The sequence below is a fragment of the Collimonas sp. genome (assembly GCF_035566555.1).
Lineage (GTDB): Bacteria > Pseudomonadota > Gammaproteobacteria > Burkholderiales > Burkholderiaceae_D > Collimonas.
In genome coordinates this window covers 1-51,393 of the sequence record NZ_DATMRB010000105.1, presented here as the reverse complement: position 1 = coordinate 51,393, position 51,393 = coordinate 1, and the positions used below count along the sequence as shown (strand labels likewise).

At 60.5% G+C, this 51,393-nt stretch carries 43 protein-coding genes, 1 tRNA gene and 1 pseudogene; 30 read left to right on the top strand and 15 right to left on the bottom strand.

What is annotated here, in order from left to right:
• Positions 1–148 precede the first annotated feature (148 nt).
• The gene (locus VNZ65_RS14040) at positions 149–1,792 is read right to left on the bottom strand and encodes a diguanylate cyclase domain-containing protein (protein WP_325670004.1); all 1,644 of its coding nucleotides are present in this window, start codon (positions 1,790–1,792) and stop codon (positions 149–151) included.
• Positions 1,793–2,208: 416 nt separating this feature from the next.
• Between VNZ65_RS14040 and VNZ65_RS14035 the strand changes: the two genes are divergently transcribed.
• From VNZ65_RS14035 to VNZ65_RS14025, 3 genes are all read left to right on the top strand, one after another.
• Entirely contained in the window at positions 2,209–3,336 is a 1,128-nt protein-coding gene (locus VNZ65_RS14035) for a polysaccharide biosynthesis/export family protein (protein WP_325670002.1), read from the top strand.
• Positions 3,336–3,770 carry a low molecular weight protein-tyrosine-phosphatase gene (locus tag VNZ65_RS14030; RefSeq protein ID WP_325670000.1) on the top strand — a complete coding sequence of 145 codons (435 nt, stop codon included), beginning with the start codon at positions 3,336–3,338 and terminating at the stop codon, positions 3,768–3,770. Before VNZ65_RS14035 ends, VNZ65_RS14030 begins: the two co-directional genes overlap by 1 nt.
• Before the next feature lie 102 nt (positions 3,771–3,872).
• Positions 3,873–6,089 (top strand): polysaccharide biosynthesis tyrosine autokinase, encoded by a 2,217-nt coding sequence (locus tag VNZ65_RS14025; RefSeq protein WP_325669998.1) that lies wholly within the window; start codon positions 3,873–3,875, stop codon positions 6,087–6,089.
• An 89-nt stretch (positions 6,090–6,178) separates the two neighbouring features.
• Here the strand turns inward: VNZ65_RS14025 and VNZ65_RS14020 are convergent.
• The 8 genes and pseudogenes from VNZ65_RS14020 to VNZ65_RS13985 form a co-directional block, all read right to left on the bottom strand.
• Positions 6,179–6,254, bottom strand: a tRNA-Thr gene (locus VNZ65_RS14020).
• A gap of 71 nt (positions 6,255–6,325) precedes the next feature.
• Positions 6,326–7,816 carry a xylulokinase gene (xylB, locus tag VNZ65_RS14015; RefSeq protein WP_325669996.1) on the bottom strand — a complete coding sequence of 497 codons (1,491 nt, stop codon included), beginning with the start codon at positions 7,814–7,816 and terminating at the stop codon, positions 6,326–6,328.
• Between the two features lie 103 nt (positions 7,817–7,919).
• A complete protein-coding gene (dalD, locus tag VNZ65_RS14010; protein WP_325669994.1) occupies positions 7,920–9,320 on the bottom strand; it encodes a D-arabinitol 4-dehydrogenase in 1,401 nt (466 codons plus the stop codon).
• 67 nt (positions 9,321–9,387) lie between these two features.
• Entirely contained in the window at positions 9,388–10,533 is a 1,146-nt protein-coding gene (gene ugpC, locus VNZ65_RS14005; RefSeq protein ID WP_325669992.1) for a sn-glycerol-3-phosphate ABC transporter ATP-binding protein UgpC, read from the bottom strand.
• Positions 10,534–10,590: 57 nt separating this feature from the next.
• Positions 10,591–11,295, bottom strand: coding sequence for an HAD-IA family hydrolase (locus VNZ65_RS14000; RefSeq protein WP_325669990.1), 705 nt, complete (start codon positions 11,293–11,295; stop codon positions 10,591–10,593).
• A gap of 20 nt (positions 11,296–11,315) precedes the next feature.
• Positions 11,316–12,098: pseudogene (locus VNZ65_RS13995) on the bottom strand (carbohydrate ABC transporter permease); the annotation flags it as partial.
• A gap of 29 nt (positions 12,099–12,127) precedes the next feature.
• Entirely contained in the window at positions 12,128–13,057 is a 930-nt protein-coding gene (locus tag VNZ65_RS13990; protein WP_325669988.1) for a sugar ABC transporter permease, read from the bottom strand.
• A gap of 175 nt (positions 13,058–13,232) precedes the next feature.
• Positions 13,233–14,513 (bottom strand): ABC transporter substrate-binding protein, encoded by a 1,281-nt coding sequence (locus tag VNZ65_RS13985; RefSeq protein ID WP_414649132.1) that lies wholly within the window; start codon positions 14,511–14,513, stop codon positions 13,233–13,235.
• Positions 14,514–14,927: 414 nt separating this feature from the next.
• Between VNZ65_RS13985 and VNZ65_RS13980 the strand changes: the two genes are divergently transcribed.
• The 3 genes from VNZ65_RS13980 (at position 14,928) to VNZ65_RS13970 (ending at position 16,663) form a co-directional block, all read left to right on the top strand.
• Positions 14,928–15,893, top strand: coding sequence for a sugar-binding transcriptional regulator (locus tag VNZ65_RS13980; protein WP_325669984.1), 966 nt, complete (start codon positions 14,928–14,930; stop codon positions 15,891–15,893).
• A 93-nt stretch (positions 15,894–15,986) separates the two neighbouring features.
• Positions 15,987–16,241 carry a type II toxin-antitoxin system Phd/YefM family antitoxin gene (locus VNZ65_RS13975; protein WP_325669982.1) on the top strand — a complete coding sequence of 85 codons (255 nt, stop codon included), beginning with the start codon at positions 15,987–15,989 and terminating at the stop codon, positions 16,239–16,241.
• Positions 16,238–16,663, top strand: coding sequence for a type II toxin-antitoxin system VapC family toxin (locus VNZ65_RS13970; protein ID WP_325670008.1), 426 nt, complete (start codon positions 16,238–16,240; stop codon positions 16,661–16,663). The genes VNZ65_RS13975 and VNZ65_RS13970 overlap by 4 nt, the downstream gene beginning before the upstream one ends.
• Before the next feature lie 96 nt (positions 16,664–16,759).
• Here the strand turns inward: VNZ65_RS13970 and VNZ65_RS13965 are convergent, their stop codons facing one another.
• Genes VNZ65_RS13965 through VNZ65_RS13955 form a run of 3 tightly spaced genes read right to left on the bottom strand, consistent with a single transcriptional unit; the run spans position 16,760 to position 19,084 of the window.
• Entirely contained in the window at positions 16,760–17,059 is a 300-nt protein-coding gene (locus VNZ65_RS13965) for a DUF6587 family protein (protein ID WP_325669980.1), read from the bottom strand.
• A complete protein-coding gene (feoB, locus tag VNZ65_RS13960) occupies positions 17,056–18,894 on the bottom strand; it encodes a ferrous iron transporter B (protein WP_325669978.1) in 1,839 nt (612 codons plus the stop codon). The genes VNZ65_RS13965 and feoB overlap by 4 nt, the downstream gene beginning before the upstream one ends.
• Positions 18,895–18,904: 10 nt before the next feature.
• Entirely contained in the window at positions 18,905–19,084 is a 180-nt protein-coding gene (locus VNZ65_RS13955) for a FeoA family protein (RefSeq protein ID WP_325669976.1), read from the bottom strand.
• A 549-nt stretch (positions 19,085–19,633) separates the two neighbouring features.
• Between VNZ65_RS13955 and VNZ65_RS13950 the strand changes: the two genes are divergently transcribed.
• From VNZ65_RS13950 to VNZ65_RS13845, 22 genes are all read left to right on the top strand, one after another.
• The gene (locus VNZ65_RS13950) at positions 19,634–20,764 is read left to right on the top strand and encodes an ABC transporter substrate-binding protein (protein ID WP_325669974.1); all 1,131 of its coding nucleotides are present in this window, start codon (positions 19,634–19,636) and stop codon (positions 20,762–20,764) included.
• Between the two features lie 314 nt (positions 20,765–21,078).
• Positions 21,079–22,311, top strand: coding sequence for a zinc metallochaperone GTPase ZigA (gene zigA / locus VNZ65_RS13945; RefSeq protein ID WP_325669972.1), 1,233 nt, complete (start codon positions 21,079–21,081; stop codon positions 22,309–22,311).
• Entirely contained in the window at positions 22,308–22,478 is a 171-nt protein-coding gene (locus tag VNZ65_RS13940; RefSeq protein WP_325669970.1) for a hypothetical protein, read from the top strand. The genes zigA and VNZ65_RS13940 overlap by 4 nt, the downstream gene beginning before the upstream one ends.
• A complete protein-coding gene (locus VNZ65_RS13935) occupies positions 22,475–23,218 on the top strand; it encodes a metal ABC transporter ATP-binding protein (protein WP_325669968.1) in 744 nt (247 codons plus the stop codon). The genes VNZ65_RS13940 and VNZ65_RS13935 overlap by 4 nt, the downstream gene beginning before the upstream one ends.
• Positions 23,215–24,117, top strand: a complete 903-nt coding sequence (locus VNZ65_RS13930) for a metal ABC transporter permease (protein WP_325669966.1) — start codon at positions 23,215–23,217, stop codon at positions 24,115–24,117. Before VNZ65_RS13935 ends, VNZ65_RS13930 begins: the two co-directional genes overlap by 4 nt.
• 63 nt (positions 24,118–24,180) lie before the next feature.
• Positions 24,181–25,050, top strand: a complete 870-nt coding sequence (locus VNZ65_RS13925; protein WP_325670006.1) for a metal ABC transporter solute-binding protein, Zn/Mn family — start codon at positions 24,181–24,183, stop codon at positions 25,048–25,050.
• A 453-nt stretch (positions 25,051–25,503) separates the two neighbouring features.
• Positions 25,504–25,974, top strand: coding sequence for a transposase (locus tag VNZ65_RS13920; protein WP_325669964.1), 471 nt, complete (start codon positions 25,504–25,506; stop codon positions 25,972–25,974).
• 481 nt (positions 25,975–26,455) lie between these two features.
• On the top strand, positions 26,456–28,084 hold the full coding sequence (locus VNZ65_RS13915; RefSeq protein WP_325669962.1) for a glycosyltransferase: 1,629 nt from the start codon (positions 26,456–26,458) through the stop codon (positions 28,082–28,084).
• 66 nt (positions 28,085–28,150) lie between these two features.
• Complete coding sequence (locus VNZ65_RS13910) at positions 28,151–29,476, top strand: glycosyltransferase (RefSeq protein WP_325669960.1); 1,326 nt, start codon at positions 28,151–28,153, stop codon at positions 29,474–29,476.
• The gene (locus VNZ65_RS13905; protein WP_325669958.1) at positions 29,473–30,390 is read left to right on the top strand and encodes a class I SAM-dependent methyltransferase; all 918 of its coding nucleotides are present in this window, start codon (positions 29,473–29,475) and stop codon (positions 30,388–30,390) included. The genes VNZ65_RS13910 and VNZ65_RS13905 overlap by 4 nt, the downstream gene beginning before the upstream one ends.
• Before the next feature lie 20 nt (positions 30,391–30,410).
• Entirely contained in the window at positions 30,411–31,553 is a 1,143-nt protein-coding gene (locus VNZ65_RS13900) for an acyltransferase (RefSeq protein ID WP_325669956.1), read from the top strand.
• A 36-nt stretch (positions 31,554–31,589) separates the two neighbouring features.
• Positions 31,590–32,435, top strand: a complete 846-nt coding sequence (locus tag VNZ65_RS13895; protein WP_325669954.1) for a class I SAM-dependent methyltransferase — start codon at positions 31,590–31,592, stop codon at positions 32,433–32,435.
• A gap of 37 nt (positions 32,436–32,472) precedes the next feature.
• On the top strand, positions 32,473–33,405 hold the full coding sequence (locus VNZ65_RS13890; RefSeq protein ID WP_325669952.1) for a GDP-mannose 4,6-dehydratase: 933 nt from the start codon (positions 32,473–32,475) through the stop codon (positions 33,403–33,405).
• Between the two features lie 41 nt (positions 33,406–33,446).
• On the top strand, positions 33,447–34,424 hold the full coding sequence (locus VNZ65_RS13885) for a GDP-mannose 4,6-dehydratase (protein ID WP_325669950.1): 978 nt from the start codon (positions 33,447–33,449) through the stop codon (positions 34,422–34,424).
• Positions 34,425–34,436: 12 nt separating this feature from the next.
• The gene (locus VNZ65_RS13880) at positions 34,437–35,918 is read left to right on the top strand and encodes a mannose-1-phosphate guanylyltransferase/mannose-6-phosphate isomerase (RefSeq protein ID WP_325669948.1); all 1,482 of its coding nucleotides are present in this window, start codon (positions 34,437–34,439) and stop codon (positions 35,916–35,918) included.
• A 20-nt stretch (positions 35,919–35,938) separates the two neighbouring features.
• Positions 35,939–36,748, top strand: coding sequence for an ABC transporter permease (locus tag VNZ65_RS13875; RefSeq protein WP_325669946.1), 810 nt, complete (start codon positions 35,939–35,941; stop codon positions 36,746–36,748).
• Positions 36,748–38,004 carry an ABC transporter ATP-binding protein gene (locus VNZ65_RS13870; RefSeq protein WP_325669945.1) on the top strand — a complete coding sequence of 419 codons (1,257 nt, stop codon included), beginning with the start codon at positions 36,748–36,750 and terminating at the stop codon, positions 38,002–38,004. The genes VNZ65_RS13875 and VNZ65_RS13870 overlap by 1 nt, the downstream gene beginning before the upstream one ends.
• The gene (locus VNZ65_RS13865; RefSeq protein ID WP_325669943.1) at positions 38,001–39,416 is read left to right on the top strand and encodes a glycosyltransferase family 1 protein; all 1,416 of its coding nucleotides are present in this window, start codon (positions 38,001–38,003) and stop codon (positions 39,414–39,416) included. The genes VNZ65_RS13870 and VNZ65_RS13865 overlap by 4 nt, the downstream gene beginning before the upstream one ends.
• Positions 39,388–40,533, top strand: a complete 1,146-nt coding sequence (locus tag VNZ65_RS13860) for a glycosyltransferase family 1 protein (protein WP_325669941.1) — start codon at positions 39,388–39,390, stop codon at positions 40,531–40,533. Before VNZ65_RS13865 ends, VNZ65_RS13860 begins: the two co-directional genes overlap by 29 nt.
• Before the next feature lie 130 nt (positions 40,534–40,663).
• Positions 40,664–41,812 (top strand): glycosyltransferase family 4 protein, encoded by a 1,149-nt coding sequence (locus VNZ65_RS13855; protein ID WP_325669939.1) that lies wholly within the window; start codon positions 40,664–40,666, stop codon positions 41,810–41,812.
• A gap of 153 nt (positions 41,813–41,965) precedes the next feature.
• On the top strand, positions 41,966–43,786 hold the full coding sequence (locus VNZ65_RS13850; RefSeq protein WP_325669937.1) for a GGDEF domain-containing protein: 1,821 nt from the start codon (positions 41,966–41,968) through the stop codon (positions 43,784–43,786).
• Positions 43,787–43,839: 53 nt separating this feature from the next.
• Entirely contained in the window at positions 43,840–45,594 is a 1,755-nt protein-coding gene (locus VNZ65_RS13845; protein ID WP_325669935.1) for a DUF885 domain-containing protein, read from the top strand.
• A 36-nt stretch (positions 45,595–45,630) separates the two neighbouring features.
• Here VNZ65_RS13845 and VNZ65_RS13840 read toward each other — a convergent pair whose 3' ends face one another.
• Entirely contained in the window at positions 45,631–46,530 is a 900-nt protein-coding gene (locus VNZ65_RS13840) for a LysR family transcriptional regulator (RefSeq protein WP_325669933.1), read from the bottom strand.
• 162 nt (positions 46,531–46,692) lie between these two features.
• Between VNZ65_RS13840 and VNZ65_RS13835 the strand changes: the two genes are divergently transcribed.
• Entirely contained in the window at positions 46,693–47,700 is a 1,008-nt protein-coding gene (locus tag VNZ65_RS13835) for an aldo/keto reductase (RefSeq protein WP_325669931.1), read from the top strand.
• A gap of 31 nt (positions 47,701–47,731) precedes the next feature.
• Here the strand turns inward: VNZ65_RS13835 and VNZ65_RS13830 are convergent, their stop codons facing one another.
• Together VNZ65_RS13830 and cadR are read right to left on the bottom strand one after the other, a co-directional pair.
• Positions 47,732–48,613 (bottom strand): LysR family transcriptional regulator, encoded by an 882-nt coding sequence (locus VNZ65_RS13830; protein WP_325669929.1) that lies wholly within the window; start codon positions 48,611–48,613, stop codon positions 47,732–47,734.
• 176 nt (positions 48,614–48,789) lie between these two features.
• Positions 48,790–49,245: a Cd(II)/Pb(II)-responsive transcriptional regulator gene (gene cadR / locus VNZ65_RS13825; protein WP_325669927.1), complete on the bottom strand. Its 456-nt coding sequence runs from the start codon at positions 49,243–49,245 to the stop codon at positions 48,790–48,792.
• A gap of 120 nt (positions 49,246–49,365) precedes the next feature.
• On the opposite strand from cadR, the gene VNZ65_RS13820 reads away from it, so the two are divergent.
• Positions 49,366–51,393 (top strand): heavy metal translocating P-type ATPase (locus VNZ65_RS13820; RefSeq protein ID WP_325669925.1); only part of this gene is annotated, 2,028 nt, incomplete at its 3' end.

Below are 51,393 nucleotides of genomic sequence, written 5' to 3'. Positions count from 1 at the left end.
CCTGCCTCATCTGTCGGCATCTCGCTGGTCCTTGACCCGTATCGCGTCGTTGCGCCTCGTCGCCATAGCACCGCTATGTCTCCTTGGCACGCCTAGCGCTACGGGCCAAGGCCGGCGCGATATACCGACAGATGAGGCAGGCACGACACTAGACGCGGAACGGCTCCAGCGTCTCGTCGAAGACACAGAATTCGTTCTTGCCCGCGCGCTTGGCCTGGTACATGGCGATATCGGCTTGCGACATCAGCTGCGAAGTAGAGATGCCGGCCCGCACATGCAAGGCAATGCCGATCGACGCGCTCAGCTCGAACAGCTGGCCGCCGATGTTGAAAGGAATGCCGATCGCCGCCAGCAATTGACGGGCGACGCCAACCGATGCCGCGTGCGCATCGCCGAGATCGGTCAGCAAGATCACAAATTCATCGCCGCCCAGGCGCGCGACGGTATCGGTGCTGCGGCGTTCATCCAGCAGGCGCGCCGCCACCTGGCACAGGATGGCGTCGCCGGCCTCGTGTCCGAAGACATCGTTGATCGGCTTGAAATTATCGAGATCGCAAAACAATAGCGCGAAATGCGAACCGTCGCGTTGCGCGCGCGCCATTGCCTGCTGCAGGCGGTCTTCCAGCATGGCCCGGTTGCACAGGCCGGTGAGCGTATCGTGATGCGCCATGAACGCCATGCGCGCCTCGCTCGCCTTGAGCGCGGCTTCCTTGTCGCGCAGGCGTTCCACCAGGTAATTAAAACCCAGCACCAGGCTGCCGACCTCATCGCGCCGCAGCACCGGCAGCGGCGCCAGCGCGCGCTTGCCATCGGCCATGTCGCGCATCGCATGGGCGGCATCGGTGAGTGGCCGCAAAGTGCGCGGCAACAGCAGCAGCATGAGGATGACCATGCCGACGATGATCACCAGTGTGTTGCGCAGATAGAAACCCAGCATGGCATTGATCGGATGGAACACTTCCGCCGTCGGAATGCGCGCCACCACGAACCAGCCGGTGCTGGGCACGGTCACCATCGCCGCCAGTTCTTCCACGCCCTTGGCGTTGATGGTGATGCCGGTGCCGCGATAGCCGGCCATGGCGCGGTCATGCAGCAGGTTGACGCCGGGCGGCGGCGTCGGCGTCAGCACCATCGCCGGATCGCTGGCGCCGACGAACAGCTTGTCGGTCGGCGACACCAGCAGGAAGCCGCCGCTGACGCCCAGCTTGGTTTCCTGCAGGCGGTCGAGAAAGCCTGGCGTGTTCAGCACCACCACGCCGGCCAGTACCGCCACCACTTGGCGGGCCTGATTGCGCACCGGCGCCGCCATCACCAGGATCGGTTCGTGAATGGCGCGCCCGCGCTTCGGCCGCCCCATCACGGGGGTATCTGCCTGCAGCGCCGCGCGGAACCAGTCGCTTGCGGAAAAGAGCAGCTCCTCGCGTCCGGGCACCGCAGGATACTGCGCTAGCACACCCTTGCCGTCCGCCGGCACCACCAGCAAGCCGCTGTTGAACAAGGGATTGATGCGTTGCCGTTCGCGCAGCCAGAGCGTGAGCCGGTCCGGCTGCGACAGCAGCGCCGGCGGCAGCGCCGAACTCAGTTCGGCCAGCAGCGCGCGGCGCGCCTGGATGCTGTGGTCGATGTCGCGGGCGACATACGACGCCACCGACAGTTGCTGGGCCGCCACTTCGTCCTTCAGCAATCCCTGGGCAAAGGGCAGGGCAAAAAACAGGCGCAAGCCGATGCCGGCCACGATAATCAGGATACCGAGGCCAATCAGGCGGAACTTGATGCTTTGGAACATTGGCATGAGGGAATGATACAGAAATCCGCTGCCGCCTAGCGCAGCTGTGGTTTTAAAGCCGCACTGTTACGGCAAGGCGGTTTCCCATGTCATGGCGCAGCGGGTCGCCGTTACGCGGTCTAGCGGACCTTGCGCCGGCAATCGGGGAAGTCATTATTCCATATCGGATTTTCCCTACATACATTTATACCCTGCTTATCTAGGATAGAGCTCGCTGTAATGGATATGCACCAGACAGCCGGCGCTTACCCAGGCAGAACCTGGAATCGCAAGATCTTGCCGGCACCGCATTCATGCGTCAATCCGTGGTCAGTCCGGCACTACGCCAAGAGCGTAGCCAGCGGCGATGGCATCGGTTCCAGCGGAGCGGCCCGCCCGCCGCGGTTCGACGCGATTTTATTTGCAGTCAGATTGAAAACAATATGTCATTTAACTTGAAAAAACATTTGCGGCGCTGGGCCGCCCTTGCCTCGCTATTCCTGCTTGCGGCTTGCGTCACTGTGCCGGGGATGCGCATGGAGCAAAGCGCTTCCGAGAAAGACGGCGGCCATGACGCGACCTCATTCACAACGATCACGCCGGACCTGGTGCGGCAGGAGAAGGCTGTGGCGCAGCAGCGCAGCGGCCCTGACCTGACGCCGCTGATGAAGGCGCCAGCGCCCTATCTGATCGGCAATGGCGACATCCTGTCCATCATCGTCTGGGACCACCCGGAATTGGCGGCGCCGGCCATGGCGGCCGCCCAGGCGGCGGTGGCTGGCATCGAGGGCAGCACCGCGCCAGGCTTCGTGGTCGACCAGAGCGGTATGGTGCAGTTTCCCTATGTCGGAATGCTCAAGCTGGCGGGCCTGACTGAGGCGCAGGCACGCGATGCGCTGACAGCAAAACTCGGGCAGTATTTCCGGAAACCGAATTTGACCCTGCGCGTGCAAGCTTATCGCAGCCAGCGCGTGTATCTGAGCGGCGAAGTCAAGACGCCAGGGATACAGGCGATCAACGATATTCCGATGACACTGGCAGAAGCGCTGAGCCGCGCCGGCGGCGTGCTGGAGGGCGGCGACGCCAGCCAGGTTGAAGTGACGCGCAATGGTGCGAACTATCGGGTCAACCTGCCATTGCTTATACGCCGGGGAATGGGTCCGTCCGGGGGTATTCTGCTGGCCAACGGCGACGCGGTGCGGGTGTTTGCGCGCGACGACAGCAAAGTGTTCGTACTGGGCGAAGTGACGCGTCCGCTCACGCTGACCTTGCGCGACGGTCGCATGACGCTGAGCGAGGCACTGGGTGAAGCCGGCGGATTGAGCCCGCTGACCAGCGACGCCCGCCAGGTCTATGTGGTGCGGAACGCGGCAGGGGATACGGCGCAGCCGCAGGTGTATCACCTGGATGCGCGTTCGCCGGCAGCCTTCGCGCTGGCCAATAATTTTCAACTGAAGGCCAGGGACGTGGTGTATGTCGATGCCGCGCCGCTGGCGCTCTGGTCGCGCGTGGTAAGCCTGATCATTCCTAGCGCGCAGTCGGTCACCAGTGCGGTGCAGGCGGGGAAATAATGAATAATCTTCTGGTGATCTGCATCGGCAATATCTGCCGCAGCCCGATGGCGCAAGGCTTGTTGCACAAGGCTTTCCCGGACAAGACGATCCGTTCGGCCGGCATCGACGCCATGGTCGGCTATCCCGCCGATCCGCACTCGATCCAGATCATGCTGGAGCAGGGCATCGACATCAGTGACCACCGCGCACAAAGGCTGACTGACCGCATGGTGCGCGAAGCCGATCTGATCCTGACCATGGATGCCGAACAAAAACGCTATATCGAAAAAAAATATCCCGCGGCCAAAGGCAAGGTCCTGCGCAGCGGCGAGTTTGGCGATTTCGATATCCCCGATCCTTATCAGCAGGACATGAACAGCTTTCGGCAAGCGTATCGCCTGATTTCGCAAGGCATGTCTGATTTGTCCAGGAAAATTGTGCAAATCGGCTGACCAGCCTGCATTCACCCATATCCTTTTTCATGAGACGGCAATGTCCGTCGCATCTTTCTTGGGGAAAGCAGCAATTACTTTTATAGAAAAAACAGATCTAACATGAACGCCCAACAACATTCCGCGGCAGAAGAATCTTCGACTGAAGAGTTCAGCGTTGTCGCTTTTCTCGATGCAATCTCTGACCATCGCTGGCTGGTGATCGGCATTTTCCTAATCGTCAGCCTGCTGGGAGCCGGCTATGCGCTGATCGCCAAGCCGGTCTACAGCACCGATCTGCTGGTCCAGGTGGAAGACAGTCCGAATACATCCAAGAACCTGCTGGGCAGTCTGTCGTCGCTGTCGTCGCTGGTCGATGTGAAAGCCGACGCCGCTGCCGAAATCGAGATACTGCGTTCGCGCAGCTTGGCGTCGCAGGCTGTGGACAATCTGCATTTAAACGTGTTTGCGCGCGCTAAATATTTTCCCTTGATCGGTTCCTGGATGGCTTCCGGCCAGGATGAACTGTCTACGCCAGGCTTGTTCGGACACGGCGGTTACGCCTGGGGCGCCGAAAGAATCGAGGTGGCGCGTTTTGAGATTCCGAAATCGCTGGATGGCCAGGATTTCGTGCTGACGGCGACCGCACCGGGGCATTTCGTCATGCGCCAGAATGCCCGCCAGATTGCGCTGGAAGGCGAAGTTGGCAAGGAGTTGAATGTCGCGATCGGCGAAGGCAATATCGTGCTCAAGGTCGCCGCACTGAATGGCAAGCCGGGAGCCCAGTTCATTTTGCGCCATGCGTCGCGCATGCAGACCGTCGCCGAGTTGCAGAAATCCATGACCATCGTGGAAAAGGGTAAAGGATCCGGCATCCTGAACATCAGCCTGCAGGGCCATGATCCCGAGTTGATTGCACGCACTCTGAATGGCATCGGCCTTGATTACGTGCGCCAGAATGTCGCCAGGAAATCGGAAGAGGCAGAACAGACGCTTGCTTTCCTCGACAAAAAATTGCCGGAACTGCGGGCAGAGCTGGAACAATCCGAGAACAAATACAACCAGTTCCGCAACAGCAGCAGCACGATCAACCTGGGTGAGGAATCGAAGCTGATGCTGCAGCAGAACGTGGCGGCGCAAACCAGGCTGATCGAGTTGAAGCAGAAAAGAGAAGGCCTGCTGATCGGCTTCACGAACGATCATCCGGCGGTGGTCGGCATTAACCGCCAGATTGCCGAGATCAACGACGAACTGCAGAAGTATTCCGCGCAGATCAAGCGTTTGCCGTTGCTCGAGCAGAACCTGTTCCGCCTCAACCGCGACGTCAAGGTCAACACCGATCTGTATACGGCATTGTTGAATTCGGCGCAGCAGCTGCGTCTGGTGAAGGCCGGCAAGGTCGGCAACGTCCGCATCGTCGATCCGGCGCTGGTGCCTGAACAAGCGCTCAAGCCGCATCGCTCCATGATCGTTCTGATCTCGATGGCGTTGGGGCTATTTGCGGGGATGTTGTGCGCCATCGTGAAAAAGCTCATGTTCGACGGCGTCAGCGATGCCTTTGAAATAGAGGAAGCGCTGGGCGTGACCGTGTTTGCGTCGATTCCCCGTAGTAAAAAGCAAGAACAGTTGTACCAGAAAATACAGGCCAGATCGCCGTCGATTTCCGTCCTGGCGCAAAATTTTCCAACCGACATGGCGATCGAAGGCTTGCGTGGCTTGCGCACGGCCTTGCAGTTTTCGATGCTGGAGTCGCGCAACAATATCGTGCTGATTACCGGTCCAACCCCGGGTTTGGGAAAATCCTTTGTTGCTGCCAATTTTGCTGCCGTGCTGGCGGCCGCAGGCAAGAAAGTGCTGCTGATCGATGCCGATTTGCGCAAGGGCTATCTGCATCAGTATTTCGGACTGGAGCGCGGCAATGGCCTGTCAGACCTGATCACGGCCAGCCAGGATATCGACCAGGTGCTGCACAAGGATCTGCTGGAAAACGTCAGCTTCATTTCCACCGGCCAGCTGCCGCTCAAGCCGTCGGAATTGCTGTCGCATCAGAATTTCGGCAAGCTGCTGGAATCGCTTTCCGCCAGCTACGATTATGTCCTGATCGATACGCCGCCGGTGCTGGCGGTTTCCGATGCTGTCATCGCCGCCGCGCATGCCGCGACGGTTTTATTGATTGCGCGGGCGGAAGTCAGCGGCACGGGGGCGATCAAGGAATCCTTGAAGCGCCTGGCGCAGGCCGGTATTTCATCGCAGGGAGTGGTGCTTAATGACGTCAAGCTGCGTTCCAGTCTGTACGGTGCGCGCGATGGCCGGTATCGACAGGAAAAATATTCGTATTGAGCAGGCTATTCTTGCCAGATTGGCCGTTGAGATACGATCATTTCTTGATATATCGACAATCGAGGCGGAAGCAGATTATTGGGTAAAACTGGTGCCGGAGAGAGGAGTCGAACCCCCGACCTCTTCATTACGAATGAATTGCTCTACCAACTGAGCTACACCGGCACTGCTTCCGCAAAAGATACTGCAAAAGCTGGTAATGATTTTATCAGCAATCAATCAAAAGTGAAGCCCGCTCAATGCAGGCCCTGGTCAGGGTCTGCGACGCGCTGCGGCCGGCAGCGGTAGATGTCCCGGTAAGCCTCCAGGCGAGGAAGCAATGCCGCATGGCGCCGCAGATTCGGCGTGAATGCCTCGCGCTGCGGCGGTTTGGCGCAGATGATGGCTTCCTTGCCGGGTTGGTCATTGGCGGCCAGCCACGCTAAGCGTGCCGCGCCAAGCGCACCGCCGGTTTCGCTGCCGATGTGGGTCACCATCTTCACGTTCAATGCATCGGCGATCAGTTGCGCCCAGTAGGGGCTGCGCGAGCCGCCGCCTACCAGCGACAACTCAGTGACTTCGGTGCCTGCCGTGTGCAGGGCGTGCAGGCCGTCGGCCATGCCGAAGCTGACGCCTTCGAGCACGGCGTAGCCTAAGGCGGCGCGGCCGTGGGCGTGCGACAGGCCGTGGAATATGCCTTGGGCGTAGGGATCGTTGTGAGGCGTGCGTTCGCCGGACAGGTAGGGCAGGAACAGCGGGGCGTTTTCCAGTTCGGCCGGGCCGAGGGCGGCAATTTCATTGAGCAGGGTGGCTTCGTCGACGCTGACCAGGCGGCAGAACCAGCGCAGGCAGCTGGCGGCCGACAGCATCACGCTCATCTGGTGCCAGCGGCCCGGCAGGGCATGGCAGAAGGCGTGCACGGCTTGCGCCGGATTGGGGCGGAAGCGGTCGTTGACGACGAACAGCACGCCGGAGGTGCCTAGCGAGATGAAGCCGTCGCCGGGATTGACGGCGCCGATGCCGACCGCGCTGGCGGCGCCGTCGCCGCCGCCGCCGGCGACCATGACCTGGGTCGACAGGCCCCAGGCCGTGGCGACTTCGGGCAGCAATGTGCCGGAGGATTCGCCGCCTTCCACCAGGCGCGGCATATGCGCGCGCCGCATGTTGGTGGCGGCCAGTAATTCGTCGGACCAGTCGCGCTTGGCGACATCCAGCCACAGCGTGCCGGCGGCGTCGGACGGCTCGGAGACTTTTTGGCCGGTGAGTTTCAGGCGCAGCCAGTCCTTGGGGAGAAGCACGGTCGCCATGGCGGCGAATATTTCAGGTTCATGGCGCGCCAGCCACAGCAGCTTGGGGGCGGTGAAGCCGGGCATGGCGAGGTTACCGGCGATCTGGTGCAGTTGCGGCGCGCGCGCGCTCAGTTCAGCGCATTCGCTGATGCTGCGCAGGTCGTTCCACAGGATCGCTGGCCGCAATACCTGGTCTTTGGCATCGAGCACTACCGCGCCATGCATCTGGCCGGACAGGCCGATGGCGCGCACCTCGCTGAACTGTTGCGGCGCCTTGGCGCGCAGCTTGGCGATGCTGTCGCCGGTGGCTTGCCACCATTGCTCGGGATCCTGCTCCGACCAGCGCGGCTGCGGGCGCGAGACATTCAGTGCGGAAGCGGCGTCGGCCAGCAGATTGCCGGCCTGGTCCATCAGGACTACCTTGACTTCCGAGGTGCCGAGGTCGATGCCCAGATACATTTTCCAATTCCTCTACGCGTAGACGATATGTGGCGAGCGGCATGATCCGGGCAGAGCGGCTCACTGCGCTTTGCCCGGGTCACGCCGCATTATGCGAGTCAGTTCAGTTTTGCTGCGCCAGCCAGTCCTGGACCCGGACCACGGCTGCGCGCAGCGGCAGTTCAAGCTGTGCGCTGCCGGCTAGTGTGCCCCATAAGGCGGTGTCGGCGCAATAGGCGCGCAGCGGGTCGGCGCCGGCCAGCATGGCGCGAGTGGCGGCGGCATCGAACACGCCATCCTGGTAGGCGTAGGGCAGTTCACCCTTGGCCCAGCGCTGCAGGAACAGGAAGAATAGCGCCGGCAGCAGCAGCGTGGCATGCGGCACCACGCCGCGCGCGATGCATTCCTGCAGGGTCGGCACGATGAAGCCCGGGATCTTGGAGAAGCCGTCGGCGGCGACGCGCTGGTTGCTGTCCTGGATATTCGGATTGCTGAAGCGTTCCAGCACGGTGTCGCGGTAGTTTTCCAGGTTGAGCGGGCTCGGCGTCAGGCAGGGGATGACGTCTTGCGTCACATAATCGAAGGCCATCTTGCGGATATCCTGGCGGGCGCAATCCTGGTCGATATAGTCCAGTCCGACCAGGGTGCCGGCCCAGGCGACGCAGCTGTGGGTGGCGTTGAGTATGCGGATCTTGGCCTCTTCATAAGGCAGCACCGATTTGACCATTTCGACGCCGACCTTCTCCAGCGCCGGGCGGCCGGCGGCAAAGTCGTCCTCGATCACCCACTGGATGAAGGATTCAGCCATGAGCGCGCAGGGATCCGGAGCGCCGCAGGCTTGCGCCACGCGTGCCCGGACTTCGTCGGTCGGGCGTGGCGTGATGCGGTCGACCATGGAGTTAGGACTACGGGTATGCGTGCTGACCCATTGCTGCAGCGCGCTCTCGCCGCGCAGGGCGAGGAACTGCAGCAAGCCGTCGTGAAAGCGTTCGCCGTTATGGCGCAGGTTATCGCAGTTGAGTAATGTCACCGGACCGCCGTTGGCGGCTGCGCGGGCGCGCAGGATGGCGCTCATGGCGCCGTAGATGGTGTTCAGTTCGCCTTGCAGGTCGGCGGCCAGGTCGGGGTTGGCGGTATCGAGGCGATGATGGTGATCGAGATAATAACCACCTTCGGTGACGGTGAAGGAAATCACCTTGGTGCTGCTGCGGGCGCCGATGGCGGTCATTTCCAGCAGCGACGCATCCCACGGCACGATGGTCTTGATCGAGCGGATCACTTCATAGCTGCGCACGCCGGCTGGCGTGACGGTTTCCAGCGTATAGGCGCCGTCCTGTCGTTCCAGCGCATCCAGCAGCGGCGTCATGTCGTCGCGGATATTGGCCAGCGCCAGCGACCAGCTATGGTCGCCGCTCTCCATCAGATGATGCAGATAGACTGCCTGGTGCGCGCGGTGGAAAGAGCCTGCGCCTATGTGCAGCCAGACCTGTTCGGATCCAGGATTAGCGGAGGAAGTAGCTGGCATGATGAGTCCTGATAAATATTGACGAAAGCGTTGTTCTAGTTAGTTGCTTGGCTGGTTGGCGGCGGCCTTATGCCACCTGCGTCGTCGCCCGGCCTTGATCCGCCGCGGTGGCGCTGCCTGATCCGTGCAGCCGGGGCAGCGCGCGGCCGCTCTGGTCGAACAGGTGGCAGCGCAGCGGGTCGGCGGAGACGCCGATTTCACTGCCGCGCTGCATGCTGACGGTATCGGCCACGCGCAGCACCAGCGGTTCTTCGGAGGCGGTCGAATCGGCGTACAGGTAGGAAAAGTCGCCGAGCGCTTCCAGCACCGTGAACCTGGCCTTGAGCATGGGTGACTGCGCATCCAGCATCAGGTGCTCGGCGCGCACGCCGATGCTGACCGCGGCGCCGATCTGCAGGCTGCTGCCATCCACCGCGACCGACTGGCGGCCGCCGCTGGCCAGTTCCACCAGCACGCCGTTGGCGCCAATGGCGACCACTTTGCCGTCGATGAAATTCATCTTGGGCGAGCCGATGAAGCCGGCCACGAAACGGTTGGCCGGATGATGGTAGAGCTGCTGCGGCGAGCCGACCTGTTCGATGCGGCCGGCCGACAGCACTACGATCTTGTCGGCCAGGGTCATGGCTTCGATCTGGTCGTGGGTGACGTAGATCATGGTGGTCTTGAGTTCATCGTGCAGCCGCGAAAATTCCAGGCGCATCTTGACCCGCAGCGCCGAATCCAGGTTCGACAAGGGTTCGTCGAACAGGAACACGCTAGGCTCACGCGTGATGGCGCGGCCGATGGCGACGCGCTGGCGCTGGCCGCCGGACAGGGCTTTCGGCTTGCGGTCCAGCAGATGGTCGATATGCAAGGTCTTGGCGGCCTTCTGCACGGCGGCGTCGATCTCGGCTTTCGACTTGCCGGCGATCTTCAGGCCAAAGGCCATGTTGTCGTACAGCGTCATGTGCGGATACAGCGCATACGACTGGAACACCATGGCGATGCCGCGCTTGGCCGGCGGCACGTCGTTCATGCGGACCTCGCCGATGAAAAGGTCGCCGCTGCTGATGTCTTCCAGGCCGGCGATCATGCGCAGCAGGGTCGATTTGCCGCAGCCGCTGGGGCCGACGAAGACCACGAATTCGCCATCGTCGATATCCAGGTTGATATCGCGCATGACTTCATTGTCGTCGTAGCTCTTGATGAGGTTCCTGATTTTTACGCCTGCCATGATGGTCTCCTTCTGTTTATTCTTAAATCACCGCTGAGGTGAAAGCTGAATTATTTGTTAAGCCGCCAGCAAGACGGGCAGCTGCCGCATGTCGTCGAATACCCGCTCGGCGCCCGCCGCCAGCAGGCGCGCGGCGGCCTGGCCGCGGTCGTGAGCGACGCCGGTAAAGCCGAATACGCGGATGCCGGCGGCCACTGCGGAACGGACGCCGGTGACGCTGTCGTCGACGGCAATGCAGTGCCGTGGCGCGACCTGGAAGCCGGCCGCCGCCGCCAGATAGACATCCGGCGCCGGCTTGGGCGTGCCCATGTCGTGGCCGCTGTGGATATGGCCCTCGAACAGCTCCAGCAAGCCGCAGCGACGCAAGCCGGCGTCGATGCGCAGCAGGCTGCTGTTGCTGGCGACCGCCTTGGGCAAGGAAATCGCCGCCAGCACTTCGATCACGCCCGGCACCGCCGTGACTTCTTCGCTGCAGGCGCGGCCGACCGCCAGGTTGATGGCGTCATAGTCTGGCGCCAGCAAGCCGAGATTGAACTGGGCATTGAGCTCATCCAGCAACTGGTTGGTCATCATGCCGAGCCGCTCCGCAATCGCTCCATGCAGTGCCAACTCGAGCGCCAGTTCGGCCTGGCTATTGCCGTGCGCTACGCTGCGCGGCAGGTAGCTGCCGAGCTGTCGATGCAGGACAGCGAGAGCGATGCTTTCGCTATCCAGCAAGACGCCGTCGCAATCGCAGATCAGGTGCGTGATGTGTTGGTTCATTGCGGTCTTCATCATCGGCGTCATTTCACCGCGCCAAAGGTCAGGCCGCGCACCAGCTGCTTCTGCGCCAGCCAGCCGAGCACCATGATCGGCGCGATCGCCAGCAATGACGCCGCCGACAGCTTGGCCCAGAACAAGCCTTCCGGATTCGAGTAAGAGGCGATGAATACGGTCAGGGGAGCGCCGCTGACACTGGTCAGGTTGATGCTCCAGAACGCTTCATTCCAGGACAAGATAATCAGCAGCAGCGCGGTCGAGACCAGTCCTGGCATGGAAGTCGGCAGCAACAGGTACACCATTTCCTGCCAGGCGTTGGCGCCGTCGATGCGCGCCGCTTCCAGGATTTCCTTGGGGACGTCGTTGAAATAGGTGAACGCCATCCACACCGCGATTGGCAGGTTGATCAGGGTATAGATGATGGTCAGGCCGGTCACGGTATCGAGCAGGCCGGTATTCTTGGCCAGCAGGTAGATCGGGATCAGTACGCCGACCGCGGGCATCATCTTGGTCGACAGCATCCACAGCAGCAGTTTCTGGGTCTTTGCGGTCGGGAAGAAGGCCATCGAATAGGCCGCCGGCACGGCGATCAGCAATGCCAGCACGGTCGAGCCCAGCGAGACGATCAGCGAGTTGGCGACGAAATCCATGTAGTTGCTGCGCGCCAGGACTTCGTGGAAGCTTTCCAGCGTCGGCCAGAAAATCAGGGTCGGGACGTAAGCCTGGTGTTCGGTCTTGAAAGCGGTGATCGCCACCCAGAAGATCGGGAAGAACAGGACGATGGCGCAGGCCCAGGCCAGCATGCCCAGCCATAGGCGATTCTTGTTTTTAGCACTCATTTTTCGTTCGCTCCTTTCAGGTTCTTGGCCATCATCCGCACCAGGAAGAACGACACGATATTGGCCAGGACCACGGCGATGATGCCGCCGGCCGAGGCGATGCCGATATCGAACTGCTGCAAGCCGATCGAATACACCAGGTAAGCCAGGTTGGTAGTCGCCGTGCCGGGACCGCCGGCGGTAGTGGTGAAGATTTCAGCGAAGATCGACAGCAGGAAAATGGTTTCGATCATGATCACCACCGTGATGGCGCGCTTCAGATGCGGCAGCACCACGTACCAGAACACCCGCACCGGTCCGGCGCCGTCCAGCTGCGCCGCCTCTTTCTGTTCCATGTCCAGCGATTGCAGCGCCGTCAGCAGGATCAGGAAGGCAAACGGAATCCATTGCCAGGCGACGATCATGATCACCGACAGCATCGGATATTCGGCCAGCCAGTCGACCGGCTCCAGGCCGACCAGGCGCATGGCCCAGGCCAGCAGGCCGTAGACCGGATGCAGGATCATGTTTTTCCAGATCAGGGCGGCCACGGTCGGCATCACGAAGAAGGGACCTATCACCAGCAGGCGAGCGATGCCGCGGCCGAAGAAGGGCTGGTCGAACAGCACCGCCAGCAGGGTGCCGCCTACCACGCTGATGACCAGCACCGAGCCGATCAGCACCAGGGTATTGAGGATCGACGGCCAGAACGCCGGATCGCTCAGCAGGAAGGCGTAGTTGTCCAGTCCGACGAAACCGGTCGCTTCCGGCATCATCAGGTTGTAGCGGATGACCGAGAAGTACAGCGTCATCGCCAGCGGCACGATCATCCAGAGCAGCAGCAACAGCACCGAGGGTGTCTGCAGCAGCCGCACCGGCTTGAATTTGCTGGCGCTGGGCCGCGCCGGCAAGGCCGTGTTGGCGGCCTGGGCGAAAGGAGTGGACATGGTTTACCTCTTACATTATTTCGCGCCGATTGGCGGGAGGGTAGGGTGGGCAGCTAGTGCCCACGCGCGGATGTACTCCGCGTATTTATCAGCGTCGCTGCGGTGTGAGTTTGTACTCCGGCTATTGCGATCACGCGTGGGCACGAGGTGCCCACCCTACGGATTACTTGCGCATTTACTTGATATAACGTCCTTGACGCATCACCCGGTCCGCCTGCGCCTGCGAGGTCTGCAGGGCGACGTCGACGGTCGACTTGCCCGCCAGCGCGCCGGCAATCGCCTGGCCGACTACTGTGCCGAGCGACTGGAACTCGGGAATCGTCGCAAACTGGATGCCGGTATAAGGCACTTTCTGAGCAGTGGCGTCTTTGGTGTCGGCGGTCTGGATGGCGCTCAGGACGAAATCGGAATACGGCGCGGCCTTTTTGTAGTCAGGCGAAGCGTAGGTCGACATGCGGGTGCCTGGAGGCACCAGGCCCCAGCCCTTTTCCTTGGCGACCAGCTGGATGTATTCCTTGGACGTAGCCCAGGCGGCGAACTTCTTGGCGGCGTCCTGCGACTTCGACGATTTCGGAATCGCCAGCGACCAGATCCACAGCCAGTGCGCGCCCTTCGGCGTGACGGCTACCGGCGCCGGTGCAAATGCCACCTTGCCGACCACTTTCGATTCCTTGCTGCTGTAGATCATGCCGGCCGCCACCGTGGCGTCGATCCACATGCCGCATTTGCCGCTGGAGAACAGCACCAGGTTTTCATTGAAACCGTTGGAAGTGGCGCCTTGCGGGCCGTATTTTTTCAACAGGTCGACATAGGTGGTGACGGCGTTTTTCCATTCCGGCGTATTCAGCTGCGGCTGCCATTTTTCATCGAACCAGCGGCCGCCGAAGGTGTTGGCCATGGTGCCGATGATCGCCATGTTTTCGCCCCAGCCGGCGCGGCCGCGCAGGCAGATGCCGGCAATCCCGTTTTTCTTGTCGTCGAGCTTTTCAGCGAAGCCGGCGATGTCGGTGTAGGTCGGATGCTCAGGCATGGTCAAGCCCTTTGCCGCAAACAGGTCCTTGCGGTAATAGGTCATCGAGCTTTCGGCGTAGAACGGCAGGGCGTACAGCTTGCCGCCTTCGGTCAGGCCGTCGTGCACGGTCTTGATCAGGTCACCCTCGTCGTAGCTGGCAGGCAGGCCTTCCATCGGCGACAGCCAGCCTTTCTTGGCCCAGATCGGCGCTTCATACGCGCCGATGGTCATCAGGTCGAACTGGCCGCTGCCGGTGGCGATATCGGTGGTGACGCGCTGGCGCAGGACGTTTTCTTCCAGTACGACCCAGCGCAGCTTGATGTCGGGATTGGCGGCTTCGAAATTGGAGGAAAGCTTTTGCAGTTCGATCATGTCCGGATTGTTGATCGTTGCAATGTTGACGGTAACCGGGGCGGCCCAGACGCTGCTGCAGAGCATTGCCATGGAAAGAGGGGCCAGGATTGCTGCGAACGGGCTGCTGCCGATGCTGCGACGTTTCATGTTTGTCTCCGTGGTAGGAATCATCAATTAGCCATGCCGACTTGTGCGGCTTCGCTTTGTCACTTTCTGCGGTATGCCGGTGGGCAACCCGAAAGCGGTTGTAACGCTGTCCCTTGTTCTGCATTTTCGCATGTTTCGATGAAAATATTGAGCAAAAGACTTTTCGTTGAGCAAATAATCAGTCATGATCCAGGTCATGTCAAGATTTTTTTTTGCCGAATAAATCCCTGCCGAATGCTTATGTTGCGGTGCGCTATCTGGGACAATCCGTCATCGCATGGCATACGCAGGCGGTAGCTGCATTGCGCTGCAACAAGAGCTCAAGGTTGCCATGCGCCGACGAAAAAAGGACACCAGATGGCATCAAGAAATGAAAAACTGGATCTCGCAGCCCGTGCTGCGTGGATGTATTACGTGGTTGGCGATACCCAGAACGAAATCGCCGACCACCTCGGCATTTCGCGGCAGATGGCGCAGCGACTGGTGGCTTATGCGCGCGAATCGGGGTTGGTCAAGGTGCGGGTCGAGCATCCGGTGTCGGAGTGCCTGGAGTTGGCGGCAGCCTTGCAGCAACGCTATGGCCTGGAGCAGTGCCATGTGGTGCCGAGCGTGGGATCCGCGGGCAATCTGGTGGACGACGCCGGCGTGCAGCAGATGCTGGCGGTGGTGGGCGCCGAGGTGGTCGAGCGCTATCTGCAGCAAGAGAATCCGCTGGTGGTGAATGTCGGTTCCGGGCGGACCTTGAAGGCGGTGCTGGAGGCGGTGAGTGAAATGGACAGGCCGCAGCATCGGATTGTGTCGATGGTGGGAGCGATTGCGGCCGATGGTTCGTCGAACCGTTATGACGTGGCGCTGACGGTGGCCGACAAGACGCAGGGGCGTTTCTTCTTGCTGCCGGCGCCGCTGGTGGCGGACAGCGCCGAGGATATGCGGCAGTGGTGCCATCACCGGGTATACCGCATCGTTGCGGATCTTGCGCAGCAGGCGGATGTGACGTTCATCGGGGTTGGCACGATCGCGCCCGGCTGTCCCATGCATGAAGATGGTTTTCTTACGGCGGCGGAGGTGGCGCAGTTGCAGGCGCATGGCGCGGTGGGGGAGATGATCGGGCATGCGATTGCGGGGGATGGGCGGCTGATTGCTTCGCCTATCGAGGATCGAGTGACCAGTCTGCCGCTGACCTCGCCGCCGTCGAAACCGGTGATCGGGATGGCCGGCGGGGCCAAGAAGGCCGAGGCGATCCGGGCGGTGTTGCGGGGCGGGTGGTGGTCGGGCTTGATTACCGACGAGTATTGCGCACGCTATGCCCTGCAGGAAGACTGAAAGCCGTATTTGTCTTCAATGTAGATATGTTGCTACATTTATTGCATCGCTTCTTAATTTGTAGTAATGTGTTTACAAAGAGGATCTGCCATTATGACTATTACTACTTTGTCCAGCCGCGAATTCAACCAGCATGCCAGCGAAGCCAAGAAAGCCGCCAACAACGGTCCGGTGTTTATCACTGACCGCGGCCGGCCAGCGCACGTTCTGCTGAGTTTTGACGAGTATCAAAAAATTACCGGCGGCACTCGGAAGATCGCCGATCTGCTGGCGATGCCAGGAATGGAAGACATCGAGCTGAATATTCCGCCATTGCGTGATCCTGCCCAGGCAGCCGATCTCTCCTGATGTTCATTCTCGATACCAATGTCGTGTCCGAGCTGCGCAAAGTACGTCTCGGCAAGGCCGATGAGAATGTGGCGCGCTGGGCTGATAGTGTGACCAGCGCCGATTTGTACCTGTCGGTGATCACGGTTCAGGAACTGGAGATCGGCGTGCTGCTTGCTGAGCGGCGCGATCCGCCGCAAGGCGCCATGCTTAGGACGTGGCTCAACAGTCATGTTTTACCGGCATTTGGCGGCCGTATCCTGGCGATCGATACAGCTGTGGTGCTGCGCAGCGCGAAACTGCATGTACCTGATCCGCGTCCCGTGCGCGATTGCTTGATCGCCGCCACGGCACTGGTACATGGGATGACAGTGGCCACGCGCAATGTGGCGGATTTCGAACCCACCGGTGCGCGGATCATGAATCCCTGGAGCGCCGCCTGAAAACCACGATTGCATAGCTGATTGAAGCTAAATGAGCTAATTGGGGTCACCGAGCACATGCGATTTTTCGCGGCAGTCGCTGATGCGGCGTTCACTTTATTCGCTAGGACGTTCGCGGAATTTGACCGGTTGTTCTTCTGTTGTTGGTGAGCTTGTCCCGCAGCCGGTGGAACACGAACCGCACCCGCTGCCGCAGCCGCCCGCTGCGGTTGTCGGTTGCAGTTGTCCGCCGAGTTTGCGCAGAAGGGCTGGGCGCGACGACTGGCTTAGCGAGGCCGCTAGTTTTTCCTGCAGGCGCTGGCTGGTCGCCGGCATCAGGCGGCGGCAGGCGTAGATCAGGCTGGCGATTACCGCCAGGCCGATGACCAGAGCCTGGGCAATCAGAAAGGGTGTCATGTCAGCAGCCTTGTGATTTGATAGGTCAGGAATGCGGCCAGGTAGGCCAGGCCAAACAGGTAGGCAGTGGCGGCGGCGACCACTTTCCAGGAATTGGTTTCGCGCCGCATCACTGCCAGCGTCGACATGCATTGCGGAGCAAACACATACCAGGCCAGCAGCGACAATGCAGTCGCCAGCGACCATTGATGCGCGATCACCTGCCCGAGCTGGGATGCGATCGCATCTTCGCTGCCGGACATGGCATACACCGTGCCCAGCGCCGATACGGCGACTTCACGCGCTGCCATGCCGGGCACCAGTGCGATGCAGATCTGCCAGTTGAAACCGATCGGCGCAAATACGTATTCCAGCAGGTGGCCGATGCGGCCGGCCAGGCTGTAGTCGATGGCCGGCAAGCTTGCGCCCGGTGGCGGGCCGGGGAAGGTCGACAGAAACCACAGCAGCACCGTCAGCGACAGGATGATGGTGGTGACCCGGCGCAAGAAAATCAGCGCACGTTCCCACAGACCGATGGCGATATTGCGGGCGCCCGGCAGGCGATAGGAGGGCAGCTCCATCAGCAGCGCATGTTCACTCTTGTCCTTGCGCACGCGCTTGATGATCCAGGAGACGGCCAGCGCGCTGGCGATGCCGGCCACGTACAGCACGAACAGCACTATCCCTTGCATGTTGAACAGGCCCCACACGCTGCTGTTGGGAATGAAGGCTGCGATCAGCAGGGTATATACCGGCAGGCGCGCCGAGCAGGTCATCAGCGGCGCCACCAGGATGGTGGTCAAGCGGTCGCGCGGATCCTGGATGCTGCGCGTGGCCATGATGCCGGGAATCGCGCAGGCAAAGCTCGACAGCAGCGGGATGAAGGAGCGGCCGGTGAGGCCGGCCTTGAACATCATGCGGTCCAGCAGGAAGGCTGCGCGCGGCAGGTAGCCGGATTCTTCCAGCACCAGGATAAAGAAAAACAGGATCAGGATCTGCGGCAGGAACACCAGCACGGTGCCGAGGCCGCCGAAGATGCCGTCGCTGATCAGGCTGCGCAGCAGACTTTCCGGCATCGCCGCGGCGACCCAGGCGCCGACGGCGGCGACGCCGGCCTGGATGGCTTCCATCAGCGGCTGCGCCCAGGAAAACACGGCCTGGAAAATGAAGAACATGATGGCCGCCAGCAGCGCCAGTCCGATCACCGGATGCAGGACCCAGCGGTCGATGGCGTCGTCGATCATCGATGTGTTGCGCGGCATGGTGACGGCGGCCGCCAGCATCGCGCGCACCTGCGCATGCAGGTCGTCGTCGACTGTCCCGCTCGCCACAGCCGGCGCGCCGGCCTGGTCGATATGCCGGATCAGGTCGCGCGCACCGCCGCTGCGCACTGCCACCGTCTCGATCACCGGAATGCCGAGGCGGCGTTCCAGTTCTTCGCGGTCGATGGCGATGCCGCGCTTGCGGGCGGCGTCCATCATGTTCAGCGCCAGCACCATCGGCCGGCCGAGCCGTTTCACTTCCAGCACGAAGCGCAAGTGCAGGCGCAGGTTGGTGGCATCCGCCACGCACACCACCAGGTCGGGCAATGCTTCGCCCGGCATCTGGCCGAGGCAGACCTTGCGCGTGATCATTTCATCCGGACTGGTCGCCTCTAGGCTGTAGGCGCCCGGCAGGTCGAGCAGCTGGAATACGCGCCCGGAAGGCGCGGTGAAGCGGCCTTCCTTGCGTTCGACCGTAACGCCGGCGTAATTGGCGACCTTCTGGCGGCTGCCGGTCAACTGGTTGAAGAGGGCGGTCTTGCCGCAATTGGGATTGCCGACCAGGGCGATGCGCAAAGAAGAGGTGCTGGACATGTTGCTTGATTCAGGAAGCCAGGTTGACATGCACCCGGTGCGCTTCGGCGCGACGCAGGGCGAAACGGGTGAAGCCGATTTGTATCATCAGCGGATCGGCGCCGACCGGGCCGCGCGCCACCACGCTGACCGCTTCGCCGTTGACGAAGCCCAGCTCGCGCAAACGTTTGGCGATAGGGTCGGCCGTCAAGACATCTTCTACATGTTCAATGACTGCTGGTGTAAACGGGATCAAGTCGCAAAGTCTCATACAAACGCCATTACCAATAATGATTCTCATTATAACCATTGATGACTGTCGATATGACAGCGGTTACAAAACAAGAAGAGGGTTTGCTGGCACGAATATGCCTGGGAGAAATAAATAAGGATGTGGGTTAGATAAGCAACTTGGGCAGCTTGCCTTCGCTATTCCCAAAGAAATATAGCGAGAGCGAATGCTGCGATTTATAACGGGAATTGTGCCCTGCTTGCTTGACAGCATTACCCGCTTTGCGTTTTACTTAGCGCAATTTTCTGCACCGCAACAAACTGCAAGCTTGTTTTTGCTGATCCAGGTTCCGGTGTGCAAGCACATCGGCGGTTTTCATCTCCTGGTCTCACGCTCATTTCGTCTCACCAAGCAGAGCCCGGCACCGCGCAATCACGGACGTCGGCTTACGTGGTTTTTGGGTAGCGCTAACATCGGCAGGGCCTTGCAATTTCTATCAACTCAATCCCTGTGAAGGATCGGATTCCCATGCGCTTCAACAAACTACTTGCCCTCTCATCCCTGCTGCTGGCGGCCATCGCCGCTCAGGCAGAGACTGGCGTCACCGCCAGCGCCATTACCCTGGGGCAGTCGGCGGCGTTTTCCGGCCCCGCCAAAGAACTGGGCAAGGGCATGCATGACGGCGCCCAGGCTTATTTTGATCAGGTCAATGCCAGCGGCGGCGTGTATGGCCGCAAGATCATCCTGAAAACCCTGGACGACGGCTACGAGCCGGAGCGTGCTGCAGCCAACACTAAACAGTTCATCGAACAGGATGAGGTGCTGGCGCTGTTCGGCTATGTCGGCACGCCCACCTCGAATGCCTCGATTCCGGCGGTCAGCAAGGCCAAGCTGCCGTTCTTCGCGCCGTTCACCGGCGCGCAATCGCTGCGCGAGCCGTTCAACCGCAACATCTTCAATATCCGCGCTAGCTACTTTGCCGAGACCGAGAAGATCGTGCAGCAGATCACCACCTTGTCGCTGAAACGGATTGCGGTTTTTTATCAGAATGACGCCTACGGCAAGGCTGGCCTGGAAGGCGTCACGCGCGCCTTGAAGAAGCGCGGCATCGAAGTGGCCGGGCTCGGCACGGTCGAGCGCAACAGCGTCGATGTCAGCGACGCCGTCGCCAAGATCCGCGCCAGCAAGCCGCAGACGGTGATCATGGTGTCCGCCTACAATTCCAGCGCCGCCTTCATCAAGGCCATGATCGCGGCCGGCAGTCCGCCTTCGTTCTGGAACATATCTTTCGTCGGCAGCCAGCAGCTGGTGAGCGCGCTCGGCAAGGATGCCAGCGGAGTCCAGATCTCCCAGGTGATGCCGGCGCCATGGGACGAGACGCATGCCATCGTCAAGGAGTACCGCAAATACTATCTGCAGGACGGCAAGAGGCAATGGGACTACGTCAGCATGGAAGGTTTTATCGCCGCCAAGGTATTTGTCGAGGGGCTGCGCCGCGCCGGCAGCAACCTGTCGCGCGACAGCCTGATCCGGGCGCTGGAAACCATCAGTCATTACGATGCCGGCGGTTATTTCATCACCTTTAGTCCTGGCAGCCACAACGGTTCGGAGTTCGTTGACCTGACCATGGTGGCGAAATCGGGCCGGTTCCTGCACTGATATATATTGCCGCCGCGCGTCTGAGTACTTGATCTCGGGCGCGTAGCGGCGCTGCATTTGCTTCACATTCCGGCCGTCCAGTTCTGGACGGCTTCCCGGTCCTCTCGGTTTTCCCATTAGCGGCGGCCTCCTCAAATCGATGGTTTCGACGTGTCTCGTGCAAATGCAACACAGTTGCATTACAATCTCGATATGCAACTGTGTTGCATTTGCATTTGAGGCAGCGCCTATGCCGGAAAACATCAAGCTGAAGCCGGCCGGCGCCGCGCGCGTGCGGCCGGCATTCCAACCACCGTTCAACTCCAGAGATCGCTATGAACCAGTTAAAAAAATTTCCTGTCACCGTCTTGTCCGGTTTCCTTGGCGCCGGCAAGACCACCTTGCTGAATCACATATTGCGCAATCGCGAAGGCAAACGGGTAGCGGTGATCGTGAATGACATGAGTGAGGTCAATATCGATGCCGAGCTGGTGCGCGACGGCAGCGCGGCCGCTGGCGCGGCGCTTTCGCGTACCGAAGAAAAGCTGGTGGAGATGTCGAACGGCTGCATCTGCTGCACCTTGCGTGACGACCTGCTGCAAGAGGTGCGGCAGCTGGCGGCGGCGGGGCGCTTTGATTACTTGCTGATCGAATCCACCGGCGTGTCGGAGCCGATGCCGATCGCCGCCACCTTCGATTTCGTGGATGAAGACGGCAACAGCCTGAACCATGTGGCGCGCATCGACACCATGGTGACGGTGGTCGACGCCGCCAACCTGCTGGCGGATTTTTCCAGCGCCGAATTCCTGGCCGATCGCGGCGAGACTGCAGGGGAGGGCGACCAGCGGCGGCTGGTGCACCTGCTGACCGAGCAGATCGAATTTGCCAATGTCATCGTGCTCAACAAGATTGACCTGGTCGACGCCGCCCAGCTGCAGAAGGTCATGGGCGTGATCAAGGCGCTCAACCCGGATGCGCGGGTGATTCATGCGCAGCATTCGAACATCCCGCTGGACAGCATCCTGGACACTGGCCTGTTCGATCTAGAGCAGGCTGCCGCCATGCCTGGCTGGGCGCAGGAGCTGGAAGGGCGGGGCAGTTCGGAAAGCGCGGAATACGGCATCAGCAGTTTTGTCTACCGGACGCCGGAGCCGTTTCATCCGCAGCGTCTGCATGATTTCCTGGCGGCGCCGTTGCCGGGTGTGATCCGCAGCAAGGGCTATTTCTGGCTGGCCAGTCGGCCCGAGTGGGTGGCCAGCATGTCGGGCGCCGGCAAGCTGATGACAAACGAGCCAGTCGGTTTCTGGTGGGCGGCGGTGCCGGCCGAGCGCTGGCCGCAGGATGCCCACACGCGTGCGCAGATCAAGGCCGGCTGGAGCGAGCCGTATGGCGACCGCCATCAGGAAATCGTCTTTATCGGACAAGGCATGGATCAGACAGCGATCCGCCGCAGGCTGCAGACCTGCTTGCTGGATGCCGCCGAAACCAGCCTCGGCATGGCTGTCTGGCGCAAGTTCGATGATCCGTTTCCGGGCTGGCAAAGAAGCGCTGACGGGAGTCAAGCATGATGCCGCTTGTGAATCAAGCGCCTGCGCAAACGGGGCAGGATCCGGCCTCGGCCAGGCGCCTGAGCATATTGGCGCGCTCGGCATGGCTGCGGCTGTTGCTGGTGCTGCCGGCCTGCGTGCTGCTGTGGCTTGGCGTGTGGTGGGCCTTGGCGGGAGAGTTCCGATGAAGCCGGTGATCGCGCTGCACGACGTCAGCGTCGCCTATCGCCGGCAAGCGGCGTTGCAGCATGTCAGCGGAGTTTTGGCGCAAGCCTCGCTGACTGCCGTGCTGGGGCCAAACGGCGCCGGCAAGAGTACTTTCCTGAAGGCCGTGCTAGGCCTGGTGCCGGTCGACAGCGGCCGGGTAGAGATCCATGTACCGCGCAAGCTGATCGCCTATCTGCCGCAGCAGGCGGAGATCGACCGCGGTTTTCCGATCTCGGTGCTGGATTGCGTCTGCCTCGGCTACTGGCAGCGCCTTGGCAGCCTGGGCGGCCTTAACTCGGCGATGACGGAAGGCGCGCAGGATGCGCTGCGGGCCGTTGGCTTGCAGGGCTTCGAGCGGCGTCCTATCGGCAGTTTGTCGGCCGGGCAGATGCAGCGGGTGCTGTTTGCACGGATCCTGGTGCAGGACGCCGATGTGATCCTGCTGGATGAACCATTCAACGCGGTCGACGCCAGGACCACCGACGATCTGCTGGCGTTGATCCGCGGCTGGCATGCACAGCAGCGCACCGTGGTGGCAGTGCTGCATGACCATGAGCAGGTGCGCCGGTATTTCCCGCAAGCGGTGCTGCTGGCGCGGCAGCTGGTGGCCTGGGGTGACACCGCTGATGTGCTGGCTGCCGCCAATCTGCAGCGCGCCAGGCATATGGCGGATGCCGGCAGTGCGGGCAATGGCGACCGCTGGCCGGAGCTGGCTGCATGATGCTGTGGTCCTGGCTGGACACATGGCTGCATACGGCGCAGCAGCTGGCGTGGGCGCCGTTTGCCGAATTTGCCTTCATGCGCCGCGCCCTGGCCGGCACCCTGGCGCTAGCGCTCAGCAGCGCGCCGCTGGGGGTGTTGCTGACCTTGCGCCGCATGAGCCTGTTCGGCGACGCGCTCAGCCATGCAGTGCTGCCGGGCGTGGCGATCGGCTTCATTCTGTTTGGCCTGTCCTTGCCGGCGCTCAGCATCGGCGGTTTCCTGGCAGGCGTGACCGTGGTTGCGGTCGCGACCCGCATCAGCCGCAGCACCGGCCTGAAGGAAGACGCCAGCCTGGCGTCCATCTACCTGATTGCGCTGGCGCTCGGGGTGATGCTGATATCGATGAACGGCTCCAAGCTGGATTTGCTGCATATCCTGTTTGGCAATGTGCTCGGCGTGGACCGCGGCGGGCTGTTGCTGGTGGCCGGCGTCAGCAGCTTCAGCCTGATGCTGGGCGCGCTGGCTTACCGCGGCCTGCTGCTGGAAAGCTTCGATCCCTCCTACCTGGCCGCAAGCGGTGCGCGCGGCGGCCTGTTCCAGCATCTGTTCCTGATGCTGGTGGTGATGAACCTGGTCGCGTCGTTCCAGACCCTGGGCACGCTGATGGCGGTCGGACTGATGATGCTGCCAGCGGTCTCCGCCCGTCTGTGGCATGACACCTTGCCGGCGCAGCTGCTCAACAGCGCCGTGCAGGCGGCGCTGGCGGCGTATGCCGGCCTGCTGCTTTCCTATTACAGCGGCGCGCCGTCCGGCCCGACCATCATTCTGTGCGCTGCCGCCTGCTATCTGGCGTCGCTGCTGATTGCGCCGCGCGGCTGCCTGCCGCGCCTGTGGCGGCACCCTTGCCGGCGCGCTTGAAACTTGCATTCCCATTTCCCATCTTCAGGAGTTATCGTGAAAAATTTAAGTCGATTGGCAGTGATGGCCTTGCTGGCGATTTGCAGCAGCGCCCTGGCGGCGGAAAAAATTCCGGTGGTCGCCAGCTTCAGCATCCTGGGCGACATCGTCGGCGCCGTCGGCGGCGAGCGGATAGCGGTATCGACGCTGGTTGGCCCTGACCAGGATGCCCATGTGTTCGAGCCGACGCCGGCCGATGTCAAGGCGATCGCCAGGGCGAAACTGGTGGTCGTCAATGGCCTCGGTTTCGAGGGCTGGATGGCGCGCCTGACCGGTGCTGCCGGCTACCGCGGCAGCGTGGTGGTCGCCAGCGCCGGCGTGGCGGCCCGCCAGCGACCGGGGATCGGTGCGCATGCGGCAGTGCGGCCCGATCCGCACGCGTGGCAGGATCCATCCAATGTGATGATCTATACCCGCAACATTGTGACTGCCTTGAGCAAGCTGGACCCGGCCGGCAGCAGCCAGTACCAGGCCAACGGCGAGCGTTACCTGCATGCTCTGGCCGACCTGGAGCGCTGGGCGCAGGCGCAGTTCGCCGCGCTTTCCGAGCAGCAGCGCTCGGTGATCACCTCGCACGACGCCTTTGAATACTTCGCTGCCCATTACGGCCTTCGCTTCCTGGCGGCGCAGGGCATTTCGACCGACAGCGACGCCAGTGCACGCGATATCGCTGCCCTGATCCGGCAAATCAGGCAGCAAGACATCAAGGCGGTATTTTTCGAAAACATGAGCAACCCGCAACTGCTGCGGCAGCTCAGCCGCGATGCCGGCGTGACGCCGGGCGGCAAGCTGTATGCCGACGCCTTATCGGCGCCTGGCGGGCCGGCGCCGACCTATCTGCGCATGATGCGCTATAACATCGTCCAGATCCTGGCCTCCCTGCGACGCTCCTGAGACATGGACCGCAGGCGGGGAAAGCCCGTTGCCCTTTTTTCAGGGTTGGCGGGCCCCCTGCAGGAAAGTGAATTGTCAACTTCAGATTGTCGAATAGTGAAACGGCGCTCTTGTTTTTCTTGAAAAGCCAGCCGTCAAATAATATTATCCAAAAGAAATAGTTAAATCATTTAGTTTTCTTTTGGAAATGATGAATGTGCATCTCACCCAATTTTAGGGTTAAATATCGTTAATTTATGTGAACTATAGTTAAAAATCTAATTTTTCAGTGGTTTCATAAGGCTCTTGCTTTTACTCTTTGTGTGCATGCCGCCGTCGAACTTAACAAATCGGTGAGCGCATAGCGACAGGGTTAACCGATTGAATGTGATCCGGCGATTTCCAAAAGAAAAAGATTTGCCAAAAGGCAGATCAAGCTGCCTGATTCAAGTTCAACAATCAAAGAGTAGATAGATGCAGAAAATTAATGGCGTTCTTCGAGATGATCAATGGGAGAAACTGGAGCCTTTGCTGGTAGGGCGGCCGGGAGATTCTGGCATGTGCGGCCGCGACAATCGCCTGTTCATGGAGGCGGTGCTGTGGGTAGCGCTGAAAGCCGGTTCATGGAGCAACCTGGCGCCGGAATTCGGCCGCTGGAGAACCAGCTACATGCGCTTCCGGCGCTGGACCAAGGCCGACGTCTGGCGGCGCGTGGCGGAGAGCCTGGCCGACCAGCATGAATTGCAGGCGATGTTGCAGGCTATTATCGTGCTGGGCGACGAGCACACGCGCTTGAATACGGAAAGATCGATCCGGCGCGACAACGTGAAAATCTACGGCCGCGCCCTGGCTTCCGCCAGCAGCACCAATGCCAAGTCGGCACGCGGCGACGACCTGACGTCATCGTGGGTGTGGCTGGTAAGTAACGACGCCCAGACCAACTGATCGGCTGAGCGCGCCTTCAGCCGCGCTTACAACCAGCGGCAGCAACTCTGACGGCTGCCGGCGTCAAGTGGTATCTCCCTTGCGCCGGCAACAGCCTGCGCATATCGGCCATCGATATCGCCCGTTGCACCGCGCAACTTCCTCCCCGTTTTCCGGCCCCGCGCCTCTTTTTCCCTATGAACCGGGCAATAAACCTGGGCGTCTGCAGGTTGCCGCAGAATAGGGGCCACTCTCTAAAGCCCTGCCTGATTTGACTACCGTCGCGCGGGATCAGGTATCATCGCCGAAGGAGAGTGTTTGGCTGGAAACTATTTGGACCGCAGGTCTTAGGACTGCAGCCGCATTACTCCTCGCATAAAAAAGAATGGCCCCGGCTACGGGGCTGAGACAAGTCTGGAACGGCAAGATGCCAAGGCGGTAAACGGTGACGGCGGGCGACGGCAGTTCGGGCGATTAACATTCGATTAAAAGTACGATTTTGATGAATTTCATTCTGTATTCGGATATTGGCGAAAGTACAATCAACAAAAGCCTTGGTTTACCAGAGTACAGCTACTACTTTGTCTTGAAAGCTTTTCGCACGGTGCTGCAGGAGCTCGGCACGGTGACCGTGGTGCGGCACCCGGAAACCGAAGTCGATCCGCTGTTCGACGCTTGCCGCGAGCGTGGCGAAGAATGCGTTTTCCTTTCCTTTTCCCCCCCTAATAAAACCTTGATCGACCTGCGCTGCCCGACGGTGTCGGTGTTTGCCTGGGAATATAGCAACATTCCCGACGAACTCTGGGACGACGATGTGCGCAACGACTGGCGGATCGTGTTTGGCCGCCACGGCAGGGCGATCACCTTGTCCAGCTATACCGCGCGCATTGTCCGGCAAGCGATGGGAGCGGGGTTTCCGGTGCTGGCGGTGCCGGCGCCATTGTGGGAACAGTTTGCCGCGCCGCGCGCGCGCTTTGGATCCAGCTTGCCGCCAGGCCACAGCCGGCTGCAGGTGCGCGGCACCGTGATCGATAGCCACCTGCTGGGTTTGTCGGCTGACGGCCTGATTGCGCATGTCGTTTTCCCGCAAGCGTCCGATGAACTGGATGAAGCGCCGGCGCCAGTCCCGCCGGAACCTGCGCCAGAACCGGTACCGGAACCGGTGGCGCCGCCGCCTGTGCCTGAACCTGCGGCGCCGGCCAAGAATCTGCGTTATCGCCTGGCGGTAAGCAAACGCCATTTGCTCACCTGGTACCGGGAAGCGGTGCGCGATCTGTTGCCATTGTGGCTGGCGCGCGCGGTGGCCGTCAGTGGACGCGGCGGCAACACCGTTGCGCGCGCCGTCCTCGGCTACGAAAGCCGCACGGTTCCGCCAATGCCGCAGTCGGGACACCAGCCAGCGCCGCAGCAGGCGACGCCGGTTGCGGCGGCTACGGCCGTTGCGCCGGAGCCGCAAGAACCTGAAGTGAGCGTCGATCTGGAAGGGGTGGTCTATACCTCTATCCTCAGCCCCAAGGATGGCCGCAAGAACTGGTTCGACATGGTGACGGCGTTCTGCTGGACTTTCCGCGAAGTCGAGGATGTGACGCTGGTGCTGAAGATGAACGAGCGCGATTTGTCGCTGTATCACAACACACTGCTGACCTTGCTGTCGCAGCTGGCGCCGTTCAAATGCCGGGTCCTGACCTTGCATGCCTATCTCGACGACGCTACCTATGAAGAACTGATCGGCGCCACCAGTTTTTACGTCAATACCTCCTTGTGCGAAGGCTTGTGCCTGCCGCTGATGGAATTCATGAGCTGCGGCAGGCCGGTCATTGCGCCAAAGCATACTGCGATGGAAGACTACATCGACGATGGCGCTGCCTTCATCATCAAGTCCAGCCTCGAACACAATGTCTGGCCGCATGACCCGCGTGACCTGTTCCGCACCTTGCGCTACCGCCTGGACTGGGAATCGATCTGTAACGGCTATGCGGAGAGTTACCAGATAGCCAAGCAGCAGCCGGAAAAATATCTGGCGATGAGCCGCCACGCTATCGCGCGCATGCAGTCGTACAGCGCAGGCGCGGTAGTCAAGGAACAGCTGCGTGGATTTTTTCAGCAAGAAGCGGTGGAGGAGCAGTCGTGATGCGATTCCCACAAGCTGCGCTCGCAGCCCCCTTCGTTCTTGGCTTTATCTGAAAGCCGGCGCCAGATGATCATTATTATTTATTCCGAAACCAACTCCGGCACGATTGCGTCCAATCTCGGCTTGCCTGAATACAGCTATTACTTCGTGCTGAAAGAATTTCGTCCGGTGCTGGAGCAGCTCGGCATTGTCGTTACCGTCACCGATCCGGCGCGCGAAGTGGACGATATTTACCGCAGCGCCGCCGCGCACGGTCAATCCTGCGTATTCCTGTCGTTCTCGCCGCCGCACAAAACGGCGGTCGGCCTGACCTGTCCGACCATTCCCGTGTTCGCCTGGGAGTTCAGCACGCTGCCGAACGAGGTCTGGTTTGGCGAACCGCGCCATGACTGGCGCTATGTGTTCGACAAGGTCGGCAGCGCCATCACGCATTCGGTATTTACCGCGGATTCGGTACGGCGGGCGATGATGCCGCAATTTCCGGTAGCGTCGATCCCGGCGCCGGTATGGGATCGCTTTTCCGCATTGCGCGAGAAACTGTCGATCGCCCGTCATCCCGACGGCGTCGACCTGCTGGTTGAGGGCACTGTCATCGATAGCCGTACGGCCGACCTTTCCCCCTACAGTGTGCCGCAGCGGCGGTTTCCCAAGCCGAACCTGGTGCGGCCGCCGGCGCTGGCCCGGCGCGAACCGGCCAAGGTGCATATCGCCGGCGTGGTGTATACCTCGGTCTTCAATCCTTATGACGGCCGCAAGAACTGGTACGACATGATCAGCGCCTTTTGCTGGGCCTTCCGCGATACCGCGGACGCCACGCTGGTATTGAAGCTGACCCACCACGATGTCCGTATCGGCATCGACAATGTGCTGGAAAATGTCTACAAGCTGACGCCGTTCAAGTGCCGCATCCTGCTGATCCATGGCTACCTGAGCGACGCCGACTACGAGAAACTGGTGTCGGCCACCACCTACGTATTGAATACCTCGCATGGCGAAGGCCAGTGCCTGCCGCTGATGGAGTTCATGTCCTGCGGCAAGCCGGCTATCGCGCCGGTGAATACCGCGATGGCTGACTATATCGATCGCGACAATGCTTTCGTGCTCGATTCCAGCACGGAGCCCAGCCACTGGCCGCACGACCCGCGCCAGGCCTATCGTACTTTGCGCTACCGCATAGACTGGGGCACGCTGCTGGCCGCCTACAAGGAGAGCTATCGGGTCGCAAAACAGGATCCGCAAAGATACTGGCAAATGGCGGAGCACGCGGTGCAGAGCCTGCAGCAGCATTGTTCACGCGCTGTGGTGAAGCAGCGCCTGGATGCCTTTCTTTCTGAGCGCATCGCCAGGCACAGGCGGGATATCGGCAATACAACGGAAAAGGTTATTGCATGATGAAATTTCTTAGCGATTGGCTGCGTCCTCCGAAAGCCAAGGCAGTCGAACCGAAGAATCAGCAAGAAGATCGGCAAGAAGATCAGCCAGAAGCGCTGCCGGCCCCGGTGTCGCCGGAAGGCGTGGTCGACTCGCGCGTCTGCGGCTTTATCGATAACGTGCAAAGCGGCTGGTTTCAGACGGAAAGCGGCGAGCTGCTGAAAGGCTTTCCGATCACGCCCGCTGATGTAGTGCTCGATGTCGGCTGCGGCGAGGGCGCGGCGACCCTGTTCGCCGCGCGTTGCGGCGCGCATGTCATTTTTTCGGACACCGATGCGGCTCAGGTGGCGCAGCTATCGTCCAAGGTGGCGAATAGCCCGGCACGCGGCTATCAGGCGCTGGTCGGCGACACCCAGCCGCTGCCGCTGGCGGATGGCAGCGTCAGCCGTATTGTGGCCATGGAAATGCTGGAGCATGTCGACGATCCGGCGCAAGTGCTGGCCGAACTGGTGCGCGTCGGCCAGCCGGGAGCGCTGTATCTGTTGACAGTGCCGGACCCGGTTGGCGAAGGCTTGCAGAAACAGCTGGCGCCGCCGTCGCACTTCCAGAAGCCGAACCATATCCATGTTTTCGAGCGCGCAGCGTTTGCCAAACTGGTGACGGATGCCGGCCTGGAGATCGAGCAGCGGCATGCCTCCGGTTTTTTCTGGGCGATGTGGATGTGCCTGTACCGGGCCGATGAAGCCGGCGCCGGCGGCGCCGGAGAAGCAACGCGCGACAACATCAAGCCGCCGCATTCGCCTTTGCTCAACGAATGGGCAAACACCTGGTATCAATTGATTTCAATGCCCGAGGGAGCCAAGATCAAGCAGTTGCTGGACAGCGTCATGCCCAAGAGCCAGGCGATCATCGCCCGCAAGCCGGACCATCGATAAACTACCGGAGCCGATGGCACATGAATCATCGAATCAAAGACATCGAGCTGTTGCGCGGAATCGCGGTGCTTTTCGTTTTGTTCGAGCATACGCGCTTCAATCTGTTCGGACAGCCAAGCGAGATTCTTGCGTTCATCTATACCCATTTCGGATTCTGGAATGGCGTCGATCTGTTCTTTGCCATTTCCGGCTTTGTGATTGCCCGCGACCTGATCCCGCGCTTGAATCGCAGCGACAGCCGAGAATCGTTTTTTGCTATCGCCGCCAAATTCTGGGTCCGGCGCGCCTGGCGCTTGTGGCCGACCGCATGGCTCTGGCTGGCGCTGCTGCTGGTGGCGACAGTGGCGTTCAAGAAATCGGGCATCTTCAGTTCCCTGCAGGTGAATCTGGAGGGCAGCCTGGCGGGACTGTTGAATTACATGAATTTCCGCGTGATGCTGAAATTCGGCCATGATGAGCTTGGCCCGACTACGCCGTACTGGAGCCTGTCGCTGGAAGAGCAGTTTTATCTGCTGCTGCCGCTGCTGGTGTTCGTTTGCCGCCGCCGGTTGTCGCTGGTGCTGATCGTGCTGGTCGTGCTGCAATTCTTTGCCAGCCGCCATCAATCCTTGTTCTTGATGCTGGTGCGCTCCGATGCCCTGCTGCTAGGGGTGCTGCTGGCAATCTGGAGCAAGCGCGACAGCTATCGCCGGCTGGAACCGGTGTTTCTGAAAAGCTGGAAATGGGCAGGTTTTATTCCGCTGGTGATCCTGTTGGCATGCCTGGCGAAGATAGGATCGCCGCAATACCAGGAATTCCGTTTTTGGGTCGGAATTGTCGCGCTGATTTCCATCGTACTGGTGTGGCTTGCATCTTATGACGCGGATTACCTGATGCCTGACAATCTTCTGAAGCGCATCTTGCTGTGGGTCGGCAGCCGCTCATATGCGCTGTACCTGACCCACATGCCGGCTTATCTCATGAGCCGCCAGATCTGGTTCTGGATCGCTCCCACCGACACCATTTTTGACCATACCTATAACCTCAGGCTGGCGCTCACGGCGGCGGTTCTGGTGGTGCTGTTCAGCGAGCTCAACTACCGGTTTATCGAGACCCCCTTGCGTGCGCGCGGCAAAAGAATCGCCGACAGGATGGGGCAGTCGCGGCTCCAGCTGCAGACATAGACCATAACGATGGAAGCAAAAAACAGTATGCGAGACATGATCAAAAGACTTTTCGGCATCGCCAGGCAGGATGCAGCGGTTCAGGTAATGGCGGTCGCTGAAGCTGCGCCGGTACCTGCACCGCCGGTGACCGTCTACGATTCCTTTTCTGTCGGTTTAAGCGACGCTCTGTCGAGCGGCTGGTATCTGCAGGAAAGCGATGAGCTGTACCGCGGCTTTGTCATCAGCGCGGAGGACGTGGTGCTTGACGCCGGTTGCGGCGATGGCGGCAGTTCCTTGTTTTGCGGTCATCGCGGCGCTCATGTCATCGTGGCCGACATCGATCCCGGCAAAGTCGAGTTTACCAAGCAACGCCTGGCGGATACGCCGGCGCGGATAGTGCAAGGCCTGGTGGGCGACGCCAACCCATTGCTGCTGGAAGACGGTGTCGCCAGCAAAGTGATCTGCATGGAAGTGCTTGAGCACGTCGACGATCCTGCACAGTTCTTGAGCGAACTGGTCCGGGTCGGCAAAGCGGGTGCGCATTACCTGTTGTCGGTGCCGGATCCGGTGCAAGAGCACATGCAAAAGAAGGTGGCGCCAGCGTCGCATTTTGAAAAGCCGAACCACATCCGTATCATCGAGCGCGACCAGTTTGAAAAAATGGTCACGGATGCCGGCCTGATCGTCGAACGGCACGAATACTACGCTTTCTACTGGTCTGTCTGGTGGCTGTTTTTCTGGGTTTGCAAGGTGGACCTGAGCAATCCTCAGCACCCCTTGCTGAACAGCTGGGCAAAAACCTGGAAACTCCTGATGAATAGCCCGAACGGGGAGCAGGTGAGGCAGGCCTTGAGTGATTTCATGCCGAAGAGTCAGATCATTGTTGCGCGCAAGCCATGACTTTGAGTCAACAACAGCAGGCAAGGAGCGGCTGCATATGAAGCGATTATTCATCACCGGGCAGTCAGGCTTTGTCGGCCTTGCCTTTGAACGTCTGCGCGCACACGCCGTTGCCGCCCTTGGCTGGCAGTTGGTAACCGCCGACAGCGCCTATGACCTGCTGGATCCGGCAGCGCTGGATCAGGTGCTGCGGCAGGCGCGCCCGGACGCGGTGATACATCTTGCCGGCCAGACCTTCATTCCCGAAGCTTTTCGCGACCCGGCGCACACGCTGGACGTCAACCTGAAGGGCACGCTCAACCTGCTGCAGGCTTTGCAGCGCGGCGGCTTCAACGGCACTTTTCTGTATGTCAGCTCGGGCGACGTCTACGGCCGCGTCGATCCGGAGCTGTTGCCGATCGGCGAACAACAGCCAGTGCGTCCGCAAAATCCCTACGCGGTCAGCAAGGCGGCGGCAGAGCTGCTGTGCTATCAGTGGAGCTGCAATCTGCCGTGGCGCATCATGGTGGCGCGGCCGTTCAATCATATCGGCCCGGGGCAGCGTGAAGATTTCGTGATTTCCAGCGTCGCCCGCCAGCTGGCGCGGATCCGCCTGAAGCTGCAAGAGCCGCGCATACTGGTCGGCGACGTCGACGTCAGCCGCGATTTCCTGGATGTGGAGGACGTTATTTCCGCCTACCTGGCGCTGCTTGAAAGCGGCCAGAACGGCGAAACCTACAATGTCTGCTCGGGCAAGGAGTATCTGATCCGCGACATGATCGCCAGCATGCTGTACCTGACCGAGACCGATGCCGTGATCGAGCAAGACCCTGCGCGCTTGCGGCCTTCGGACTTGCGCCGGGTAAAAGGCAGCAACCAGAAAATCACGCAGGCCACGGCATGGCAGCCTGCCATTCCCATGCAGCAGACCTTATTGAATGTCCTGGCGGACTGGGATGCCAGGGTAGCGGCGGCGCAAGCGCAGCCGTGACACAAGAATAATCAAAAACAGAATCAACGGAGATACAGGCAATGACAAAGACAGCATTGATTACGGGCGTCACCGGACAAGACGGCGCTTACCTTGCCAAGCTGCTGCTTGGCAAGGGTTACAAGGTGTACGGCCTGCTGGCAAGGCGCAGCAGCGACACGCTGTGGCGCTTGCGCGAACTCGGCATCCTGGAAAAGCTGCAATTGATAGATGGCGACCTGGCCGATGCTACTTCCGCCATACGCGCCGTCTGTCAGGCCCGTCCGGATGAAATCTATAACCTGGGCGCGCAAAGCTTTGTCGGCACTTCCTGGAACCAGCCGGTGGTGACCGGGATGGTGGATGGGCTGGGCGTCACCCACATGCTGGAAGCGATTCGCCAGTTTTGTCCAGCGGCGCGTTTCTATCAAGCCTCCACCAGCGAAATGTTCGGCCTGATCCAGGCTGAACACCAGGATGAAAACACGCCGTTTTATCCGCGCAGCCCGTATGGGGTAGCTAAGCTGTACGGTCACTGGATCACTGTCAACTACCGTGAAAGCTTTGGCCTGCATGCTTCCAGCGGCATCTTGTTCAACCATGAGTCGCCCTTGCGCGGCATCGAATTCGTCACTCGCAAGGTGACGGACGCGGCAGCGCGCATCAAGCTCGGCAAGCAGCGCGAACTGCGGCTGGGAAATATCGACGCCAGGCGCGACTGGGGATTTGCCGGCGATTACGTGGAAGCGATGTGGCTCATGCTGCAGCAGGAGCAGGCTGAAGACTATGTGATCGCCACCGGCGTCACCACCAGCGTGCGCGAGATGTGCCGGATTGCCTTTACCCATCTCGATCTGAATTACGAAGATTATCTGGTGATCGATCCGCAGCTATTCCGTCCCGCCGAAGTGGACGTCTTGCTCGGCAATCCAGCCAAGGCCCGGCGCAAGCTTGGCTGGAAACCGAAAACCGGACTGGAACAATTGATACAGCAAATGGTCGACGCCGATATGCGCCGCCTGGCCTCAGACAAAGAATAAAGGGAGAGCAAGATGCGTACGCCAGAACCCGGTATTCCATTAACAGCAACGGCAGTGATCGTGCCAGTGGTGCTCTCGGGCGGTGCCGGCACGCGCTTGTGGCCGGTTTCGCGGGAAGGACACCCGAAGCCCTTCATCAAGCTCCCGGACGGCAAGAGCCTGCTGCAGAAGACCTATCAGCGGGTGGCCGAGATCGGCATCCGCGGCGATATCTTGAGCGTCACGAATCGTGACTATTATTTTCAGAGCAAAGACGAGTTCATCTCTGCCGACCTGGGGCCGCATCACCGCCCACATTTCATGCTTGAGCCTGCTGGACGCAATACGGCGCCGGCAATCGCGGCGGCAGCGGTATCGCTGCGTGCCTTACATGGCGACAACACCATCATGGTGGTGATGCCGGCGGATCACCTGATCAAGGATGTCGAGTGTTTTGCCGACGCCGTGCGACACGCCATCGAAGTCGCCAAGCAAGGCTACCTGGTGACCTTCGGCGTGCGGCCGTTGACGCCGGAGACCGGCTTTGGCTATATCGAGTGCGGCGACGAGATCGATAGCGCCGGCGCTGCGCAGGTCAAGCGTTTTATCGAAAAGCCGGATGCCGAGCGTGCCGCCGGCTTTGTCGGCAGCGGCAAGCATCTGTGGAACGCCGGTATTTTCTGCTTCTCTGTATCGGTTTTCCTGGCCGAGCTGGAAAAGCATGCACCCGAGATCCTGGCGGCGGCCACCGCCTGCATCGAAGCCAGCCCGGCCGCTCCTTCCGCCGGCGTCTTGCTGCAAGAATTGGATGGCGCAAGCTTCATGGCGATGCAGGATATTTCGATCGATTATGCCGTGCTGGAGCGTTCCGACAAGGTCGCGGTGATACCGGCCGACTTTGACTGGAACGATATCGGGTCTTGGGGCGCCTTGCGACAGCTGGTGGAGCCTGACGAACAGGAAAATCGTGTGCTGGGCGAGGCGGTGCTGATCGACAGCAGGAACAATTACATCTATTCCGAGCAGCGCCTGGTGGCGACCGTCGGCGTCAACAACCTGATCGTGGTGGACACGCCCGACGCCTTGCTGATTGCGCATCCCGACCATGTGCAGAACGTGAAGAAAGTGGTGCAGCAGCTCAAGAGCAGCGAACACGATACCTATAAACTGCATCGCACCGTGTTCCGTCCATGGGGCAGCTACACCTTGCTGGAACAGGGACCCAATTTCAAGATCAAGCGCATTGTGGTCAAGCAGGGGGCATCGCTGTCGCTGCAGATGCATCATCACCGCAGCGAGCATTGGGTAGTGGTGCATGGCATGGCGAAGGTGGTCAACGGCGAACGGGAAATCTATGTCAACACCAACGAGTCGACTTACATTCCTGCCGGTACCAGACATCGCCTGGAAAATCCCGGTTTGCTGGAACTGGTCATGATCGAGGTGCAAAGCGGCGCTTATCTGGGCGAAGACGATATCGTGCGCTTCGACGATAAATACGGCAGGTGCCGATAGTGCTGAAAGTGTTGAATCTGATGCAGAAGAGCAAAGCGCACACCCTGTTGCGCTCGATCTGGCACTACCGCGGCTTCATTGCCGGCAGCGTCCGGCGCGAGTTCCAGTCGCGTTACCGGAATTCGATGCTGGGCGCGGCCTGGATGGTGCTCAATCCGCTGGCCATGATCGTGGTCTATACGGTGATTTTCTCGCAGATCATGCATGCGCGCCTGCCGAATGCCAGCAGCCAGTTCGCCTACGGGATTTATCTTTGCGCCGGCTTGCTGACCTGGGGATTTTTTACCGAGACGGTGTCGCGCATGCAGAACGTGTTTCTGGAAAATGGCAACATGATCAAGAAGCTCAATTTTCCGCGCATCTGCCTGCCGATCATTACGGTGCTCAACGCGGGCCTGAATTTTTGCATCATTTTCGCCTTGTTCCTTGGTTTTCTGCTGGTCTCCGGCAATTTCCCCGGCTGGGTCTTCTTCGCCATGTTGCCGCTGTTGCTGATACAAGTGCTGTTTTCGATGGGGCTCGGCATCGTGCTCGGCGTGCTGAACGTTTTTTTCCGGGATATCGGCCAGCTGTTCGGCATCGTGCTGCAGTTCTGGTTCTGGTTCACGCCGATCGTCTATACGGTCTCGACCTTGCCGGCCGGCGTCCAGACCTTGCTCAAGTTTAATCCGATGAGCGCATTGATCATCGCCTACCAGGGCATCTTCATCAGTGCGGCATGGCCACGCTGGAGCAGCCTGTGGCCGGTTGCCTTGCTGAGCGTGGCCCTGTGCGTTTTCGGCATGCTGCTGTTTCGCAGGCATGCCGGTGAAATGGTGGATGAACTCTGATGGGTAAGGTCACGGTTAAAGGCCTGGGCAAGGCCTACAAGACATACGACGGGCGCTGGGCCCGCCTGGCCGAATGGCTATCGCCGTTTTCCGGGCCGCGGCATCAGTTGCATTGGGTCTTGCAGGATATCGATTTCCAGCTGGCGGCCGGCGAAGCGGTAGGCATCGTCGGCATCAATGGCGCCGGCAAAAGCACATTGCTGAAACTGATTGCCGGCACCACCCAGAGTACGGCTGGCACGATCGACATCCAGGGGCGGGTGGCGGCGTTGCTGGAGCTCGGCATGGGTTTCCATCCTGACTTCACCGGCAGGCAGAACGCGATCATGGCCGGCCAGCTGCAAGGCTTGCGCGGCGACGAGATCATTGCGCTGATGCCGGCGATAGAAGCATTTGCCGAAATCGGCGAGTACATCGACCAGCCGGTGCGCACCTACTCAAGCGGCATGCAGATGCGGCTGGCGTTCAGCGTCGCCACGGCCAGCCGGCCGGACGTGCTGATTGTGGATGAAGCACTGTCTGTCGGCGACGCCTATTTCCAGCACAAGAGCTTCGAGCGCATCCGCGCATTCCGCCACGCCGGCACCACACTGCTGATTGTTTCTCATGACCGCTATGCGATCCAGACCATTTGCGACCGCGCCATCCTGCTTAACCGCGGCCGTCTGGAAATGCAGGGCGATCCGGTGGAGGTAATGGATTATTACAATGCCATGCTAGCTGAACGCGAGCAGCAGACCGTACGCCAGGAGCGCCTGGAAGACGGCCGCCTGAGAACCATTTCGGGTACCGGCGAAGCCAGCATCGTGGCGGTGAATTTGCTGGATGACGAAGGCAGGCAGCTGGATGTGGTGGAGGTCGGCGCTTACGCCACGCTGGAAGTCCTGGTGACGATCAATGCCGCAGTACCGCGCCTGGTGATGGGCTACATGATCAAGGACAAGCTCGGGCAGTCGATCTTCGGCATCAATACGCATCGGCTGGAGATGCCGCAGACTGACTTGCAGCCTGGCGAAAAACTGGCGTATCGCTGCCGCTTCCCGGTGAACCTGGGCAAGGGCAGTTATTCGATCGCCATTTCCCTGTCGCGGCTGGATTCCCACCTTGACACCAACTACGAGTGGCGCGACTACAGCGTGATTTTTCATGTGGTCAATACCCGGCATCCCGATTTTGTCGGCTGCGCATTCCTGGACGCCGAGATAGCGGTTGAGCGCTCGGCCGGCAGCGTGCGCGTGGATGGAGTGACGATATGAGCAGAGTGCTGATCGAATGCACCTATGTATTCCATCATCCCGAAATGAATTCGGGGATACAGCGTGTGGTGCGCAACATCATCAATCGTCTGCCGGCGGTGCAAGGCGAAGCGGTGTGCGTTCCCGTCATATTCAAGCGCGGGAAAATACTCGAAGTCACTCGGCTGGCGCCTAGCCATACCGATGGGTGGCGCAGCCGCCTGCAGAAGAAGCTGGAAAAAGTGGCGCAGAAGCTGGTGCAGCTACGCAACCGCTACTGGCTGCTTCATTCGCGCCTGCTGCCCCTATGGCCGTGGCAGGCCTCGCATAATGTAAGGCGTGTGACCTACGTGCTATGCCGCCTGGCCAGTTTCTCGTTCATGCTGCCCCTCTACCTGACCGAAAAGATGCTGGCAAATATTGATGTGCAGCCGCGCGCTTTTGAAATGAGCTGCCGTGACGACGATATCTTGCTGCTGCTCGACTCCTCCTGGCATGCCGATTTTTTTCCAGTCGCGGAAAAATTGCAGCGGCAAGGCGTATCTATCGTGTCAGTCATCTATGACCTGATTCCCTTGACTCATCCGCAGTTTTGCGATGGCCCGCTGGTGCAGGTGTTCGATCGCTGGTTTGAATGGATCGCCAATACGGCCGACGGCTTCATCGCCATATCCAGCACCATTCGCGACCAGGTGCACAGCGAGGTGGAGCGACGTCTTGGCAGCGAGCGGGCCAGCGGGCGCTGGTTCGATTTTTTTCATCTGGGTTCCGAGCTTGACCAGGTTGACGCCAGTAAAACGGTAAGTCCCGCGCTGCAAAAACTGTTCGCCTCCGGCCGTTCTGTGTATCTCATGGTCAGCACCATAGAACCACGCAAGAACCACGCGTATTTACTGGATGCCTTTGAGCGTTTGTGGGAAGGTGGCAGCGACGTCGTCCTGTGCTTCATCGGCCGCATCGGCTGGAAGAATGAACGCCTGATCGAACGCGTGAAGAAGCATCCGGAATTGAAGCGGCGGCTGCACATGTTCAATGATCTCGACGACATCGAACTGGAATACGCCTACGGTCGAGCGAAATCACTGGTTTTTCCATCGTTTGTGGAAGGTTTCGGTTTGCCGCTGGTGGAAGCCATGCAGCGCGGTTTGCCGGCGATGGCTAGCGATATACCTGTTTTCCGCGAGATCGGCGGCGACTTCATCAGTTATTTTGACCTGAATCAGCCGGAGTCATTGGGCCGGCTGGTCGCGCAGTATGAAAGCAGCGGTGTGTTTCCGGCATCGAAAAAAATGCAGGACTGGTCCTGGCTCGGGTGGGAAGATTCCGCGCGTCAGCTGGTGCAGCGTGTCCTGCAGCAGGTGAATCAGAAAAAGCATGTCCAACAAAAGCATGTAGCCGACGGCCATGATGAAACTGAAAATTGCGCTGAATAGCGGAATCCTGCGGGCGCCGCGCACCGGCATCGGCAATTATGTTGCCGAACTGGCGCTGGCTTTGCAGCAGCATTCCGATCTGGAGTTGCAGTATTTTTACGGCACGAGCTGGCGACCGGAGCTGGCTAGCGTAGCCATGCCGGGATATTCGCGCTGGGCCGGGGCGGCCAAGCGGCTGCTGCCGGCCGCCTACCGGATACGGCGGTTGCTGGAGCAGCGCTGCTTCGATCGCGGCGCAGACCGGACCCGTCCTCACGTGTATCACGAACCGACCTTGTGGCCGCTGGATTTTCCCGGGCCGACCGTGATGACCGTGCATGACCTGACGCATATTCACTACCCGCATACCCAGCCCCGGGATCGCTTGAAGGAAATTGAACGGCGCCTGCCGTCGGCCGTGGCGCATGCCAGCCGGATCCTGGTCGACTCTGATTTCATCGGCACAGAGCTTAGACAACAGTTCAACCTGCCGCCAGAAAAGGTAGTGCTGGCACCGCTTGCCTGTTCCGCCATCTTCCGGCCCCGCGATGAACCGGAATTGCTGCCTCGCCTGGATGCCATGGGCTTGGCTTATCGTCGTTTCATTCTTTCTGTCGGGACGCTGGAGCCGCGCAAAAACCTGATGCTGACACTCAAGGCGCATGCCCGCTTGCCGCCACAGCTGCGCGCACGTTTTCCTTTGCTGATAGTGGGCATGGAAGGCTGGCAGACGGATGAGCTGAGCGGGGCGCTGGCACGGGCGGTGAACGCCGGCCACGTACGCTTTGCCGGTTATCTGGGGCAGGACGACCTGGCTTGCGTCACGGCTGCTGCCCGCATCATGGTGTTTCCCTCGCTGTACGAGGGTTTTGGCCTGCCCTTGCTGGAAGCGATGGCCAGCGGCACGCCGGTGATTGCATCGGACCGCGCCAGCCTGCCGGAAGTTGCCGCCGCGGCCGGTACTTACATCGATCCCGAGGATGAAGACGGGTTGGCCGAACAGATGCGCCGGCTGCTGGAGGATGACGCGCTGTGGGCGGAACGGCGCAGCGCCGGCCTGCGGCGCTCACAGGCGTTTTCCTGGGCAAGGTGTGCGGCGATCACCGCCGGGGTATATCGGCAAGTTTCAATTGGTTAAGTAATGTTTATTTATATAGTTTAATGTTAGAAAATATGGACTGGCGTTGAGACCGGCAGTCAGTGTCGATAGAAAATAGCTTTCACTTCTTGTCGCAACGGATGATGAAGCAGAATCAAAAGAGGATGCAATGCGAGTTCTTCATTTTTACAAGACCTACCAGTCCGAATCATATGGCGGCATCGAGCAGACCATATTTCAGTTATGTAAGTGCTCGCCTGCCAGCGGTGTTGAAAGCGAAGTGCTGACCCTGAGCGACGCGCCGGAGCCGGCGGAACTGATGTTCCACGGACACATGGTGCACCGGGTCAAGCAGGACCTGCAGATTGCCTCGACCGGCTTTTCTCTGTCCGCGATCAAGCGCTTCGCCCAGCTGGCAGAGGATTTCGACCTGGTGCATTATCATTTTCCCTGGCCGTTCATGGACCTGGCGCATTTCGTCACGCGCATGAACAAGCCGAGCGTGGTCACCTATCATTCCGATATCGTGCGCTACAAGGCGCTGCTGCAGCTCTACCGGCCTTTGATGCATCGCTTCCTGAGCAGCGTCGACGCGATCGTGGCGACTTCGCCGAACTACCTGCAAACCAGTTCGGTGCTGGCGGGTTACAAGGAAAAGACCCAGGTCATTCCCATCGGTCTCGATAAAAACAGCTATCCGACGCCGTCCGACCCCGTGACGGAGCAATGGCAGAAGCGCATAGGCGGCCGTTTCTTCCTGTTCGTCGGCGCCATCCGTTACTACAAAGGCTTGCACATTCTGCTGGACGCCGCGCGCGGCACCGATTATCCGATCGTGATCGTCGGCGCCGGCCCGATCGAAGAGGAACTCAAGCGACACGTCGCCGAGCAAGGTTTGAACAATGTGATTTTCCTCGGCCTCGTCAACGATGAAGACAAGGTGGCGCTGCTGCAGCAATGCTACGCCCTGGTTTTTCCATCGCACCTGCGCTCGGAAGCCTTCGGCATCTCTCTGCTGGAAGGCGCGATGTATGGCAAGCCCATGATTTCCAGCGAAATCGGCACCGGCACCAGTTATATCAACAACCACGGCGAAACCGGCCTGGTGGTGCCTCCCAGCGATCCCGGCGCATTCAGGGCCGCGATGCAACAGTTATGGGATAACCCGGAGCAGGCGCAGGCCATGGGAGTGCGCGCGCAAGCGCGTTACCGGAAATTGTTTACCGCGCGCGTGATGGGCGAGAGTTATGCCACGCTGTATCGCAATGTGTTGGCAATGCGCGGAGTGACAGAGCAGCCCGCCAGCGTGGGCGCCTGAGCTGGCAGCCATACCCGTCCTGGCATTTTAGCGATTTGTGATACGATTCTTTGATGGACGGGCTATTGATTATTTTATTCAAATAGCGTCTAACTATTAAAAACAATAGATTACATTCGCGCCGGATTTCGATCCGTGCCTATGTCATTTCGTATGTCACTAAATCGCTTATTCGGGCTCATTTCCCTGTTGCTGATGCTGCTGTTCCTGACGCTCGCCGGCATCATTGTCGATGGCGAATGGAAGGTCTATCAGCGCAGTACCGAAAGCATACCCGCGATCAGAAAACTGCATCTGGCGCTGCAGGTAGAAGAAAACCTGATAGCCGAGCGCGGAGTGAGCAATTTCCTGCTCCAGCAAGATTTGCCGGATGACGCGGCGATGCACGCCAAGCTGGCGCCGGCGCGTGCCGCCAGCGATCGTTCCCTACACAATCTGCGGCAGGCTTTGCAAGAACGGCCCGGCCCCTGGCTGGCGCCGGTGATGGCGGACGTACTGCTGACAGAGCGCAGGCTGGCCGCCGCGCGCGCGGATATGGACTCGCTGGCGGCCCGGTCAAAGGCACAGCGTGATCCAGAGGCAGTTGCGGTTGCTGCTGCCATGATCATGAGCACCTTGAATGTTTTTGCGCCCGCCGTTGCAGCTCTTTCCAGCATCGCCGTCCAGGCCGATCAGCAATTCCATGACGGTGTGGACAGCGCGCAGCTGGCCTCCAGCCTGCGCAACGTCGCCGGCCAGATGGTCTCGATTCTGACCGCGCCGGTGGTTGCCAGGCGGCCGCTGACGGCACAGGAAAGATACACCTTCGCCAAACTCTCCGGGCAGGCCGATCAGCTGTATGCGGTGATTGAAATGCAACTGCGCGCATACAGCCACAAGCCTGACTTCAGGACAGCCTTGCAGACGATTCGCGAACGTCCTCTGGGCGAAGGACTGGATCTTCTGACGAACCTGTTTGTCATAGGACGCAGTTCGGGAGGCTATGGCTTGGGTCCGGATGAATTGATCGCCAGCTACGTGCCGACGATGGCGGCGATTCCCCATCTGCGCGATCTGATCATCATGGACATGATTCGTGAAGCCGAGCAGCGCAATCTGAGAGCGCGCTATGTTTTGCTGGCGGCAGTCGGCCTCGCGGTTCTGGCCCTGGGAATTTTTTTCCTGCTGCTGCGCGTAATACGGCGCCGTGTCCTCAGGCCGATCCTCGACGCCACCGATTTATTTGTTTCCCTGGCTAACGAGCGCCTGATTACCAGCATCCCGACGCCGCGCTACGACGATGAAATCGGCGACATGATGCGCGCGATCCATGTATTGAAAGCGCACAGCCAGGAGAGGATTTGCCTGGAAAAAGAGCGCGAAGAGATGATTGCTCAGCTGCAGGCCGCGTCGGACACGGATTTCCTGACCGGGCTGTTGAACCGGCGTGCTTTTTTTGCGCAAGGGGAGCAGCAGTTCGGCATCGCCCAGCGTTACCGGCGGCAGCTGACCTTGATCCTGATGGATGTCGATCACTTCAAGGCCGTCAATGATCAGCATGGCCACCTGGCCGGCGACCAGGTGCTGTGCAAGGTGGCGGAACTGAGCAGGCGCTACCGGCGCAAGGTCGACCTGCTGGCGCGTTACGGCGGCGAAGAATTTCTGCTGATGCTGCCTGAAATCGACCTGGAACAGGGGCGCGCCGTGGCTGAGAAGCTGCGCGTCGAGATCGGCGCCTGTGATTTCCAGCTGGATGACGGCGTGTCTCTCAAGATCAGCGCCAGTTTCGGGGTCGTCTCTTTCGATCATGACGACACGCTGGAGAGCTTGATTGTGCGTGCCGACCAGGCTTTGTACAAAGCCAAGGACGGCGGCCGGAATAGAGTCACGGCCTTGCCGCGCGAGCCCGGGCAGGACGCCAGCCGCGGGGTTGAGGACGACAACGGCCGGGGGCGCGCCAGCGAACCAGGGAAAGGCGTTGACGGTTTCCATTGAGAAATGAATCCGGCTTAGTTTGCTAGAATAGCGGGCTAACATCCGGAGACAGCATGCGTAAAATCGTTTTTGTTCTTACTCTCATACTCGCACCATTCAGCCACGCGGCAACCCCTCAGCAACAACTCAATGCACTGTTCGACAACGACTGGCAATGGAGCTTGCGCACTGCGCCGGAGATGGCGACCGCTGTCGGCGACAATCGCTATAACGATCGTTTGTCGGACGTTTCCCCGGCCGCCAGCCTGGCGGCCAACGCGCATCAGGAGCAGATGCTGGCGCAAGCCGCTCGTATCGACCGCAGCAAGCTGAGCGGTCAGGATCTGCTTTCCTATGACCTGTTCATCTACGAAAAGAAAAAGAATATCCAGGCCGCCGGCTTTTACCCCTACAATCCGTCGCCGCTGACGCAGCTGAGCGGCGTCCAGTTCGACTTTCCGCAGCTGGTGGCGCAAACGCCGTTCAACGACGCCAAGGATTACCGCAATTACCTGGCGCGCCTGCGGGCACTGCCGAAATACGTCGACGGCGTGATCGCGCAATTGCAGCAGGGCGTCAAGTCCGGCTGGGTGGCTCCCAAGGTCACCATGAGCGTGGTGCCCGGACAGTTGCAGGAATTCGTCGCCAAGCTGGACAGCAGTCCTCTGGCCGCGCCGTTCAAGGATATGCCGGCATCGATTCCGGCGGCGCAGCGCATGCAGCTGGCGCGCCAGGGCCAGCTGCTGTTGCAGCAGGATATCGCGCCGGCTTTCCGCAAGCTCGATGCCTATGTCAGAAACGTCTACCTGCCGGCCTGCCGCGACAGCATTGCCGCTTCCAGCCTGCCTGGCGGTCCCGCCTACTATGCCTTCAAGGTCAAGGAAAACACCACGACCAGCATGACGCCGCAGGAAATCCACCAGATCGGGGTGCAGGAAGTGGCGCGGATCCAGGCAGAAATGAAGCTGGTGATGCAGCAGACCGGATTTACCGGCACGTTCGCGGAATTCATTACATTCCTGAATACCGACCCGCGTTTTTACTTCACCAAGCGGGAAGATCTGCTGGCCGGCTACAAGGACATCATCAAGAAATCTTCGGCGCAGCTGCCGCGCTTCTTTGCCGATATTCCCAAGGCGCCGGTCGATGTCAAGGCGGTGCCTGACGTCGGCGCGGAAAACCAGGCCGGCGCTTATTACGAACCGGGCACGCCTGACGGTTCGCGCCCGGGTTATTTCTTCGCCAACCTGTCGAAATTGGAGACACGGCCGAAATGGGAAATGGAAACCCTGACCTTGCACGAATCGATACCTGGCCATCATCTGCAGACTGCGCGAGCGCAAGAAATCAAGGGCTTGCCCGCGTTCCGCCGTTTCGGCTGGTATGTCGCGTTCGGCGAGGGCTGGGCCTTGTACGCGGAAAGCCTGGGCGGCGAAATGGGCTTCTATACCGATCCCTACTCGAAGTTCGGCCATCTGAACGATGAGCTGTTCCGCGCGGCGCGGCTGGTGGTGGATACCGGCATGCACGCACTTGGCTGGAGCCGCCAGCAAGCGATCGACTACATGAACGTCAACACCGCCAATCCGCCGCACGACAACCAGGTGGAAATCGACCGCTACATCGTCGATCCGGGCCAGGCGCTGGGTTACAAGATCGGCCAGCTGAAGATCAAGGCGCTGCGCGAAAAGGCGCAGGCGGCATTGGGCGACAAGTTCGATTTGCGGCGCTTCAATAACGCCGTGATCGACAATGGCGCCTTGCCGCTGGAGATGCTGGAGGCGCAGATTGACAGCTGGATTGCGCAGCAGGCTGCAGTCAAGTCGTGATTGCAGCGGCCGCTCCGGCGGCCAGCCGGGCCGGCCCTAAGCGTAACGCGCCGCCAGCAGTTTCGCGATCCAGTCGACAAACACCCGCACCCGCGGCGACAGATGTTTGTTATGCGCATACACCACCGATACCGGCAGCGGCGGTGGCTTGAAATCGGGCAGCACTTCTTCTACTTCGCCGCTCGCCAGCAAATCTTCCAGGCCAAAGCGCGGCGCCTGTATCAACCCCAGCCCGGCGCTGCAACTGGCCAGGTAGGCATCGGAACTGGCCACTGAAATCAGGCTCGGCAGTTTCAGATAATGCAGCTCGCCGTTTGCCATGTATTCCCAACCGAGGTCACGCCCGGTGCGGCTGGAAAAAAAATTCACCACCATGTGATGCTGCAGATCGCTCAGGGTTTGCGGCCGGCCGTGGCGCTCCAGGTAGGATCTGGCGCCGCAGTTGATCTGCTCCATGCTGCCGATGCGCCTGGCGATCAGGCTGGAATCGCTGAGCGCACCGACCCGCACCACGCAATCCACCGCTTCGCCGATCAAGTCGATAAAACGGTCGGTGGCGGTCAGCTTGAGCCGCAGTTGCGGGTAGAGCGCGAAAAACGCCGGCAGCGCCGGAATCACCACCTGATGCGCCAGGCGTTCCGGCAGGTCGACCCGGATCACGCCGCGCGGTTGCAACTGGTCGTGCTGGAACAAGGCGTCGACATCTTCGAATTCCGTTAATAATTGCGTGCAGCGGTCGAGGTAGGTGATGCCCTCGTCGGTCAGCGTCACTTTGCGCGTGGTCCGGTGCAGCAGCCGCACACCCAGGTGCTTCTCCAGCGCCTGCACCGCATTGGTGACCGTCGCGGCCGGCAGGTTCAGATGCTCTGCCGCGCGGCTGAAGCTGCCCAGTTCCGCCACGCGCGCAAAGACTCCCATGGTCTGGATGCGGTCCATTATGCTCTCTCGGATGGCAAGGGGATTATTGAAGATTCTCGAATAAAGAAATCATTCTATGCCCATTTATTCGCCGGCGGGGATGGACAATAATGGTTTCAAGGCAGCGGAACCTGGTCTTGCCCGTTCGCTGCATCTGGATAAACCAACCAAGGAATCACTATGAAAACCCAGCAACTAGGCCGCACCGGTCCGCAATCCTCCATCATCGGACTCGGCTGCATGGGCATGTCCGATCTGTACGGACCCGCCGACGAAAGCGAAAGCATCGCTACCCTGCACGCCGCAATCGATGCCGGCATTACCTTGCTGGACACCGGCGACTTCTACGGCATGGGCCACAACGAAATGCTGATCAGGGAGGCGCTGCGCAGCCGCAAGCGCGATCAGGTCCTGCTCAGCGTTAAATTCGGCGCCATGCGCGACCCTGCCGGTGCCTGGATCGGCAGCGATGGCCGTCCCGAAGCGGTCAAGAATTTCCTGTCCTACACCTTGCGCCGGCTGGGTACCGACCATATCGATATCTACCGTCCGGCCCGGCTCGATCCGAACGTGCCGATCGAGGAAACCGTAGGAGCCATCGCCGATCTGGTGAAGGCGGGCTATGTGCGTCATATCGGTTTGTCCGAAGTGGGCGCACAAACCATACGGCGGGCGCAGGCAGTACATCCGATTTCAGACCTGCAGATTGAATATTCGCTGGTCTCGCGCGGCATCGAAGCCGAGATTCTGCCGGTGTGCCGCGAACTGGGGATAGGCGTAACCGCTTACGGCGTGCTGTCGCGCGGCTTGATCAGCGGTCATTGGAACAAGGACAAGATGCTGACGCCGGGTGATTTCCGCAGCCGCAGTCCGCGTTTCAGCGGCGACAACCTGGCGCATAACCTTTCTCTGCTGGACGCCTTGCGCGCCATCGCCGACAGCAAGCAGGCCAGCGTGGCGCAGATTGCCATCGCCTGGGTGATGTCGCGCGGTAGCGACATCGTCCCCCTGGTCGGTGCCCGCCGTCGTGATCGCCTGGCTGAATCGCTGGGAGCCGCCAATGTTCAGTTGAGTGCCGATGATCTGGCGCGCATAGAAACCGCGCTGCCGGCCGACGCTATCGCCGGCGAACGTTATGCGCCGATGATGATGGCGCACTTGGATAGCGAGCAGTCGCACGCCGGTTAAATACCGAAGGGCGGGCAACAGCTTGCCCGCCCTACAACTTCAATTGCAGGAAATCGAGGAAGCAGCTGATGCGCCGCGCCAACTGGGTATTGCGGTAATACACCGCGTGAATTTGCTGGCGGTAGCCATTGTTATAGGGCGCCAGGATATCGACCAGGGTGCCGCGGGCGATGTCCTCGCGCACCATGAAGGCCGACAGGCAGGCGATCCCCAGACCGTGCAGCGCCAGCTGGCGTATGGTTTCGCCGCCGGACGCCAGCAAGGTGGGGCTGATCAAGAGATTCTCATCCTGCTGGTGGCGCAAGGGCCAGATATTCAGCGATTCAGGCTGGGTGAAGCCGAGCAACTGATGTTGTTTGAGCTGCGCGGCGTCGGCCGGCGTGCCATGCAGGCGCAGGTAGCCGGGGCTGGCGACGATGTGCAGCGAGCTTGCTCCCAGCCGGCGCGCATGCAGCATCGAATCTTGCAGGGCGCCGTGGCGGATGGCGATATCGGTGCGCTGCTCCAGCAAATCGATATTCTGGTCGTTGCTGGTCAGTTCCAGCGTGATGTCAGGATAACTGCCGCGAAATTCTGCAATGTGCGGCACTATGCAATGCAGCATGAACGGTGGCGACGCATCCACCCGCAGCCGTCCCGACGGCCTTTGGTGGCGCACCTGGATCGCTTCTTCCGCCTCTTCCATCGCAGTCACGATAGCGCGCGCCTTTTCCAGGAACAGATGGCCTTCTTCGGTCAGTTCCATGCGGCGCGTGGTGCGCGTCAGCAGCGAGGTGGCCAGCTTCTGCTCCAGCCGCGACAGTGCACGGCTCAATCCCGAAGTGGTCTGACCCAGCTGTTCGGCGGCGGCGCTGAGCGTGCCGCAGTCAACTACAGCGATGAAAATCCGCAGATCGTCCGAATTGATATTCATCAGTGTAGTGTTTCGTAGGTAATGGCGCTTCGGAAATGGTGGATTTTCGTGCCAGGCTAGACGGATGGCCGCCCCGCGCGAACCGGAGCGATAGCGGGACTATCGCGAGGATTTGCAACGACGCATGGCGCGAAAAGGTGCCGTTTATGAAGTGGCATTATCTGCGAAATACTGCACTAGTGCACTCCGCCGCCGTGGCTGCCTAGATTGGCGGGCGCATCATCATCCATGCTGGCCAGCCCCTGCAGGATGCCACAATCCTTGGCCGCCTGGGTTTTCTGGCATTGCTTGCGCAATTGCTTGAGCTGCGTTTGCAGCGCCTTCAATTCCGTGATGCGGGCGGCGACGTGGTCGATATGGTGATCGAGCAGGGTATTCACTTCTGCGCAGTTGTCTTCCGGCAAGTCGCGAAACTGCAACAAACGGCGTACTTCGTCCAGCGTCATATCGAGCGAGCGGCAGTGGCGGATGAACTGCAGGCGCTCGATATGCGCCTGCCCGTACAAGCGGTAATTGTTTTGCGAGCGCGCCGCCAGCGGCAGCAGGCCTTCGCGTTCGTAATAGCGGATGGTTTCCACCGGGCAGCCGGCATGCGTGGCCAGCTCGCCGATCTTGAGTGCAGTAGCAGTCATGGATCTGCTCCTTTTCCAGGTTATTTCACGTAAATCCTTGACCTTATAGTAGCTACAGGGTTTTAAATATGCAAGGAGTATGCGATTTGCATCAATGAAACCAGCGTCAAGGAGAGCATCATGGCCAGTTGCCAGCATGAACACAGCGATCATCCCCACGATCATCATGACCATCACGGTCACCAGCATGGCCACGCGCATAGCCATGAACATGCGGGAGCGGACGCCGGCGCGGCCGTCAGCCGCGCAGCACTGGCCGATGGCGCGCACGAGGCTGTGTTCCTGATACAGAAGATGGATTGTCCAACGGAGGAAAAGCTGATCCGCGACCGCTTCCGGCAGATGGCTGGCATCGAGGCCATGCAATTCAACCTGATCCAGCGCGAGCTGACAGTCCAGCATCGTTTGCCCTCAATTGATACCCTGGTCGCCACCCTCAAGGCGCTGGATCTGGAACCGGCGCTTAAATCGGATACGCTGACCGGCGCCGTCGGTCTTGCCGAAGGCCTGGGCGATGGTGCGTTCAAGATATCGCGCAAAAAGTGGCTGCTGATGGCGATCTCCGGCATCACCGCGGTCGGCGCCGAAGTAGTGGTCTGGAGCGGCGGCCAGGACAGCTCGTGGCTGGTGATCGGTTTGGCGCTGATCGCCATCCTGACCGGCGGTCTCGATACCCTGAAAAAAGGCTGGATCGCGCTGCGCAATTTCTCGCTCAACATGAATTTCCTGATGTCGCTGGCGGTGATCGGCGCGGCCGTCATTGGCCAGTGGCCGGAAGCGGCGGTGGTGATTTTCTTGTTTGCGCTGGCGGAAATGATCGAAGCGCTGTCGCTGGATCGCGCCCGCAACGCCATCAAGGGCTTGATGGCGATGGCGCCGGACATGGCGACGGTGCAGGGCGCCGATGGCGAATGGCGCGAAGCGGCCACCGGAGACGTCAAGCTGGCGGCGCTGATCCGCGTCAAGCCGGGTGCGCGCGTACCGCTCGATGGCTTGGTGACAGAAGGGCAAACCACCATCAACCAGGCCGCCATCACCGGTGAAAGCATGCCAGTGCCCAAGCAGGCCGGCGACCAGGTGTTTGCCGGCACTATCAATGAACGCGGCTCATTCGTCTACCGGGTCACCGCGCTGCAAGCTAATTCGACCCTGGCACGCATCATCAAGAGCGTGCAGCAGGCGCAGGGCGAGCGCGCGCCGACCCAGCGCTTTGTCGACCAGTTCGCACGCTATTACATTCCGGTGGTGGTGCTGGCGGCGATCCTGGTTGCTACCTTGCCGCCGCTGCTGATGGGGGCGGCTTTCTATCCATGGCTGTACAAGGCGCTGGTGCTGCTGGTGATCGCCTGTCCCTGCGCGCTGGTGATTTCCACCCCGGTGACTGTCGTCAGCGGCCTGGCGGCAGCGGCCAAGCATGGGATACTGATCAAGGGCGGGGTTTACCTGGAAATGGGGCGCAAGATCAAGGCATTGGCGCTGGACAAGACCGGCACCCTGACCCTGGGCAAGCCGCGCGTCACCGATGTGCAACTGGTGCAGCCAGTGGCTGATGCCGACGGCCAGTTGCTGCGTCAGTTGCAGCGCCAGGCTGCCAGCCTGGCCGGCCGTTCCGATCATCCGGTATCGACCGCGGTGGTAACGCATTGGCAGGCAGCCGAAAGCCTGCTTGAAGTCAGCGCGTTTGAAGCGCTGACCGGCCGTGGCGTGCAGGGCAAGATCGGCGGTGAACAGTTTTACCTGGGTAATCACCGGCTGGTGCATGAAATGAACATCTGCAGCCCGGCGCTGGAGGCGCGCCTGTCGGCGCTGGAGAGCGAAGGCAAGACCACCGTGGTGCTGTGCTCGGCGTCGCGGCCTTTGCTGATCCTGGCAGTGGCCGATACGCTGCGCGATACCGCGCCGCAAGCCGTTGCGGCGCTGCGTGCGATCGGCGTGGAAGCGGTGATGCTGACCGGCGACAATGCCCACACCGCGCAAGCCATCGCGGCCCAGGTCGGCATCAGCGATGCCCGCGGCGACCAGCTGCCGCAGGACAAGCTGGAAGCGATCAACGATTTGCGCGCGCGTTATGCCTGTGTCGGCATGGTGGGCGACGGCATCAACGATGCGCCGGCGCTGGCGCAAGCCAATATCGGTTTTGCCATGGGT

Excerpts from the sequence above, each read along its gene's own strand:
- VNZ65_RS14040 (WP_325670004.1), bottom strand. The coding sequence starts at position 1,792 with ATGCCAATGTTCCAAAGCATCAAGTTCCGCCTGATTGGCCTCGGTATC.
- VNZ65_RS14035 (WP_325670002.1), top strand. The coding sequence starts at position 2,209 with ATGTCATTTAACTTGAAAAAACATTTGCGGCGCTGGGCCGCCCTTGCC.
- VNZ65_RS14030 (WP_325670000.1), top strand. The coding sequence starts at position 3,336 with ATGAATAATCTTCTGGTGATCTGCATCGGCAATATCTGCCGCAGCCCG.
- VNZ65_RS14025 (WP_325669998.1), top strand. The coding sequence starts at position 3,873 with ATGAACGCCCAACAACATTCCGCGGCAGAAGAATCTTCGACTGAAGAG.
- xylB (WP_325669996.1), bottom strand. The coding sequence starts at position 7,816 with ATGTATCTGGGCATCGACCTCGGCACCTCGGAAGTCAAGGTAGTCCTG.
- dalD (WP_325669994.1), bottom strand. The coding sequence starts at position 9,320 with ATGCCAGCTACTTCCTCCGCTAATCCTGGATCCGAACAGGTCTGGCTG.
- ugpC (WP_325669992.1), bottom strand. The coding sequence starts at position 10,533 with ATGGCAGGCGTAAAAATCAGGAACCTCATCAAGAGCTACGACGACAAT.
- VNZ65_RS14000 (WP_325669990.1), bottom strand. The coding sequence starts at position 11,295 with ATGAACCAACACATCACGCACCTGATCTGCGATTGCGACGGCGTCTTG.
- VNZ65_RS13990 (WP_325669988.1), bottom strand. The coding sequence starts at position 13,057 with ATGTCCACTCCTTTCGCCCAGGCCGCCAACACGGCCTTGCCGGCGCGG.
- VNZ65_RS13985 (WP_414649132.1), bottom strand. The coding sequence starts at position 14,513 with ATGGCAATGCTCTGCAGCAGCGTCTGGGCCGCCCCGGTTACCGTCAAC.
- VNZ65_RS13980 (WP_325669984.1), top strand. The coding sequence starts at position 14,928 with ATGGCATCAAGAAATGAAAAACTGGATCTCGCAGCCCGTGCTGCGTGG.
- VNZ65_RS13975 (WP_325669982.1), top strand. The coding sequence starts at position 15,987 with ATGACTATTACTACTTTGTCCAGCCGCGAATTCAACCAGCATGCCAGC.
- VNZ65_RS13965 (WP_325669980.1), bottom strand. The coding sequence starts at position 17,059 with ATGACACCCTTTCTGATTGCCCAGGCTCTGGTCATCGGCCTGGCGGTA.
- feoB (WP_325669978.1), bottom strand. The coding sequence starts at position 18,894 with ATGTCCAGCACCTCTTCTTTGCGCATCGCCCTGGTCGGCAATCCCAAT.
- VNZ65_RS13950 (WP_325669974.1), top strand. The coding sequence starts at position 19,634 with ATGCGCTTCAACAAACTACTTGCCCTCTCATCCCTGCTGCTGGCGGCC.
- zigA (WP_325669972.1), top strand. The coding sequence starts at position 21,079 with ATGAACCAGTTAAAAAAATTTCCTGTCACCGTCTTGTCCGGTTTCCTT.
- VNZ65_RS13940 (WP_325669970.1), top strand. The coding sequence starts at position 22,308 with ATGATGCCGCTTGTGAATCAAGCGCCTGCGCAAACGGGGCAGGATCCG.
- VNZ65_RS13935 (WP_325669968.1), top strand. The coding sequence starts at position 22,475 with ATGAAGCCGGTGATCGCGCTGCACGACGTCAGCGTCGCCTATCGCCGG.
- VNZ65_RS13930 (WP_325669966.1), top strand. The coding sequence starts at position 23,215 with ATGATGCTGTGGTCCTGGCTGGACACATGGCTGCATACGGCGCAGCAG.
- VNZ65_RS13925 (WP_325670006.1), top strand. The coding sequence starts at position 24,181 with ATGGCCTTGCTGGCGATTTGCAGCAGCGCCCTGGCGGCGGAAAAAATT.
- VNZ65_RS13920 (WP_325669964.1), top strand. The coding sequence starts at position 25,504 with ATGCAGAAAATTAATGGCGTTCTTCGAGATGATCAATGGGAGAAACTG.
- VNZ65_RS13915 (WP_325669962.1), top strand. The coding sequence starts at position 26,456 with ATGAATTTCATTCTGTATTCGGATATTGGCGAAAGTACAATCAACAAA.
- VNZ65_RS13910 (WP_325669960.1), top strand. The coding sequence starts at position 28,151 with ATGATCATTATTATTTATTCCGAAACCAACTCCGGCACGATTGCGTCC.
- VNZ65_RS13905 (WP_325669958.1), top strand. The coding sequence starts at position 29,473 with ATGATGAAATTTCTTAGCGATTGGCTGCGTCCTCCGAAAGCCAAGGCA.
- VNZ65_RS13900 (WP_325669956.1), top strand. The coding sequence starts at position 30,411 with ATGAATCATCGAATCAAAGACATCGAGCTGTTGCGCGGAATCGCGGTG.
- VNZ65_RS13895 (WP_325669954.1), top strand. The coding sequence starts at position 31,590 with ATGATCAAAAGACTTTTCGGCATCGCCAGGCAGGATGCAGCGGTTCAG.
- VNZ65_RS13890 (WP_325669952.1), top strand. The coding sequence starts at position 32,473 with ATGAAGCGATTATTCATCACCGGGCAGTCAGGCTTTGTCGGCCTTGCC.
- VNZ65_RS13885 (WP_325669950.1), top strand. The coding sequence starts at position 33,447 with ATGACAAAGACAGCATTGATTACGGGCGTCACCGGACAAGACGGCGCT.
- VNZ65_RS13880 (WP_325669948.1), top strand. The coding sequence starts at position 34,437 with ATGCGTACGCCAGAACCCGGTATTCCATTAACAGCAACGGCAGTGATC.
- VNZ65_RS13875 (WP_325669946.1), top strand. The coding sequence starts at position 35,939 with ATGCAGAAGAGCAAAGCGCACACCCTGTTGCGCTCGATCTGGCACTAC.
- VNZ65_RS13870 (WP_325669945.1), top strand. The coding sequence starts at position 36,748 with ATGGGTAAGGTCACGGTTAAAGGCCTGGGCAAGGCCTACAAGACATAC.
- VNZ65_RS13865 (WP_325669943.1), top strand. The coding sequence starts at position 38,001 with ATGAGCAGAGTGCTGATCGAATGCACCTATGTATTCCATCATCCCGAA.
- VNZ65_RS13860 (WP_325669941.1), top strand. The coding sequence starts at position 39,388 with ATGATGAAACTGAAAATTGCGCTGAATAGCGGAATCCTGCGGGCGCCG.
- VNZ65_RS13855 (WP_325669939.1), top strand. The coding sequence starts at position 40,664 with ATGCGAGTTCTTCATTTTTACAAGACCTACCAGTCCGAATCATATGGC.
- VNZ65_RS13850 (WP_325669937.1), top strand. The coding sequence starts at position 41,966 with ATGTCACTAAATCGCTTATTCGGGCTCATTTCCCTGTTGCTGATGCTG.
- VNZ65_RS13845 (WP_325669935.1), top strand. The coding sequence starts at position 43,840 with ATGCGTAAAATCGTTTTTGTTCTTACTCTCATACTCGCACCATTCAGC.
- VNZ65_RS13840 (WP_325669933.1), bottom strand. The coding sequence starts at position 46,530 with ATGGACCGCATCCAGACCATGGGAGTCTTTGCGCGCGTGGCGGAACTG.
- VNZ65_RS13835 (WP_325669931.1), top strand. The coding sequence starts at position 46,693 with ATGAAAACCCAGCAACTAGGCCGCACCGGTCCGCAATCCTCCATCATC.
- VNZ65_RS13830 (WP_325669929.1), bottom strand. The coding sequence starts at position 48,613 with ATGAATATCAATTCGGACGATCTGCGGATTTTCATCGCTGTAGTTGAC.
- cadR (WP_325669927.1), bottom strand. The coding sequence starts at position 49,245 with ATGACTGCTACTGCACTCAAGATCGGCGAGCTGGCCACGCATGCCGGC.